We start from the raw sequence: 57,671 nt of genomic DNA on the forward strand, positions 1-57,671 counted from the left end.
TCCGATATACAAAACTGTTATCTCACACAAAATGCTATTCCTACCCTTTCCTTGTTTTTTGCCAAATTTATCTATTATTTCGTTGCTGGTAAACTGAATCAAACATACGAGTAACAAAAGAGAACAAAAGGATTTTTCGCTAAAGCGAAAATATTAGAAAGTGCAAATATTTCTTAATTTAACAGCATTGACAATAAGATTGGCTATCAAATCTTTTACAACAAAAACCCATTTTCTGCTTTTGCTGGTTCAGGAATACCTTCGTCATTAATCATTTCCCTCAAATCAATTTCTATAGTTCTTGAAATTGCTGTTATCGGTACATCATTATAAGTCCCCTCAAATGGATTTTCAGAATAGTCTCCGATCTTTTCCATTAAGAAAAATACCCAAATCACAAGAGCCGACAATAATGGTGAAATCCAATACATCCATTCAGCCATATTTTTAAAGATATCCAACATTCCAAATGGTACTAAAAAAGCAAAAACAAAAGTCAGCCATAAAGCAGTAGAGGCATATTGTCTTGGAAAAGGGAATGTTTTGATCCTTTCAGATTTACCTTGTCCATTGTAAAATTCACTTATCAAATGGTGAAACTCCATATGTCGAAAATCCTCAAAATGATTTTGATCTCTTAATTCTTGCAGTCTTTCAGATTGCTCTCTTATGATTTGGGTAGCTACATTAGTAATTTTATTATATTTAGCCAATTCTTCCTGAGATATAAATTTCAAAAGTTCTCCATCCAGTTGATGAATATAGGAATCGCAAACTGTAGCATTAAAAAGCTTATTTAACCTCATACCTTTATGCTCCCATTCCTTGCTTAACCTTAATTGGTAGCGCAAAGCAGTCAGCCATGCAATATGTCTATATATTAATTCCTTTTTAATAGCCTCTGAGTTAACTCCACTCACAAAACTGCAAACAGCAGCTCCGAATGATCTACTATTATTTACAATCTCGCCCCAAATTTTTCTTGCTTCCCATGTTCTGTCATAAGAACTGTTATTTTTAAAACCCAGGTAAAATGCTACGGCAATTCCAATTACACTTAAGGGTTGCCAAGGTAAATTAAAGCTCAAATTAAAAACATAAGCCAAAAAAGAAATTATCAAAGCATAAAGAAATCCGAACAAAAAAGGTTTGTAAGACCATCTGAAGGTCATCCAAAAACCATAATTTTTATTGACATACATAAATTATTTATTTGATTTTATACCTCATAAACTTAGAAATAATTTTCAATAAATACACCCCTCTTTCAAAATCCCAAACCAACATCCTAAATCACGCTAAATTTTTAAGTCAATACTAAAAAATTAGGCTTATTATGAGTTCACGGTTTATAAATTTTTCCTATATTAAAAAATACAACTGATAGCCAGAAATTTTATGCTTAAATTATCTATATCAATTATTCTACTGATGTTTTTTAAATCAGCATTCGGTCAAATTCTTCATTACGAAAATTTTGCAGTGATTTTGGATACCACAAAGCATGTGAAAGGAAATATCGTCCCGAGCTTCCAGTATCAAAACCTAAAAGAAGACTTGATAAAATTTGAAAATACAGCCGATTTTTCAGTTCTATTTAACCATAATGCACTTACTATAGCCAACAAAGTAGAATTATCCCGCTTTGGGAATGAAACTTTTGAAAGTGGGGGTTATTTGTACATCGAATATAGGAGAATTCAAGATACGCTACCTTTTGCTTTAGAACCCTATTTTCAGGCACATTGGAATGAAATAAGAGGTTTGGACAGGAAATATGCAATTGGTGCAAATTTAAGATGGAGAGTACTTTATAAAAAGAATTCAGGAATTTTTGCAGGAATCGGACCTTTTTATGAATACGAAACCTGGGACTACAGAGGTGTACCTGATTCGGAAACTATACCAAACCCAGCGATTCCAATTACAAAGGAATTAGTTCGTTTAGGAAGTTACATTAGTTATAAACAAAGATTATCGGATAAATTCTTATTGGATTTAAGTATTTATTACCAAGATGACATTCAAAACCTATTGGATGTTCCCCGAGCCGGAATTAGCTCAAGGTTAACTTATAAACTTACCAAATACCTAGGTTTAACCTTACTTTATCAAAACATCTACGATCCAAGTCCTTTGGTGCCAATAGATAAATTATACCATAATGTAACCTTCAGTTTTAGTATAAACATATAAGCAGAGGTCAACTATTAATCAATATACCATTCCAAAAACCTGAAACAATTCCTGGTTTTCACCTCTTATTTCTGAAATTACTCTTAAGCCATTTTTTGTTTCCTCGATTTTTACCAATCCATAGTTTAGCTCATTGACCATCTTTCCTATTCTGTGCTGATTAGCTTCATTAGGCTCTTCTTTCCAGGTATGCGTTAGACCACTAGAAGTAACATCAAGCAAGGGATATTTCAATCCTTCCAATTGCAATCTAGAAATTTCTGCTATGTGCCGATCACCACTTAAAAGAAGTGCTCCTTTAGGTTGCTTTTCTTCTATCAAGTCAAACAGTCTTTGTCTTTCCTGAGGAAAATTAGCCCATTTCTCATAAGCGTGTTCTTCAGAAATAAATTGAATACCACATGCTATTATGTAAAAAGATACCTCCTCATCTGATAGTTCATTTTCCAACCAATCCCATTGAGCTTTGCCCAGAATAGTGCCGTTTTCATTCTTTTGATAAACTCTGTTTTTTCTTTCTAACTCATCTCTATGATATCGCGCATCCAACAAAATCACTCTGATAGTATGTGCATTCCATTTCAAATCATAAGAAGAATACACTCCTTCCCTTTCTCTTCTGGGGTCTTTCTCAGCCACATCAAAGAAATCCAAGAACAATTGTTGACTTTCTTCTTTATATGCATATTCTTTTCCTGCATCATTTTTTCCATAATCATGATCATCCCACACTCCAATTACAGGCATTTCATTTCTTAGTTTGCTATAATCCGGAAGGTTTTTCTGCAATTCATATTTTTCCTCTAAAACCTCCATATCATCCGTATCACCATAGATATTATCTCCTAAAAACATAAATAAATCAGGATTGTGATCCATAATGGGTTGCCATAATGGCTGTTCTAAATTTTGACGGTTACATGACCCAAAAGCCAGCGTCAAGGTCTCTTTCGAATCAAATTCAAAGCTTTGATCTTGGGCAAAAAGAGAAGGAAGTATAAAAAGAGTGATCAGAAATGATAAAGTAAATCTTAGCATAGTTTCATAATTTGAAATGATATCGCAAATTTATTGCATTAATTCAAAAAGACTTTAATTTAAGATTAACTTTTTAATAATTTATTTGAAAAGCATAATGAAAAAATATCCTCCGAAGCTTAAGGGATTAGATAAAGTTCAATAAGAAAGAACCTAAAATTACTGTGCCACAATTTTAAATAAAGAATTTATTCTTTCGGAATCGTAAAGATTCAAGGCTTGTTGTAATCTTCTGGTGGCAAGTTTATAATCCAGATTATGAATAGCAATTAGCCCCTGATTGAAGTATTGTAATGCACTTAATTCTCTCAAGCTTATCTCTTTATAAATCGTTCTAGAATTTGGTTGACCATAATCTAATGAACCAACTGCTTCATTTTGATTTAAAGAAACTACACTATTATCCAGTAGAAAATCACTTTTGAACTCCTTTATTTCTTTGTCATTAGAAATCCATCCATTTCTCGGATCTGTGGTTTCCAAGACATATTCTTTCTTATTAATATCAGCGATAATAAATACATGATAATCGGTTTCTATAATACTATGATCGATATCAAAATACTTCAGCAAAATGGAATAGGTTATACTCGCAGAAACACAATCATAACTTCCAGTTTCTAATAAATTATTGAAAGTAGTCCCTTTATTGTATTTCTTTAAAAGCTTTTGATGAGTTTTATAAAAAAGATATTCCAAGAAGTATTCAGCATCAGCATCAGACTTTCGCTCCAATTTTCTAATTAACCTGTTCCAATTCTTATGATTTTCAAATTGATCAACCGAGGCTATAAAAGCAATATCTTTTAACAGCTCTTCATTTTTTGGATTAAAATCTTGGGCATAAATAGTATTAATGTTCAAAAGGATTAAAAATAATCCCCCTAATACATAATTTAAGTAGTTGCGATATGGTGTTAAAATTGATTTCAATATTACCTAAATGTTAACATATAACGGATTAACATTATATAAAGTTAACAATTTATTAACAAATATAATAAAAAGGTAATATAAATCTTGATTTTAAAGTTTTTCAACCATCTAACTGATAGTTTTTTATATTAAACAAAATGATATTTCACAACTCATTAACATGTGTTAAATAATAATCGGCTTGTTTTAATAATTCTTCTTTTTCTTGCGCGGATTTCTTATCCCAGGTTCTATACATCATGGCAATCCGCTGGTTTTTTGCCAATTTATCACGGTGATTGTCATAAAAATTCCAATAAAGGCTATTGAAAGGGCAAGCTCTATCACCCGTTTTCTTTTTATGATCATAATGGCAATTAGTACAGTAATTACTCATTTTGTGCATATAATTAGCACTTGACAGATAAGGCTTGGAGCCTACAATCCCGCCATCAGCAAATTGGCTCATGCCTCGTGTGTTGGTGATTTCCACCCATTCTATGGCATCAATATAAATTCCTAAATACCATTGATCCACTTCATCCGGATCGGTCATATTAAGCAGTGCGAAATTTCCTGTTACCATCAATCGCTGAATATGATGGGCATAAGCTTCAGACAATGATTGTTTTATGGATTTCTCCATGCACCTCATTTTGGTTTCGCCTGTCCAATAAAAATCAGGAAGTTTACGGTCATGTTCAAAGAAATTCTTTTCTGCATAATCAGGCATTTTCGCCCAATAAATTCCACGCATATATTCACGCCAACCTATTACCTGCCTAATGTAGCCTTCAACTTGAGCAATATTGATTTTGTCTTGATTTTCTTTCCAAGCTTCAATGATTTTTTCGACCAATTCTTTCGGTCCTATTAATTTTGAATTGAGTGCAAAGGAGATTCTAGAATGAAATAAAAACTTTTCTTCAGTATGCATAGCATCCTGATAAGTACCGAAATGAGGTAATAACTCTCTACAAAAATACCTTGCAAATTGCAGCGCCTGCTTTCTATCAATAGGCCAATGAAAATTTTCAGCATCAACAAACCCTATTGTTTTGATATTAGCTTTTTTAATATCTGATATTACCTCAGAAACATCATTTTTATAACTATAAGCTGGAGGAATAGGGACTTCCCCCTTATATTTATTTCGATTATCGTGATCAAAATTCCACTTCCCTCCCACTGGCTCCTTTCCCTCCATCAGGATATCATGGTCTTTTCTCATTTTGCGATAGAAATTTTCCATCAGGAATTGTTTTTTGCCCTTAAAAAAGGTGGCTATGTCATTCCGTTGAGTCAAAAAATGTTCAGTATCAACAGAGCTGGAGGATATAGTAATTTCATCACACAATGCTTTTAATTGCTCATCTAACCTATATTCATCGGGTAAAAGATATTCAAAATGCTCTATATTACGTTCTTCAATTATTCTTTTGATATTTTCTTTTAACGATTGCTTATTGTTAGCATCATTTATTCCTAAATATAAAAACTGATGCCCTTTCTCCTGCATTTCAATTTTAAATGCGCGCATGGCTGAGAAAAAAGCCACCACTTTTTGAATATGATGCGTCACATAATCCGTTTCCTGTCGCATCTCCATCATCACATATAATATATCATGATTTACCTCTTTAAACCATGAATGCTTTTGGTTAAGCTGATCTCCCAATATTAATCTCAAGGTTTTTTTCATAAATGAAATTTGAATAGAAACTCCATGATTTGGAAATTGTTAATTAAACATGAACCTTAATTGTATTAAAGAATGATTTATTTAATTATTCATAAAATAATAATTGAATACCATAACTAATTCTTTTCCTATCGTTAATAATTTATAAATTTACAGTAGTATAAAATCAAGATTTATTTATGAAAAAGCTATTAATCGTCTTAGGCAGTATCATCGCACTTTTTGTTCTGACCATTATTCTGGTTCCTGTTCTTTTTAAAGATAGAATAGTCTCTGCGGTTCAGACGGAAATCGATAAATCAATCAATGCAAAAGTCAATTTCGAACCTTCTAAAATCAGCATTTCGCTTCTATCGAATTTTCCAGACTTAACCTTAGGGGTTCGTGATTTTTCCATCACTGGGAAAGACACTTTTGAAGGAGATACACTTTTTTCTGCTAAAGATTTCTCTGTTGAGATGGATATAGTAGCCATTATAAAAGGAGAACCATTGAATATAAAAGGTATTATGCTTGATGAGCCTTTAATCAATATTTTAGTATTGGAAGATGGCGCGGCAAATTATGATATCACCTATCCTTCCAATGAGGAAGAAGCTGAAGAAGAAAGTACTTCAGATGAAGAATTCAAATTTGGAATTGATCATTGGGAAATCAAAAACGGAAGAATCAATTACTATGACCAAATGTACGATATGGCCATTTCACTTTTAGGAGTTGACCATACGGGAAATGGAGACTTCACGCTCTCCGTCTTTGATATGGAAACCAAAACATCTGCCAAAGATTTCTCATTTGCCTATGATGGCGATGTATATGTTGCCCATAAAACCTTAAAAGCCGATATGCTTTTTGGAATGGACATGAACAACTGGAAATTCACTTTTAAGGATGCAAAAGCCACATTAAATGATTTTCACCTAAACTTTGATGGCTATTTTGCTATGCCAACCGATGATTATGATATGGACATCAATTTTTCTACTACTGATACCGAATTCAAAAATGTTCTGTCATTAGTCCCTGGAATGTATGCAGATGGATTTGAAGATTTGGAAACAAAGGGTGAATTTGATTTTTCAGGATATGTAAAAGGGATTTACAGTGATACAAAAATGCCTGGTTTTGCAGTAGATTTCATTGTTAGAGATGCCTATGTTAAAGCAAATGACGTTCCGCTCCCAATCGAAAAAATAGCCATGGAAATGCATGCCAAATCTGAATCAGGAGATTTAAAAGATGGTTTTTTGGAGTTGAAAAATTTTGGATTAACTATTGACAAAGATCGATTTACTGCAAACGCTGTGGTCAATAATTTTGATTCCCCTATTTGGGATTTAAGCATGCAGGGGGCCTTAAATTTAGATATCATCTCCAAAATTGAGCCATCTGAGGATTTCAAAATGGGCGGAATCATTACGGCCAATATTAACTCAAAAGGATCTTATGTAGATGTAGAAAATGAAGATTACACCAAACTTCAAACTACAGGTAATCTCACAATGCAAAATTTCTCTTATACCGAGAAGGATGCTCCTAATTTTACGATTACCAATGCCACTATGGATTTTAATCCACAGTCTATTAACCTTACTACTTTAAAAGGAAATTACGGTAAGAGTGATTTTAATTTAAATGGAAGTTTGAGTAATTATATAGCCTATGCTATTGATGAAAATGCAGTCATAAAAGGGAATATGCGATTAACTTCTACTTTATTGGACATTAACGAAATGATGGGTGTATCAGAAGAAGATGTAGCGGAAACCACAGAAGATACTACAGCTATGGAAGTGGTAGTGATTCCTAAAAATATTGATTTTACTTTTGATGCCACTACTCAAACTATAAAATATGATAATTTTGAGATGAAAAATGCTGTGGGTCAAATAAAGGTAAAAGACGGAATTTTGACGCTTGACCCTATGAAAGTGGATATGTTGGGAGGGTCTATCAAAATGACTGGGCTTTACAATAGTCAGGATGAATATGAACCGAAATTTGATTTCAGATTAGACATAGCACAGTTAAGTATTCCAGAAACATTCAAGAATGTACTAACATTCCAAAAGTTTGTTCCAATAGCCGAAAAAATGGAAGGAAGATTTAGTACGGATTTCTCCATCAACGGATTATTAACACAAGAAATGATGCCGGACTTACCTACATTAAGTGGTGGCGGTCTTATTAAAATTGCACAAGCGGCAGTTAAAGACTCCAAAGTGATTAAGGGAGTTACTTCACTTTCCAAACTAGACAATACAAATGAAGTAACAATCAATGATGTAAAAGTACAGGCAGAAATTAAAGATGGCAGGTTAAATGTAAAGCCTTTTGATGTGAAAATGGGGAAATACAATGCTACCATTGATGGAAGTACCGGCTTAGCTGGGGATATTGCCTATAATCTGAAAATGAATGTCCCGACTGGAAGTATGGGGAAAGCCGCTAATACTGCTATTTCAAATTTATTGGGGAGTAATGTAGAGGCTGTCGGAAGTTCAGTAAATCTAAACTTCAATATAGGGGGAACCTACAAGGATCCGCAAGTAAAGCTCGGAAAAACCACCACTGAAGGAGGTGGCTCTGTTACTTCTTCAGTAAAAGAACAAGCAGCTGATAAACTGAATGAAGAAAAAGAAAAACTGAAAGCTGAGGCTGAAAGTAAAGTTCAGGCAGCAAAAGATAGTGCAAAAGCAGAAGCAGAAAGAAAGAAAAAACAAGCCGAAGAAGAAGCTAAGAAAAAAGCAGAAGAGGAAAAAGAAAAATTAAAAAAGAAGGCTAAGAACAAATTGAAAGATATGTTTGGGGACGGTAAATAGAATAAAAAATTAACCAGTAAATATGAAAACTATTTTGACTGCAGGAATTTTAATATTCCTGCTTTTTTTATCTTCTTGTGAAAACCAAACAACAAATGAAAACAATCTGCAAAATAAGTTTTCATTAAAAATTAAAGATTCTGTAAGTATCAATATTTTTGCAGACCCTTTGTTTTCAGATGTAAGTAAAAATGGAGAAAAAATTCTCTTTCTTGATTGGGCTTCAGAGGAATACATTACCATCGATCGAGACGGAAAGATTTTGGGCAGATTTTCTAAAAGTGAAGACTTGCCAGACAATCCAGGATTTTTGTATCGATTACCAGCTATCAGAAATTCAGAAGAAATAGTTTTATATGGAATGAATGGGATTTTCTATTTCGATCCAAATGGAAGGCTAATTCGAAAACAAAAAAGTCCAGCACCAAGCAATGCTGGTATAATGGCTGGCCTTGTGGGTAGAAATATCAAAATAGTAGAAGCTCATGATGAAGAGTTTTTGGTGTTCAACACTTTCAGAAACTTTGATAGCTATCCTGGTGAAGAAGTCTATTATGAAAAATTCAAAGGGATAGAAATGGTAAAAATTGGCAAAGATACTTCATACAATATCGGACAAATTCCTGATAGTAGCATTTTCAGAAACGGCATGGCCTACTATTCTTCCGATTATGACCCGGTGGCCCATATTGAAAACGAGAAATTCTATTTAGCTTTTGCCGGAGAGCCAGTTTTATACCGATACACACTAAATCCTGATTTTAGTTTAGGACCAGATACTGCCATCAATTTGGATGTTAAAAAGCATTTACCCATTGAAGGCTTCCCATTAAATGAATTTGCCAAAGGAAGTGTCACTTTCAGAGGAGATATTTCCGCTATCAGACAAATTGAAACTTATGGGAACAATATTATAATTAATTATAGCCCAGGTATTCCGCAGCAAGAAGTGGATGAAGTAAAAGAACAATATCCTGATGACTTTCAATTAGGATATAGAAAACTGAGGGAGAAATATTATGCTCAAATTTTAGTTATCGATAAAGAAACCCTCAAACAAAAGGCTAATCTTAAATTTCCAAAAAATGCATCCGTAGAAGGATTTATAGTGAATAACGAAGGCTTATGGTTCCAAAGAAAAGAGAACTTCAATGAAGAAGAAGATTTTGTCAGATTTTATTTATATGATTTAGTCAATGACTAATTTTAAAAACCAGCAAATTTAAAATCAAAACTCTGATTGGAAATATCGGACATTGGGCTAAAGAATTTAGGCGTTTCCAAAGAGTGTCGTACATTCATAAGGTATGATTTATTTGAGTTAATACTTATATGAGATACATAATTACAAAAATCAGATAATCAGAATGTTAACCCAACATATAAAGGAAGCATAAAAAGAGAAAAATGCTTACTATCCAAACAAAATATTTTAAAAACGTAAGGGAGATTAGAAGGTAAAATTTCAATGCATTTGATAAGCCAATCTGAAATAATTACCTAATTTTAGATTTTTATTTTTTACAGTTTAAAATATTACAAATATGCCAACAGCAATTTATAAGGTACCTATCCCGAAAAACGAACCGGTAAACAGCTATGCACCGGGAACTCCTGAAAGAGCTTCTTTACAAGCTAAAATAAAAGAAATGAGATCTCAGGAAGTTGATGTTCCGATGTATATTGGTGCTGAAGAGGTAAGAACGGGAAAAACACTTCCGTTAAACCCACCTCATGACCATCAACATAAATTAGGTCAATTTCATGAAGGTGATGCTACACATGTTGAACAGGCCATAAAGGCTGCATTAGCTGCAAAGCAGGAATGGGCTGATCTACATTGGCAACAAAGAGCAGCAGTATTTTTAAAAGCGGCCGATTTAATTGCTGGCCCATATAGAGATAAAATCAATGCGGCCACTATGTTGGGGCAATCTAAAAATGCTTACCAAGCTGAGATTGATTCTGCATGTGAGTTAGCGGATTTCTTAAGGTTTAATGTGAAATACATGACCGAGATCTACGAAGAGCAACCCTTTTCACCGGATGGAATTTGGAATAGAATGGAATATAGACCATTGGAAGGATTCGTATTCGCCCTAACTCCATTCAACTTTACAGCTATTGCAGGTAACTTGCCTTCAAGTGCTGCATTAATGGGGAATACGGTAGTTTGGAAGCCTGCTTACTCTCAAATATATGCCGCCAACGTAATCATGGAAATTTTCAGAGAAGCTGGGGTTCCTGATGGTGTTATTAATTTGATTTACGTAGATGGTCCTACCACTGGTGAGGTAATTTTCAAACATCCCGAATTTGCAGGAATTCACTTTACTGGAAGTACTGCAGTATTCCAAACTATTTGGAAAACTATAGGAGAGAATATTGAAACTTATAAATCATATCCGAGAATTGTTGGGGAAACCGGTGGGAAAGATTTTATCCTAGCTCACAAAACTGCTAATCCTAAACAAGTAGCTACAGCTATCACCAGAGGTGCATTTGAATTCCAAGGGCAAAAATGCTCAGCCGCCTCAAGGGTTTATATCGCCAATAATATCTGGGATGAAGTAAAAGAAAATTTGACTGCCGATATCAAGGATATAAAAATGGGTGGCCCAGAAGATTTTGATAACTTCTTTAATGCGGTGATTGACAAAAAAGCATTTGATAAAATCAAATATTATATAGATACAGCAAAAGAAAGTAATGTGGCTGAAGTTATTGCTGGTGGAGAATGTGATGATTCAAAAGGTTATTTCATCCAACCGACCGTGATTGTTACAAAAGACCCACAGTTTCTGACCATGAGAGAAGAAATCTTTGGCCCTGTAGTAACGATATATGTTTATGATGCTGAAAATTTTGAAGAAACATTAACTTTGGTTGATGAAACTTCTCCTTATGCTTTAACCGGAGCTATTTTTAGCAACGACCGCTATATTATAGAGCGAGCCACAAAGCGCCTAAGTCAAGCTGCTGGTAACTTCTATGTAAATGATAAACCAACAGGTGCGGTGGTTAATCAAAATCCATTTGGAGGAGCCAGAAAATCAGGTACTAATGACAAAGCAGGTTCTAAACTAAACCTATTGCGTTGGTGCTCAGCTAGAATGGTGAAAGAAACATTTGTTACTCCTACAGATTACAAATACCCATTTATGGGAGAATAAATTTCAGAATCAAGATATTAGATTCTATACTTTAGACTATAAGCCTTCGGAATAAGTTCCGGAGGCTTTTTTATTTTAGGACGGTCATTGCTTTTCACTGAACAATTACAATTCTATAACAAAGGAAATTAAAAGAACTAAAAACCAACATATCTCCATTTATCATCATCAAAAACCACCTCAAAAATTTAATATTACCCACAACAATTAGATGTAATATTTGTATTATATTCGCACATAATTTACAAAATTAGTTCAAATTAAAACAATCAACTTATGATGAAAAGACTTATAATCGGGTCTTTGTGTTTATTGATGGCTTTTGGCTCAATAGCACAAAAAAAGGAGATCGAGTTTACCGAATTCGACCTAGACAATGGAATGCATGTGATTTTACATCAAGATAATACTACCCCAATTGTGGTAGTTTCCGTGATGTACCATGTAGGTTCAAAAAACGAAAATCCAGAAAGAACAGGTTTTGCTCATTTCTTTGAGCATTTATTGTTTGAAGGGTCAAAAAATATTGAAAGAGGGCAATTCGACAAATATATTACCAATGCAGGTGGTGTAAACAATGCCAATACTTCAAATGATAGAACTTATTACTATGAAGTTTTACCCTCAAATCAATTAAAGTTAGGACTGTGGTTAGAATCAGAAAGATTGATGCATGCCCAAATCCAAGAAATTGGAGTGGAAACACAGCGTGAAGTGGTAAAAGAAGAGAAAAGACAAAGATATGACAACCAGCCATATGGAACCATCTTACCTGAAATCATGAAGAGAGCCTATACTGAGCATCCTTATCGATGGACTCCAATTGGTTCTTTAGAGCATTTGAACGCGGCTTCTTTAGATGAATTCGTGGATTTTTACGAAACTTTCTATGTACCTGAAAATGCTACTTTATCCATTGCAGGTGATATAGAAATAGAGGAAGCTAAAAAATTGATTAAAGATTATTTTGGTCCTATTCCAAGAGGTGGGAAAGAAATTCCTAGACCTAATATAGTAGAGCCTGAACAAAAAGCAGAAGTTCGTGATACTATTTATGACAATATTCAACTGCCTGCTGTAATTCAAGCCTACCACATGCCGGCACAAGGAACTGAGGATTCTTATGCATTAGAGATGTTGAGTACAGCACTTTCCGGTGGTCAATCAGCTAGAATGTATAAATCATTGGTTGATGAGCAACAAAAAGCATTACAAGTGGCTGCAATTCCATTTTCTTCAGAAGACCCTGGCTTATACCTTCTTTTCGGACTACCGACCATAGGCGGTGACTTAAAGGAGTTGGAGGATGCTATGGATGCTGAAATCAAGAAAGTTCAGGAGGAATTAATTTCAGATCGAGAATTTGAGAAAATCAGAAACCAAAAGGAAAACGACTTTATCTCAGGAAATAGTCGAATGGCAGGAATTGCAGAAAGTTTAGCCAACTACCATGTTTATTATGGTGATGCCAATTTAATCAATAAAGAAATTGATCGATATATGAAGGTGACCAAAGAGGATATTAAGCGAGTAGCTAATGAATATCTTACTGAGGATAACAGGGTGGTATTATACTACCTACCGAAATCTCAACAAAACCAATAATTCGTTTCACGAAATAAATCTAGAAAAATGATTAAAAAAATATATATAAGTTTCGTTTTCGCACTGATGGCAAGCTTTGCGTTTGCTCAAGTGGATAGGACAACTGCTCCGGAACCAACACCGGCAAAGGAAATCAATATAGGGGAGCCCACTACCTTTACTTTGAAAAATGGATTAAAAGTTTTTGTGGTAGAAAATCACAAATTGCCAAGAGTTGCTTTCTCCTTAACATTTGACAGAGACCCAGTTTTAGAAGGTGATAAAGCTGGTTATGTGAGTATGGCAGGCCAAATGTTGATGAAAGGTACGAAAAACAGATCCAAAGCTGAATTGGATGAAGCTATCGATTTTATTGGTGCTAATATCAACACCTATTCAACTGGGATGTATGCTACTTCATTAACCAAACACCAAAACAAATTAATGGAGTTGATGACCGATGTTTTATTCAACCCTGCATTCCCTGAGGATGAATTAGATAAACTGAAAAAGCAAACGTTGTCTGGATTAGCCGCACAAAAAGATGACCCGAATGCTATAGCCTCTAATGTGAGAGGAAAATTAGTTTATGGTGATGATCACCCTTATGGAGAATTTGAAACTGAAGAATCAGTAGAGAAAATCACTTTGGAGGAAATTAAAGCTTATTACAATAGCTATTTCAGACCAAATATTGGGTATTTGGCTATAGTTGGAGACATCACTCCAAAGGAAGCCAAGAAATTAATCAAGAAAAATTTCGAGAAATGGGAAAAAGGTGATGTTCCTACAGCCGAATATGAAATGCCAGCCCCACCAGAAGAAACTTATGTTGCTTTAGTTGATAGAGAGGCTTCCGTACAATCTGTAGTGAATGTTACTTATCCAGTAAATTTACCTATTGGAAGTGAAGATGTTATCAAAGCTAGAGTTTTAAATCAAATTTTAGGTGGCGGATTTTCATCAAGATTGATGCAGAATTTAAGGGAGGATAAAGCTTTTACTTATGGCGCGAGATCATCTTTAAGTGCTGATGAATTTGTTGGAAGTTTTACGGCTAGCGCAAGTGTTCGAAATGAAGTAACCGATAGCGCTGTAAATGAATTTATGGCTGAATTAGTTAAAATAAATGAAGAAGGCGTAACTCAAGATGAATTGGATGCTGCAAAAGCTTCAATATCCGGTAGTTTTGCTCGATCATTAGAAAGCCCACAAACAGTGGCCTCTTTCGCTATCAATACTGCTCGGTATAATTTACATAAGGATTATTATGCCAACTATCTTAAAAATTTAGAAGCAGTAACATTAGAAGATGTTAAAGCTGCCGCACAGAAATACATTTTGCCTAATAATGCCAATATTTTGGTAGTAGGTAAGGCTGAAGATGTAGCTGAAAAATTAGCCCGATTTGGCGAGGTGAAATATTATAACCGAAAAGGCGAAGAATATGACCCTAATGATAAAAGTGCTATGCCAGCTGATTTAACCGCTGAAAAAGTATTGGAAAAATATTTTGAAGCATTGGGTGGAAAATCAAAAATTGAAGCTGTAAAATCTATGAAAACTTCTTATAGTGCAAGTGTTCAAGGTCAGAATATTAGCATTAATGAAGTAAAAGATAATACCAATTATAAGCAAGAAGTTGCTATGGGGCCAATGGTCGTTAGCAAGGTTTTGGTAAATGATGAAGGCGTAAAGGTATTTCAACAAGGCCAGGAAGTTCCTTTACCGGATCAAGCTAAAGTAGGCATAAAAGCCGGTGCTAAAATTTTTCCAGAGCTCTACTATTCAGAAATGGGAGCAACGATTGAATTAAAGAATGTGGAAGAAATTAACGGCAAACCAGCTTATGGCGTAGCGGTTACAATGCCATCTGGTCAAACAAGTACTTCATATTTCGATGCAGAGTCAGGATTGAAGGTAAAAACTTCATCTGCTCAAGCAACTGAAGAAATTAAAAGTTATAAGGAAGTAGATGGTATTATGATTCCTGAAAAAAGAGCTATAAACCAAGGTTTTCAAATGAATGCTGATCTACAATCAGCTGAAATTAATGTAGAAATTAAAGAGGATACTTTTCAGTAATCAGAATACGACTTTTAACAAAAGCCCGAAAAAGTAAAGTTTTTCGGGCTTTTTTGTGTAATAATTTATCTTCTAAGAATCGTACAAAAAATGAAACAGATTAAGCCGCATTCCTAGCTGCATTCACTATTCCAAACATACTTCTCAAAATGAGCTTTTTGAATGTTTCCTCATCCTCTACTCCTGCTCTTAGTTTTTGAATAGCATATTGCTGAATTGTAATCAAAGGCAATACAATTTTTTCCCTTATCGCTATTGAAGCTTGTGAAACGGGAGCTTCATGTAAAATCCCTTTTTCACCACTGATCTCATCCAATTCCTTTTTACTTAAATCAAATTCTTTTTTCATCAATTGCCAAAAATCCCCATAATCTTTATCCTTTTTTAAATAGGCTGTAGCCGGATAAAATGACTTTGCGATGGATTGCATGGAATTACCTAAAAGCGTCCTGAAAAATAAGGAATCAGCGTATAAACCCTTAATCTCTTTTTCTTTACCTTCCTTTTTCAAGCTATTAATTGCGGTCCCCACACCATAAAAGCCGGGAATATTCTGCTTCATTTGTGCCCAAGCCCCTACAAAAGGTATAGCTCTTAGGTCTTCAAATTTCAATTCTCCTTTTTTACCTCTGCTGGTTGGCCTACTCCCGATATTCGTATCACCAAAATATTTTAAAGGGGTAACATCACCTAAATAACTGGTAAACTTATCATGGTTTTTAAAATCCTTATATAATTGATAAGCAGTCTCCGCCAATTGATTTAATAGTTCACGCTCCTTTTCATTCAATATTCTATTGTCATCTGCAAACAAATGATTTTCTAATCCTGCGGAAAGCAGTTGTTCCATGTTATATCGGCAAGAACCCACCTTCCCATAATTGGAGCTAATCGTTTGTCCTTGTATTGTGACCTGAACTTCCTCATCTTCAATTTTGGAGCCTAAAGAAGCATAAAAATCATGCATATTCCCGCCCCCTCTTGCAGGCGGCCCTCCCCTGCCATCAAAGAAGATTACTTTTATTCCATATTTTCTGGATATTTCAGTCAATGCTTCTTTGGCTTGGAAAATTGACCAATTCGCTCGTAAATAACCACCATCCTTTGTTCCGTCAGAGAAACCAACCATAATAGTCTGTTTGTTTTCTCTCTTTTTCACATGTTCCCTATAAGCAGGAATTTCATATAATTGTTGCATAATATCAGCTGCATGTGCCAAATCATCAATAGTTTCAAAAAGTGGCACTATATCCAATGTCTCAAAAGCTTCTTTACTCAGTTTGAGATTAGCCAATTTGAAAACTTCAATAATATGCAATACTGATTGGCAATTACTGATGATATACCGGTGACAAGCCCTGTTTCCATTTCTTTTCTTCACCTCTTCCAATGCATCAAAGCTTTTTAGCATCTCTTGATGAAAATCATCATAAATGCTGATATCCTGAGGAAGATCTTTCAAGTTTAACAAGTGATTGATTTTATCTTGCTCTTGCATTTTTTCATAATGAGCAACAATACTTTTATCAGCTTCATGAGCTAAAATATCTTCCCATAAAGCATCATGCTTACGGCTATCCTGCCTGATATCCATAATGGAGAAATGAAAGCCAAAAACCCTTACTTTTAGAATAAATTTCTCCAATAATTCAGAAAATATGCCGTTATGATCATTTTTTAGATTTTGGAGTGCTTCTTTTAAAACTTTAATTAATTCTTCAGGTTGCTTAAATCCTTTAGAACGATCTCCATATAAAGCATTGTAAACTTTTTGTTCTGCTTCATGAATTTTACCTTCTACTCCTTTAAATGTTAGCCTACGCCTAATGGCACGCAAATCCCTGAAGTAGCATTTCAAAATAGTCTCTCTTAATCTATCGGCCACTTTAACAGTGATATCATGCGTCACAAAAGGGTTTCCATCCCTATCACCGCCCGGCCAAAAGCCAACAGTTAGTAAATCAGGATTTACCCAATCTTCCCAAGGCTCATCCAATTCCTCCACCAAATCATAAAGAATTGCGGGAATACTTTTATAAAATACATTCTCTAAATACCAACATAAACTAACAGCCTCATCATAAGGACTAGGCTTTTCTTTATTGATAAAGGGTGTTTTGCCTAATTGTAACATTAGGGAATTAATGTTCGCTAAATCATCTTTTCTTATGGCATCTTCCAGATCGGTATTGATAGCCAAAACATTGCCCGGGTAGAACTGAGTGGGGTGAGCAGTTAAAACAATTCTCACTGAGAAAGTTTTGAGCTTCTCTTTCAATTGCTCCATTTTATTGGCATGTCTCACCCTTCCGATCAGTTCTTTCACAGAACCTTTTCCTTCTACATTAAATATTTTCTCAAATGCGGCATCTTCTATTGAATCAAAAAGCAGGACTTGTCTCTCTACGTACTGAATCAATTGAAACAATAATTGATGAAGTTGCTTCTCCTCCTTTTCCCCTAAAATTTCCTCTTTGAATTGATTAATAATATCCACAGGCTCTTTTCCCTCTTCATAGCCTTTAGCACTCATTTGCTGAAGGAGGGGCAACAAAGTTCCCGTTCGATAAATATGATCAAAAGGAAGATCAAGGAAAAGACTGTTGTAAACAGTAAAACGGGTAGCTACTTCATCTTTATAATTCAATTTTTTCATATAAATTTCGTTTTTAGGGTGTTTTTTGAAGGAATATTTCTTCAAGATATTTATTTAGTAACTTAATATACTGAATATAGATGAGTATGTTTAAAGTACTTACTAATTTCCAACCGAAGCAAACACTAATCACTGGAAAGATATATCCCACAAAAATTACTCACATATATAGACTTTGCTTTTTACTTTATCGGAGTAAAGAAGACTTTTATAATTGGGTCACCAAATCATTTAAATAATTCCTGCTCCCGTTTAACAAAATTCCTAAAGTTTTCAGGCTCTTTTCCACTGATTTTCAAAATTGAATTACTCGTTTCAGGAGTAGCTTGAAACCTAGGGAAATAATGCAACATAATCATTACTAAAATCAACATAGTAGGCACTCCTTCCTTCCTTTTCCTAAAAAAGAAGGAGAGCAAATTAGGTGAGCGGAATTTGATGTTTTGGCCAGTTACTTCATTAATTTGATCGACCATTTCCCCAAAGGTCAATTTTTCATTATTCGTTAAATCATAAGCTGTATTTTGATGACTTTCTGGGTTTTGCAATATTTTAGCTCCTACTATGCCAATATCCTTTACATCTACAATAGTGAATCTTGCATTACCTGCTGGTAAAAAGACTTCAGATTTTTCCAGTATATCTCTTCTAAGCGTGGTGGTAAAATTTTGCATAAAATAGGCCGGTCTCAAGAAAGTATAAGGTACACCTGAATCCACTATCATTTTTTCGATCTTATGATGAGGAATGATACTATTTTTATCTGCTCCCTGAACAGACAGAAAAACAATTTGATATATGCCCACTTTTACTGCCTCATCGATTAATGGCATAAAATATTTCTTTGTATCGGATATTTGCGGTGGCCGCAACAAAAACAAGATATCAATTCCACTTAGGTAAGAATTAAATTGATTCACTTTTTCAAAATCAAATTCTTGAAATTCCAGAGAATCTGACTTTTCAAAAACTGATTTATCTTTTTTGACATCCCGTAATCCTGCCACAATTTCTGATTTGATCTTGAGTTCCAGTAAAGAAGCAATAATAGCTTTTCCTATATTTCCTGTGGCACCGGTAATTAGTATTCTCATGATAACTAGTGGGTAAATTCTAAAAAATGAATGAATATTCTTATTACTTCTTTTACGTAATTATACTTTTTATCGGCAACTTTTAGGGCGATAATAATCAATAGACATTTCTAGATGATCAAAAATAATTCGCAAGCTCATTGAATAATTAAGAAAATAGTATTCGCTAATAACTCACGAAAGGCATCTGCTTACTGAATTTTGCAAAACTTTCATTCTTGCAAAGCTTGACAATAAAATCTGCCAAATCTGCTCTTCCGATTTTTGTACCGGCATTAACGCCTACCCATCCAACTCGGTAAACTCCTTTCCTTGGCTCATCTGTCAACCTAGGCCCTCTTACAATGATCCAATTTCTATCGCTCTTTTTTAATAATTCTGCATGATCAATAGCATCATTAAGGATTTTAGGAACGGCTAACTTCATAATGAAACGAATCATTTTATCTGGAAACTTAGGCTGATCCATTTCAGGAAAAGGTAATCCACCTCCTGATAAAGAAATAATTTGCTCGACTCCCTCTGTTTTCATGGCTTCTATAATATTTCGCGTTCCCTTTGTTTGCAAACCTTCTGGCGACCCTTTTACATGACCAAACAAACTCACCACCGTTTCTGTGTTGCTAATAGCTTTAGCTACATCTTCAAGATTTAAAACATCACCTTGAATAATTTCTATTTTTGATTATTTTGCTTTGATCTTTTTAGGATTTCGAGCCAATGCTTTGATGGAATAGCCTGCTTCAAGTGCCTGTTCAACAAATTGCTCTCCTGTTTTTCCACTTGCTCCGAATACTGCTAATTTCTTCATATTTTTATTTTCGATTAGTAATTTGCTATTATACCGAATAATTGGGTACTTGTTGATTAATCATATACACACCTTTTTGTAAGTATGGAAAAAGACATTGCAAAAGTAACTCCCAGATGCCCAATAAGAACCACTCTTGAATTAGTAGGAGGAAAATGGAAATTGTTAATTATTATCCAATTAGCCAGTGAACCGAAGCGCCTGTCAAAATTGAAGCGGGACATTCCTGACATCAGTGAGAAAATATTGATTCAGGAATTAAAGAATTTAGTGGATAGTGAATTGGTGATCCGAAAAAATTATGGGGAAGTCCCCCCTAGGGTTGAATATGAATTAACCGAAAAAGGAAAATTAGCCTTGCCCCTCATTAACCATATGAAAGATTTTGCCGATCAGTATTTAGCTAAATAAATAATCCTTCTATAATATCACTCATCAAAACCGGGTCGGATAAAGCTCAAAGCATCAGGAAACTCTGTATGGATCATTTTTTGTAACTTTTGTAAAAGTGCTAAAACCGAAAGCACTTCATCCTGATGTTCAGGATAGGTTTGCAACAATAAACCCCATGAAGAAATAGAGCGTTCAATGGCGATAAGGGTGATTTTTGCAGTGCCATTGTAAGAGCGTTCTTCGGGAGGAAATTCAGCATCTTCAAACTCCGTATCCAAATTTTCCATCATCAACCGTTTGGATTTGGCCGGGATAAAAAACATATACCATCTGATGATATCTACTGCTTCTTTTAGCTCTTTTATTTTAGTCTTGGCTTCTTTTTCTAATTCCAATTCCAATTTTTGGATTTCAGAATCAAATTTCCCCTTTACAAAATTATCATTCAATATATTTTGGCAATCTTGAGGATACTTTCCTGCCAATTTGGAAATGGGATGGTTTTCTCCTTCCAGTTCTTTTTCTTCTCTTTCCTTATTTATCTTATCCCATTCCTCATCAGGAATATCATCCAAATCAATACCTTTTTCTTTAGCTAATTCATCTATTAATTGAATAGATTTAGTGAACTGTTCATTTATTCCTTCCCAAAAATCTGGTTTGTTTCCTTTTTGCTCTTCTTCTATTAAATCCAACTCTTGCACACCCACTGCGCAGCGTGCTATAAAAGAGCATTTTTCACACCATCTGTCGCACCAATTGTGAATTCCGGGTATAATATCTTTGTCAGGCATAATTATTATTCAATTTGTAATTATTAGCAAACAGCAGAAATTGACTAATATCAGACAAAGTAGTGGGTATTTTTCAAAATTACCAAAGCAAAATGTGTATATCCAAAACCTAACTGATTTTGGATAAACCACATTGGTCCAAAACATAACATTAATATTTTTGTATTGTAAAAAGTATGAAATTTAATTTCACAAAAACATGCGGCTTGATACTCAATATCAGGATGTTACAATTTTTGATCCTGTAAAAGACTCATAGCCTCTATGTAAAACAAAAAAAGGAGCAATTATAGCTCCTTTTTAATTAAAAATATGTTTTTATCAATGTCTTCCAGTACCATAATCAATGTCAAGAATAATTTCATCTTGAGACTTTAAAAACAAGTCGTTTTCATTGTAAGAGAGTGAAAAGTTTCTTTGGACTATACGATTAACATTATTCAAATATCCTTCCCCTTTATTTTTAATAATGAAATTTCCACCCCATTGGTATTCATCACCTTTTTGGTAACCACCAATAATCTGAATTTCAGCTCCTGAACCTGGAAGTTCAGGAAACTGAGGAACCACCTCTATATTGAATTTTTTCGTATAACCATTTCCAGGATTAATGTTGTAGTAATTTTGTATTATACTGCCATTGTCAACTTGAAAAAACACATTTGCTTTAGTATGAACAGGTTCCGCAACATAGGCTACTGGTGCTTCCAAAGAATAAAATTGAGTTCTGTAATTTTTATTTTCAGCAAAAATGATTTCTCCATCATTTGATTCAATAACATCAGAAATGGTTAAATATCCTTGATTTTCGGTAACAACACGACTTGAAGTCTTATAAACATCATCTTCTAAGTACTCAAAGATTATTCCTGGAATAGCAGTATATGGTACAGAATTATTACTATTATCAAGATTAAAACTCCATTGAGTTCGGAATTCAAGGATTTCAAATTTGGCAGACTCATCTGGATTACCACCTTCAAATGATATAGAAGGGTCTGTATAATTCTCACCAAAATCAACTATTTCTAAACCAGTGATTTTTGTATTATATGCAATTGAAGCCTCTGATTCGGCATTTACATTCCACTGATCAAAATCAATGGTTATACTATCAATATGATAATTATTATAAAGCGATCTATAATTATCTCCAAACCAGTTTCTATTTTGAAAAGCATTTGAAAGACTTTGGTCTAAAATATCTTGCGTAATTTTTCCATTTTCATCAGTATATAAGCCATTTGAGTATATATAAGAAGACTCAATACAACAACTGGAATTATAATACGCACGGATACTATAACTCACATAAGAATTATTATTATATTGAGCACTACTGTCTAAATTAATAGATTGTATCGCATATTCAGCTTGTGCATATAATTCTGCACCTTCCCCAGTAGGGTCATTTATTACCACATCTGGTACACTATCGTATCCTGAACCACCTGTAAATGAAAACAATACTTCGCCAAAATTTTGATTATTATCTGAAACATTGATTTCATCTGTGTAATATGATGGGTTCTCAAACAACTTTCGTCCAGCTTTAATGAAATTATTAATTTGAAATCCTTTGCCCGGTGCAGGTGGTTCAGGTACTACTGTTTTTATTCCACTTACATAAGGAATGTCACTTACCTGTTCATTATAACCAAAAGTTGTCATGACAGAGTCCAATATTGGCTCTTCCGTTTCAGGGTCATAGTATGCTAATTTTTGCTTCATCCTCAATTGAGGTATCATTAATTCTACAGACACGCCCTCATTTCCAGTTGGGATTACTAGTTCATATTCTCCAGCTTCATTGGTGACCGCTTCACCTAAACCTCCCTCAACATTTAAAGAATATTCAGAAAAGCTTATGCCTTCACTAACGTTTACAATATTTCCAGAAAAGTCGGCTTTTATCAGTTGACTTTTTACTACTTCGGCTGTTTTATTGGTTAAGTCGGTTTCAATACTAACTTTCCCCTTTATTTTGGCTGTATTATTTCCGTTTCCTTTGTTGTAAAGTGGAATAATTGCAGATTCATTTTTGGTGATAGGTGCGACTACATCGTCAATCACTTCATAATTATAGCCTCTTTCAAATTTGAAGTCAATTAGGCCTAAAGCAGAATAATATCCCTCTCCTTGCACTTCAATTATATTACCACCAACGGTAACTCCATCAAAAATAACATTTCCTGATGCATCCGATACTTCAATTAACTCAATAAGTTCTCCATCTAAAGAAGATGTAAGCTTCACTTCTGCTCCTTCTATAGGCGTAGTTCCGTCTAAAATCTTCATGTTGACATTATAGAACTCTCCTGCTTTATTTAATTTAGCCAGCTGTTCTGCAATATTTAATGAGTCTTTAACATCATTATTTATTGTGATATTATTGACATCTGGTTCGACAGGTAATTCTTCTTCACAGGAAGAGAAAATGATAAATCCAATTAAGATTGATAGGTAAATAATTTTTTTCATATAAAATAACTGTTAAATGCAGTTGCGAAATAAGTTAAATTATTTTGCTAACCATAATGAATTAATAATTTATATTAAAAAAATCGATGAATATTACATCAACAAATTATATATTACAAAAAACAGGCTGTAAACGATATATAGGTGAATATAGATAAATACAAATGTTTTTAATTAGCTTTTTTCAAGATAGGTTTAGATAACATGATATTATTGGAATGGCTCAATCCACCGATCACAGATTTCTTATAATTGATGTCAAAATTAAAAACCTATACCACCAATTTTAAAGAAAAACAATAATAAAAATTCAGATTCTACCATCATAACCGACCATATACATCTTTTTTGAAAAAATATTGACCCCATTTTAAAAAAAATTGTGTGAGAAAATTAGGAGTAAGTACAACTACAAAAATCAATACAATAATGAAAAAATTAAACCTGAACAATCTAACCATTTATTTACTTGCACTTATCGTTTTAGCAAGCTCTTGCAGTACGGCAAAAGTAACTTTCACAGAAGTTTATAAAACTGAACTGGAAGACAAACAAAACGGCAATGGCCATTTCAATGAAAGAAGTCAAAAATTTGTTGGGGTATCGGAAAACAATTTTTTGAATGGCGCTAGAAAATTCACTATAATTGATACCAAGGAAGGAAACATTCTATATAGTAAAAACGCAAAGGACTTTGGAGAAAATGTTTCTGCAATGCCTGCTTACCATATTGATTTCAATCAGAATGTCATCATTTTCCACTCAAAGTTCCTTACCTACCGAACACTTACGGCAGTTGATTTAAATACAGGAAAAGAGCTGTGGGCCAAATCTAACAAGGACACCCCATTTGAAACTCTAGAGACCGATTTTGCCATCAACTGGTTTGGAGGTTATCCTTTAATTGAAGACGGGGTATTTAAGATTTATAATATTTTAACAGGTAATGTTATCTGGGAACTATCAGCCTCAGATGGAATAGACATTGTAAAAGCATTTGAAAAAGGGAATTCAAATTGGGAATATTTGTTTGATTCCAATCAGTTGTTACTTACTGTGGATAACAAACTGGCCTCAGTTGATGCCAAGAAAGGTGCGGTACAATGGATATTGGAAGGAGAATTTGGTAATTTAAATGAGTCGGATCTATTTTTTGAAAGAGGAAGAGCATTATTTTATGGGCCTCAGGGAGATGGCGCGGCCGAAGTTATTGGAAAAGAATTAATGAGAAGTAGCAATACAGTGGGTAGAATAGCCGGCAGGGCCATAAGAGCCTCCAATTCAGGAATACAGGACAATCCTTTATATTACATTGATATAGAAAACGGAAAATTACTTTGGGAAACTACCTTTAAAACATCCGGGCAAACCTACCCATTATTTTATGAGGATATTTTAATTCTTTCCGATCTCATGACTTATGCACTGGATGAAAAGACGGGTGAAGTTTTATGGCAAACAGTTAGCGAAGAAAGGTTAGATAATGAGGAAAACCGAAGATTGGTTTCAGAATTCACTCCATTTCAACTGGATGCTTCTAACAGAGTAGCTAATGACAATGTGATAGTGGATGATAATATATTCGTAGTTCATTCCACCATATTTGACGAAGGTGGTGATAAGGAAGCGGTATCCATAAAAAGACTCAACATCAGAACCGGTGAAGAAATTTGGCAGTCAGAGCCTGAGAGAATCAAAATCACCAATTTTTTCTTTAAACATGGAAGACTTTTTGTTCAAACATGGAATAGAACCATGTATGAAGATGGGGAAATGAGAGCATTAGATCCTGGAAGTGGAGAAATGTTATATGAAATAAAAGCTAATTCAACCATTAAGAAGCCTTTTATGACGGATCACCACATTCATTTCACTGATTTGGCGCTTCGGTTACAAAGTTATGACATCAATACAGGGAAAAAAGTAAATATCGAAACACCTTTACCGCAAACATTATCTTTAGAATATGCCGATAACTTTTTACTAGGCAGGTTTGGCTCAAGCTTTGGCACTAAATCATTGATTGCTTTTGTAAACCCGAAAACTTTTCAAGTTGAAAGACAAGTGGAACTAGCATTCAGTCCTGCCAATAAAATGGTGAAAGGTGGCTACCTATTTTTATATAGCGATTCATATTCAAAAAAATCCTTAATAGCTATTGATTTCGATCAATTGAAAACAAGAGGATCATTTCAATTTAGTGCTGCTGCAACTACCACCAAAAATGGTCAACAAGTAGATGGTTTGCCTGATGTTCACTATTTCATCAGTGAAGATGGAGAAAATATCTATTTAACAGAAAACAAATCCTTCTATAAATATAAACTTTCAGAATAGTGCTTTTAAGTCTGACAGTTTTCAAATTAAGCTGTCAGACTTTTCATCAACTTCAATACATAAATTCCCGAATAGAAGAGGCTAGGATATCAGCATTCACCTTTTCAATGGGATGTGGGCAATGGGGAAAAACCTGAAATTCACCTTTCGAGAGCGATTTATAAAAAGCAATCGTTTCCTCAAAACTCACCATGTGGTCTTGATCTCCCAGCGATAATCGAATAGGCAAATCGATTGCATGAATATTTTCTGTAGTCAATATTGGGTTTTGACCTAAATCCCTCATCATTTCCGCAGTTTGGCGACAAAGGCTCATCCAATTTTTCCCATGTAAATTTTCCAGATGCTGGGCAAATTGCGGTACTTTTTCTTGAATCTTGTCAGGATTCAGCATTTTAGTTTCCTTTTCTGCTTGTTCAGGTTTCCAATCCAACTTAGTGCCTAAGGTCATGATTTTCTTAAAAAATTCAGGTTTTTCCAATGCCAATGAAAGCGCTATATATCCTCCCATGCTAAAGCCAAATACATTAGCAGAGTGGATATCCTCTTTTTCTAAAATGGTCTCAAAATCCTCCGTCAAATCCTGCATACTAAAGCTTTTGGCATCATTTGATCTGTTTCCATGCCAATTCAAATCGGGAACAATCAGATTGAAATTTTGGGACAAATGAGAGATTAAAGCTTCAAATGATTGGGAGCTTCCCAAAGCACCGTGTAAAAGAATAAGGTTTGGTTTGTGCATTTTCTGTATTTTTTTGAATTAAAAAATCGATTAGAAGGTTTCACCCGTCAGTTCGAATTTAAATAATCAGCTAATAATGTCACCCCTACTGGGGCTTAAGTGCAATTTTTATTTACAAATTTACCATAATTTGACCCCAAATGGGGCCAAAAAATTCTAATTATGCCTTTTCCCATCTTGATAATTTATCATTGATTAAATCTGAACTAGGATATATACTTATTTTCAGAAATTAACAATTTACCTATCAAATAGAAAAAGCTTTGCTCAAGTCCAGTATGGACGGCATTATGGTAATTTCACGATAATCAAACAGTAAAAGCCCCTTTAGGGGTGACATTATTTCCCCAATAGTTCAAGCGTCCGCTTGGACTGTGTGCTTACTATCCCTTTCACACTTATAATTAGCACTTAAATACATATTCAATTCATCAAAGCTTTTGAAAATCAAATGTCTGACATAAAAATGTACGACATTCCATATATTCAATACTATAAATAACCCGCCAACCAGTAAGCTGAATAGCCCATCCATTCTTTGAACAATATATTCCACTTCAGTAAAGCATCAACTGATGGTAAGAACATAGAAGGATTGATCATTTCATCATTGGTCAAAAAGACTGTTGGATATGACTGAATTTTATAACCTTCCTTTTCAAAACAACCCGCTGCTCTGCGCATATGAGAAGCACTGGTAATCAACAAAATTTTATTTTGTTTGCCAATAAAGTCATTGGCAAAACGGGCACTTTCTACTGTGTTTCTCGACTGATCTTCAATTAGGATTTTGTCCACAGGAAAGTTAATGGATTCCAGATATGAATAAATGACCCGAGATTCTTGCAAGTCCTTCCTTAAAGCGGTGGCGCCTCCACCGGAAATGTACAAAGTATCGAAAATTCCTTGCTCAAACAGCATCATGGATTGTAAAAGACGATCAGCATTTTGATTAAAATATACTCTATCTTTAGGTTCTTTGAGGGTATTGGTCATACCGGTTAAAAGTACACCATAAGTAAATTTTTGAGCTTTAATTTCATCAAGATTGGCGGGTTCAGTTTGCCAAGTTTTTAAAAAAGAATTGGCTAAAAAATCATTGCTGAAAATAAGGAATAGTGCAAAACCTAAAATGGCTAAATATTTTCGGAATTTCCATTTCCTAAATATGAAAAATGCCAACCATGCCAAACCTATTAGAGTAGCCGGCATCAGTAAATAACTTATGGTTTTGGAGAGGATGAAGAACATGAATAAAAATTAATCCAATTAACTTTTATAAATCCCTTTATACTGATCTTGCTTTACTGTACAATTGATCCAACCTTCATCTAAATCAGCGCCAATGGCTTTATAGAATTCAATAGAAGGTTCATTCCAATCCAACACTTGCCAAGTACATAATCTGCAATTTTGATCATCAGCTTCTTTCAAAATGGCATTTAATAGTTTCCTACCGTAGCCCTTTCCTCTCTCCGATTCAGTTACGATCAAATCTTCTAAATATAAGACTTTCCCATTCCAAGTAGAATAGCGGAAATAATAAAGAGCAATGCCTACAATCTCTTTTTCGGTTTCTGCCACAAATAGGCCGTAAGCTGGGTTATCACCAAAACCATCTCTGATTAGCTCCTCAACATCTACCACAACAGCATCAGGTTCACGTTCGTAAACTGCTAGCTCTTGGATTAATTCTAAAGTTCTTGGAATATCTTTCTCGGTTGCTTTTCTAATTGTTACGCTCATAGGTTAAAATTAACCGCAAAGAGGATAAGGCGCAAAGAAAAAAGAGAATTAAATTGACAGTTGACAATAATCAGTTGACAAAAGTCTTAAATCTCAAATAGAATATCAAAAAAATATTATATCCGGAAAGAAATCAGTATTTTTAATTAAGTAGAACTCAGCATTAGAAGACGTTTTAATATAAAAATATTATTGATGAGCACGCATGAAGAATTTCAAAAGAAGATAAATAAGAGCCTAAATCAGATGGACACAAAAATCTCATTTTTAAATGAGGGTGTAAAAGGACTGGGAGAGGCTTTTAAAGAATTTGAAGCTGACATAACTGAGTTTATGGCTTTTTCTGCTGAAAACTATGCAGATCATGAAAAAAGAATAAAAGAATTAGAGAAGAAAATCTGATTCTAATTTGAAACAAATTACAAATCCTTTAATACAAAAGCTCGAGATTGGAATCTCGAGTCTTTGAAGCCTTTTCTGATTATTCAGCCAATTCCATAGCCTTCTTAGATTTCCTGTATAGAAAGTTATTGAAGATGTTTCTTTTGGCAAAACGATAAGGTTTATCAGAATTTAATAGTTTTGAGTAAACGTTTTTATTCACCCCAAAATATTCATAAGTAGTTCCATCCAAAAAGGTAACTTCTAACAATAATCCCTTATGTCTGAAATCCAGAATATTGGATTCAGTGATGGTTTTAGTGTATTCCGCTAGATTAGCTTCTTTCGTTTCAGGAGCTATACTGATGAGGAAATGATAACCGTCAATAATCTGCTGACTTTTTATTTCTGCTTCTTCTGCTTTAGTATCTCCAGCTTGAAATTTATCAGGATGCCATTCCTTTACTAGATTTCTGTAGGTTGATTTTAACTGTTTCAGGTCGATTGGGCCTTCTACACTAAATAACTTTTTGTATTCTTTAATACGCTTCATAAGGGTGTTTTCACAATTGGAGCGCAAAGGTAGTTAATAAATACTCATAAATAGCTAATGGTGAAATATATAGATTTTAAAACTGCCCTTTTATTAAAGAAAAAAGACTCCGAATAACCATAAATTTGGAGATCGGAGTCTTTTCAAGACTATATAAAAATTCTACTTACTGGCTGTAAAAAATTACATTTCCTCATCCATTGGGATTAGGCTCATATTATACCAAGCAAAAGCGTACTTATCCGCTATGCCATCTATAATTTTATCGGTTGGTTTTCCAGCTCCATGTCCAGCATTGGTTTCAATTCTGATTAAAACCGGACTTTCACCGGCATGCTTTTCCTGCAATTCGGCTGCAAATTTAAATGAATGAGCGGGCACTACCCTATCATCATGATCAGCTGTGGTGACCATGGTGGCCGGATATTTCACACCTTCTTTCACATTATGTACAGGGGAATAGCCTTTTAGATATTCAAACATCTCTTTGCTGTCTTCTGAAGTTCCGTAATCATAAGCCCATCCGGCTCCTGCTGTGAAAGTATGATATCTTAACATATCCATTACCCCAACAGCTGGGAAAGCAACTTGCATCAAGTCAGGTCGCTGCGTCATGGTGGCCCCCACTAGCAAACCTCCATTAGATCCACCTGAAATAGCCAATTTATCTGAACTGGTATAGCCTTCTTCAATTAAATATTCTGCAGCCGCAATAAAGTCATCAAATACATTTTGCTTTTGCATTTTAGTGCCGGCTTTATGCCATTCTTCTCCATATTCTCCGCCTCCTCTTAAGTTGGGTTGTGCGTAAATACCACCATTTTCTAACCAAACCAACCGGGCAACACTAAAACTTGGACGCAAACTCACATTAAATCCGCCATAAGCATAAAGCTCCGTAGGATTTTTACCATTTTTCTCCATTCCTTTTTTATAGGTAATGAACATTGGGATTTTAGTGCCGTCCTTGCTTTCGTAAAATACTTGCTCGGTTTCGTAATCTTCTGGATTGAAATCTATTTCTGGTTTCCAATCCAAATCAGAAGTTCCTTTATCAATATCATATTCAAAAATGGCTGAAGGATAAGTGAAGGATGTAAAGCTGTAATATAGTTTTTCATCTTCCTTTTCAGCGCCAAAACCACCGGCAGAACCAATGCCCGGTAATTCCACCTGACGAACTTTATTGCCTTCATAATCAAATTGATGGATTTCGGTCTTTACATCTACCATATAATTGGCAAAAATATAGCCTCCGGCTGTGCTTACATTCAATACATTTTCCGTTTCCGGGATAACATCTTTATAATTTTCAGTTGAAGGATTATTCGCATACACCTCTACCAATCTTTTATTAGGCGCATTCAGATTGGTTTCAATCAGTAATCTATCACCATCATTATCCAAAACTGAGTGTTCGCTCTCAAAACCTTCGGCAATCGGAACAATTGGATTACTCCAATCCGATAAATCCTTCACATATAATTCATTTCCGCTTGTACTCACAGAGGCAGAAATAAAGAGGAATTTTTCATCATCACTTACATATCCGCCAATGTAGCGTCTTGGGGTATCGCTTCCGCCAAATATCAATTCATCTTCAGATTGAGGTGTGTTGAGTTTGTGATAATATAGTTTATGTTCCTGAGTTTTAGCTGAAAGCTCACTTCCTTCTGGTTTGTCATAACTGCTGTAGAAAAAACCTTCATTTCCTTTCCATGAAACACCACTAAATTTCACATTGCGAATAGTATCTTCCACTATAGATTTATCTTCGGTATTCATGACGATTACTTTTCTCCAATCAGAACCGCCTTCGGAAATAGAATAAGCCAAAAGACTTCCATCTTTGGTAAAAGAAGTGCCTGCCAATGAAGTGGTAGCATCTTCAGAAAAGGTATTGGGATCTAAGAAAACTTCCTCTTTACCATCTAAGCCTTTTTTACGATACACTACCCATTGATTCTGCAAACCATCATTTTTGTAAGTGTAATAATAATCACCATGCTTTCTAGGAGCACTTTCCTTGGCATAATTCCAAAGTTTAGTTAAGCGGTCTTCTATTTTATCACGGAAAGGAATATTATTCAAATAGCCGAAAGTGACTTCATTTTGGGCCTTTACCCATTCTGCCGTTTGCTTGGAACGGTCGTCTTCCAGCCAACGGTATGGATCTGGAACTTCGGTACCAAAATAAGTATCCACAGTATCCACTTTAGCTGTTTCAGGATAATCCTTTATCTCCATTTTCTGATTTTTTTCACCACTATTGCAAGCTAAGAATACCAAAGCAAGTGGAAAAACCCATATTTTGTTCATGATTTTAGCGTTAAAATTTTAACTAAAATAAGGGCTTTTTAGGAGAAAAGCATGTGATTTATATAGGCGGTTTTAATTAAGGCTTATAAGGCTTCTTTAAATTTAACTAAAGTGATCATATCCTCATTTTTTGATTTTGGAATGAAATAAAGAGAATCATTGAATACCAAATATTTGAAAACTGATATTTGGTTATAAATAGAATCTGGAAGTTCAATTTTTTTACATTCGCTGAAATCATCATTGTATTTAAGCACCATAAATTTCCGATAAATTGTACTGTTGGCTTTTTGCTGATTATTCCAAAGTTCTTGGGGGAAGACAAAAAAGCGGTAATGGGTATTTTGCTCGGGCACTGAAATGATTTGGGAATAATAGCCTGAGGTCCTCATTTTATCAGTCTCATCATAATCGGCTTCAAAGTATTTGAACAAATCCTCATCTGCTTGATTGAAATCAGTTTGAATTTGCTGGAAATCCTCTTCAACCACATCAAATAATAGAATATCCTCAGTATTGCGGAAGGATATATTGAGCTTTCCTTCATGCAAGTCATTAAGGTTTAGGAAATTATCCCTGAATATGTCGGCATCCGCTTGATAAGGTAAGGGAAAAAAGGATATTTCCTCCGATTCAATATTGAATTTCGCCAGACTGATCTGATGATTTTCAGAATTTAAGGTGGTAAAAAACACATAATCCGTAGTGCCAAGAAAACTAAACCCATAATTGAAAACTTGCAACTTTTGGCCCTCAGGAAGGAAATCATACAATTTGAAGAACTTTATGATTTTATTTGATTTTAAAATCGCCAAATCTCCTAAAGGACTCATCAGGAATACTAAACCATCATTTTTCCTCATTTCAGAGTGAAAAAAGGAATACTTTTCGGTCAAATTATCTAAATCATATTTTCGACCGCCCCCATTGATATTTACCGAATCAACTACGCCATGAATTCTGTCCAAACCTAAAAAAGATTCCTTATCATGTTGAACCATGGTATTATAAGCTCCTAATAAACCTTCAACATTAAGGTGAATGCTGTCCATTTCAAATTGAGGCTTTGAGGTTTGAGTCTCATCTTTCTGCTGAGGTTGGCTACAGGATATAAAAAAGATTGTTAATGTATTAATCAGTAAATATTTTTTCATCTAAGTATAATTTGTGATTTAGCCCAGCTAAGAGCATTAATTGAGACTTCTAAAGGTATAATTTTCTTTAAAGAATATACTTTTTATTCAGCCCCATAACTACTAAAAACCAATCCCAAACCATTATGCTCTTGAATATAGTTTTGAAACTCCTCGGGAAATTGCTCTTGGTTTACATCATTTTCCATAATATCGATTTCCACATAAGAAACCAACAAGGAATCATTCCAATTGTACACCGGAAATTCCATCAAGGAGTGATCTAATCCATTGGGCTTAAATAGCTTCTGCTTTGATTTCTGATTTTCAATATCAATTAATAAGATTCCTTTTCTTCCTCCTTCATAGATATGCCCAAGCAAAATATTTTTGAATAAAATTGGTGGTTGGGAAAAATATAAGAAATCAGCATTTGATTGCTTTTCTATTAGAATGCTATAATCATTTTTCAATTCATTTGGCACTGTATTATTGCCAAAATCAATATTAACAGATTGGATTAATTCCCCATTTGAATTGAATAAAAAAATGGAATCACTGACTGGCTTATGGTAAAGAATTTCTTCGCCTGCTTCATTTAAAATATTAAAATCTCCTTTCAGATCCTTAAATTGGTCAGGATAATTGAAGAATTTTTGCAGTACATTAAATTCAAAATCAGTTTTTATCAATTTGGTTTTCGGGCTGGCTTCCCCTGAAGAAGGAACCAAAGAAAATAAATAACCATCTTCCAAAAGCTTAAAAGCTGCCGCTCTAAATTCAGTACTTTTCGATTCGTTAAAATTACCTGATTTGTTATAAATATGAATTTTCTGCTGTTGACGATCCAAAATCTGAACATCCCCATTGTCATCCACTTCAAAATCAGTCAGTTTTTGATATTCTCCCGGAGCATCACCAATTGCACCGTAGGCTCGAATAAAGTTACCCTCAATATCAAATGCAAAAACTTTTTTCTTGACAAATGCATCCATAACATAAATGGTGCTATCATGGATGATCAACTTATCAATATCAGCAAAATAAGACTCTGGAATTACTTCTAAAGCCACATATTTTTTGACTTTAAATTGAGGGTCTAATAATTCGGTTCCTTTTAAATTGATTTGTCTATGAGTGGAGTTCCCTAATTCCGATTCATTTTGCTTTTCGGAATTTTGGGGTTTTGAACAGCTATATAGAAATATAAAGAGTAAGGGAATAAAAAATAAGTATATTTTTCTCATAATTCGCCAAATATCATTTAAGTAAAAAGAAACAGTTTATCAACTCCATAAATTATTAAAACAATCACCTTTCATTTGTTTGCATATAGTTTATTTATTTTCAATTTCGTTTATTTGACTTAAAACCCAATCAGGTAATGGAATAACATTAGAAAACTCCCAATAGCTATTTGCATAAGTCTTCTCTGATTTAGAAAGCTTTGCGGGGGATAATGCAAAGGCCGATTGAAATTCCTTATCGGGATTCAAATCATCTATTTTCTGATAATTCATTATAATCTCTTCCGAGTAATTTCCTCTTATTTTTCTATGATAAGAATTTGACAAATACCATTTATCTCCCTCTATCACATAATTTATTTGATAATAATCTGAATGATCTAAAACATTTCGAACTAGAGCTTTTGTACTTTTATCAATCAATAAGTATCCCTTTTTGTAATAGGTATCCTTATCAGTCGAATAGCTTATTTTATAAGTTTCTCGACCATTATATAAAAATACATCTTCCAGATTATATTTGTATCGTTTATTTTTTCGATGATGTAAATAGTCTTCCAAATATTTAAAGACATTATCTGATTGCTTCGAAACAAGCTTTATAAAACGATAATCATCTAAAGAATTTTTGCCAGAATTAGATAGAGCAGTTAACCTTGACTGATCGATAGAAAATTTTGAATTGCTATTTTTATTATGTTGAATGAATCCCTGATGCTCTTCAATTAAATTTAGCATACTATCGTTTTGGTAATTTATTGCTCTAAAAAAGAATTGGTAAATGTTTTCCTCATTATAATGATTGTCTTCTAAATTATCAAAAACACTTTCAATTATCTTACTTACTTCCAAAGGGCTTACTGTTATTTCTTTGAGCGTAATGGATTTAGCTTGTAAATTGATAACTAAGTTATTTCTAAAAATTACCTCTTGAGGTTGGTAGTTAATATGAGATACAATAAGTGTATCGCTGAGAAAATTTTTAGACATGAGAAATTTACCATCATTATTGGTAATACTTCCAACATTCATTTTATTTTTCACTACAATATGAGCTCCAACTATGGTTTTTTTAGATTCTGAATCAAATACGACACCATTTATGCTCTGTGAAGTAGCCATATATGGTGTTGTTAACAAGAAAAAAACAATAATTAAAACCGTCAATAAATATTTCATTTGATAAGTTTTAGTTTAAACTATTATTTTCTTTAAGCTAAAAATCAAAATCCCTTAACCTCACACTTCACAATCACTAGATTATCTCCATCTTTAAAATTTTCAATTTTTGATAGTAGTGTTTTGTTCAGATCACTTTTTGATGAGTTTTTAATAAGAGATTTCTCCATATTTTCATTTTGCGCTTCTATGCTTAGGATAAAATAAACATCATTACCATTCATTGCTATGGGTCTATGCTGATAGCCGATTTTTTCTTTGGCTTTCAATCCGAAAACATCATTACTGATCTTATCAAAAACAGCTAATTTTCCTGTTTTAGTATTGGTATAGAGGTGAAAATCCTTTTCCTTTTTTCTTACCGAAGCAAACAGTAGATCTTTTTCCCATAGAAAATTCCCTAGCCCATAGGCATATCCACTTTTCGACATGGCCTGGCTAAATTCTCTAACATCCTGATAAGAATTTTCAAACAATTCGGCCGGAATGTTATCTTGACCAAAATCAAGATATAAAGAATCTTTAACCGCATCTTCACCCAATTCATAAACGTTTTGATTGTAAACCTGATAGAAACTGGCTGGATTCTTGGAGAAATTTCTCGGCTCTATAAAAAGCATAAATCCTGCCTTTTGCTCATCAAAAGGAATATAGCTGGACTTTACCTTTCCTTCAATTTTATTCCAAATTTGCATTTGATAACCTGACTTTCCACCATAGAAATTTCCCCCGTAAAGGAAATAATCTTCCCCATTTAAGCTTAAGAAACTGCCAATATTATGGAATTTTTCATTTTGATAAACTGATAGCAATTCACCTTGCAAATTATAGGTTAAGATTTTCCCAGCTTGGCCATCTAACAACTCAATCTGCCCTTTATGGTTAATGAAGAAATCACTTAGCTTTTGATATTGATTAGGTCCTTCACCTTTTGCTGATATCGCTACCTCCGCTCCCGTTTTCATATCCTTTACTAGGAGGTAATCTAAACCCCAACCGCAATGCAGTACCAGTTTATCGTTAACTACACTTGATTTTATTAGATGATCTACTACCAAACTATCAGAAAAATAAATGACATCTTTCAACTTAAAATGATCGCTTACTTTTAAGGTTTGGGCTTGGTCTAAGTCGATTGTGATTGTTTCCTCTTGTGATTTTTCTTTACTCTTATTGTTTGTACAAGAAATAAGAAATACACTAAAAATTGATAAAAATAAAACGCTACTCGCTAATTTCATAAAGGGTTTTAATCTGGGTTGAATATATTTCTACTTCAGTAATTTCTTTAATTCTTGATCCTCCACTTTCAACAATCCTACTTTAGGCAATCTTTTCGTCAATTCCCTCCAATTCGCATCTTGCTTATAAATTTTTTGAAGCATTTTTACTGCCTGATCTATTTTTCCGTCATTTGCCAAAGTAATGGCTGTCCAATATTGCATTTCAAGGTTTTCCGGGAACATTTCCATGGCCGCATTATACTCATTCATGGCCTCTTGCATTTTTCCCTTTTCCACAAAATAATCGCCTTGGTTCATATGCTCATAAGCTCTATAAACTTTCACTAATCGATTCAATTCTTGGACTGGTTTTTGATGATCATCTACTCTTAAATCCAATACTCTATCATTCCATGGTTCATCCGAAGCTTCGGCTTTTACCACCAAAAGTGCTGCGGATTGCTTTCCTCTGATATCTCCGCCCTGAGCCTGAGCGGCTTCCAATACTTTGACCATTCTCTCTGCCAAAGGCAAATCGCTATATTTTTTCCAAGCTTCTTCCATGGCAGGAACCACGGTATCCTTCAGCATCATATTGGCCTGCACTGAAAAGTTATCGCCATTGGCATGTCCTGCTTCGTCTATACATTTCACTCCTGTATGTGTGGCTACTCTTCCTTTTGCATCCAAAATGGCCACTTGACGAAAGGCTTTTCCTTCATCATTATTCAACAAACTATCTAAAGCTTCTTGAGGACTTAAACCTGCTTTTAGCATAGCTAATCCTCTTAAACCAAATGATTTGTTAGTGAAAGATTGAGTTGCCACTACTCCAACTCCAGCTTCACCCCAGGAAACGGCTGTTCCAACGCTGAACCAATGACTTTGCACCGCCACTGCCATTTCGCCTGTTTCTGCATCTCTGGCTACTATAGAATAAGTATGTGCTAAAGGATCATTGGGTCTATTTAACTGACTAAATGCTTCAATACTGAAAGCAATGCATAGGATTATTAGGTATAGATTTTTCATAACAATGTAAATTAGGAATTGATATTAGTTTATGCTCTTTAAGAAATTTGACAAAATAAGATTATACCCTTCTTGGTTATCATGCAAAGTTGAATGCCCCGCTCCTTCCACCACTTTGAAAGTGGCATTAGGTGTTAAGGTACTGAAATACTCAACCGTTTTAGGTCTAGCTTCATCATATTCACCAGTCACAAATAATGTTGGGACTTCAATTTTGCTTAGACTTTCCGTTCTGTCAAAATCTTTCAGGGTTCCAGTACATCTAAATTCACTTGGACCCCACATGTAATTATAAATTACAGCATTACCCGAAACCTCAACAGTATCCAAGGGATGAGCATTTTTGGAAGTTCTCAACCCAAATTGACTCCAATAATAAGCATCTGCCTTTTGGTAGTCTTCGGTATTATATTCTCCAGTTTCATTAGCCTCATTAATGATTGCTTGCATATCATCAGGTAAGCTTTTGATCAAAGTATCGGCATCCGCTTCCCATCTCGGGGTACTGATCAACGGACTGCTTAAAATCATACCCTTAATCCCTTCAGGATATTGAAGGTAATATTCTACAGCAAGTGCACCGCCCCAAGAGTGGCCCAATAAGTAAAAATCATCCAAATCCAATGAGTCTTTTAATGCTTTTACTTGCTGCACGAAATGATCCACCGTCATTAAAGTAGTATCCGTATGATAGTCTGATCTTCCTCCTCCCAATTGGTCAAATAAAATCACTTTTCTATCCTTATTTTGAGGACTCAATTGATAAAAATATCGATGTGTTCCGCCTGGGCCTCCATGTAAAGTTAAGATAGGAGTATTTTCTCCCTCTCCCATTACCTTATACCAAATCTCTCCTCCTTCAACTTGAATTTTACCTTCATGAGCCGCAAGTTGATTTTTGGTTTCTTGGGATTGACAACTAAATAATAAAATTAAAGATAGGGCAACGATTATTGTCTTTTTCATCTGTGGATTTGTAAAATGAATCTTCAAATTAGGTAATTATTTTGAAAAATTTAAACATTAATTCTGAAGCATAAAAAAACGCATGAAGCAATGCCCCATGCGTTTGAAAATTATGAGAATAATTTACTTTATTTCACAATAAAGTTGGCACTAACAGCTTCTTTAGCTGTATTGGCTTTTAAGATGTACATCCCTTTTTCCAAAGTGCTCACATCAATTGTATTGATTTCTTTTCCAGTATTGATCGATCTTACAAGCGCACCATTGCTGCTGTAAATCTGAATACCTTTAGAAGCATCAATGTTTCTGATATTCACATTCAGTTTATCTTGTGCTGGATTAGGGTACAAGCTATAGTTTACGATATTATCTTCATTACCCAAAGTTTCTCCATCTAAGTCATTGTTCATCGTCACCATACTGGAAGTACTATTGGTAATGTTGACCGTATAATCCTCAACTTCTCCATAAGCAAAAGCTTCGCAAGGGGTTGCCTGTGAATTATACTTCATAGTTACCCTCATTCTAGTTGGACCTGTTAAGGCTGTAGAAGGAATATTCAATGTAGCACTAAGTAAACTACTACTACTTGAAGAACCATTTACTAATCTCTCACCCGAACTGAATGTTCCATCTTGGTTTAAATCAATCCAGATACTCCAGTATTCAGTATAACTACTTCCACTAAATCCAGCTTGAACGTTCATAGTAGTAGAAGTTCCTCTTGGTAAATCAGCTGAAAGATTTGTAAAGTCAGCATAGCCGCCATTGTCTCCACTGGTATTGTCAATACTACCTAAAACAATTCTTTGAATCCACTCATAGCTAGAGTTATTTCCTTGAGAATCACAATACTCTAACTGCACTGGTGCGTCCGTGGTAAATAAGCTAGAACTTGAATAATTACTACTGCTACTAGAGCAATTGCTTCTTACTTGCCATTCATATTGCGTATCAGCGGTTAATCCAGAAACATTAACGCTATTACTTGAAGCAGCTAGTGTGCTCCAAGAGCTTGTTCCAGACACTCTGATTCTTACCGTATAGTCATTAGCGGCACTTTCGCTTGACCAAGCTAGTGTAGCTGTAGTTTCCCCAATGCTAGAAGATGATAAGCTTGAAGGAACTGTACATACTTCAGGAGTTCCTTCCGCAATATTTACTGTATAATCTTCCACTTCACCATAAGAAAATGATTCACATGGAGAAGGGATTCCGTTATACTTCATAGAAACCCTCATAGTAGTATTTCCTGAAAGTGCTCCAGAAGGAACTGTAAAGCTTCCACCTACAGGTGTATTGCTTGTAGCTGATTGCGTCCAAACTTGCTCTCCAGCATCATTAAAATCTCCATCTTGATTGTAATCAATCCATACGCTATAACCTTCATTATAAACTGTTCCAGTCCATTCCGGTGTGATAGTTATAGTGGCAGCATCCCCTATACCTAAGTCAGTAGATTGAGAAGTAAAGTCAGCATAACCAGAACTAGCAGCACCTGAAGAATTGTCAATGCTACCTAATTGTACACGTCCAATATATTCATCCGAAACATTATTTCCGTTAGAATCACAATATACTAATTGAACTTCAGTGGTAGTAAAGCTTATGCTTGAAGAATAAGCAGAAGAAGTTCCATCAGAACATTTGCTTCTTACTTGAGCTTCATACTGAGTAGTTGAGCTTAAACCTGAAAGCGTTAAAGAATTTGATGATACACTTTCAGTAGTCCAAGAAGAGGTGCCTGAAACTCTGTAACGAACGTCATAAGTCGTACCAGTAACAGCATCCCAAGTTAAATCAGCACTGTTTGAACCTACATTAGAAGCTGAGAAGCTTGTAGGAGTTGTAGCTTCACAAGCAACAGGCTCACCTGAAATACCCGTAACAACCAAAGAAAAATCCTGACTTCCACTGGCTAAAGAACCTTTATGTGTTACTGTGATGGTATAAGAACCACTAGCATTATTTATATCTACTCTCTCAAATGGATCCACATTATTGTCTCCTTTAGAATTACTGTTTACTCCTGTTAATCTCCAAGGAGAATAAGTAGTTGAATTTTTAGTTACCCTGATATCTAAATCGTTCACCAATACCGGAGTATTGTCATTAGTAGTTCCAGTATTCGCAGTTCCACCTTGATCTGTCCAAGAAATAGAAGCCAATAATGGACTAGTACCATCCGATTCAACAGTAACGGAATAAGTCTGGCCATTATTCAAAGTTAACTCTTCCACTTTGGAAATATCTCCAGCACCAGTCATGGTTTCTGCAGCTCTTTTAGCATTCATTAGACCCCAACCCCAAACAGCATCAGGACCCGTGATTCCCGAATCATCAGCAGTATGTAAAACAACACCTTTAATGGTTGCCGCTCTTGCATAATTACCAAATACATTGTTGGCATGTTCCTGTAAAATCAAAATTGAGCCTGCTACATTAGGTGAAGCCATTGAAGTACCGGTAATTGAGTTATAGGCAGTATTACTATTTTCATAAGTTGAGTAAACCCCAGTTCCGTTACCCGTAATGTCGGGCTTGATTCTGTAATCATCAGTTGGTCCCTCACTTGACGAACTGTTGATATTAACACCAATTAAGTTACCATTACTATCAATATTGGCATCTTGTGCATTAGCTACTACTAGGTTATTTTTCGCAGTAGAATGCCCAGATAATTTATCAAAAGAGCTGTTTCCATCTAATGGGCTTCCATTGTAACTATCTTGGTTTCCGTCATTACCCGCAGCAACAACCATCATATAATAAGGAGAATTATACATTAAATTATCCCAATCTCTTGATTCGTCTATATATGCACCAAAATACCAATCAGGTAATTGGTCACCTCTATAACCATAAGAGTGATTAGAAACCAACATACCATTTGAAGCAGCATTTGTAGCTTCAGATAAATCACTATTCCAATCATAACCTATAGCATTAGCATGTGGCGCCATTCCTTTTGCTGCAGCTTGAACACCAGATGCGATAATTGTTCCTGTAACGTGTGCCGCATGAAAGTTCAAGGTGCTTGACCCATCACCAACAGAAAAACGATTAGAACCACCAGCACCATCATATTCTTGGTGAGAGGCACGAGCTAAACCGCCATCCCAGACGTGGGCAGTTAAGTTGTCTCCATTTAGGTTCAAACCTAAACCACCGCCTGAGTTTAACCAGTCAGTTCTAGTGGATTTAGCCGCATCTACATTATAAGTAATATAATAGATAGGTTCACCAGTAGCGGTTACTTTTTGTAATTCAGCATATCGTCCATCTTCGAGGTACATCTTCACTTCCCAACCTTTTTGTTGAGCCATTTCGATAGCTTCTTGCTTTTCCTTTTGGGCTTTGGCTGAAAAATTTTGTTCTAATTCACTCAATACTTGCTTATTGTATTGATTGGTAATTTTGGCTCTTTGCTCAGTAGTCTGAGCGAATGCAGTACTTCCTATAAGGAAACATGCTAAAGCCAAGAGGTTTAGTTTTGTAAAAATTGTATTCATTTGATTTAGTTTTCGTGAAAAATATGTCGAGTCTTAATTCGACTTAAAAAATTTAATTATAATTATTCTAATATTTACTATTCAATTGGAAAGGTCATCTAAATTGAAAATCTTCTAAAAACATAATTTGAGGTATGATTATACTAATTGAAATACATGTAAGTACATTGAATCTATGTGATATTTTTGTTTGGTAAGTAAAGATATTTTTAATTAGCTGTTCTTTCAGATTTTTAAACATCCTAAATTAGGTTTTGGTCAATTATGCGGTTTATTATCTTCATTTAATCACAATTATAAGAATTTTATTCTGAAAAAATAAAACTAAAACAAATAAATATTTTGAAATTGAAGATTATGAATTGATACTTTAATTAAAAATAAAGCTTAAAATCAAGTTAGAAGGGAATTTAAAAGGATGTAATATATTTATTTTTTTTAAAATTTTTATCCACATGTTTTAACGGAAAAGTTATATTATAAAAACAGTAATAAAAATACACTAAACTATTTATAAATTAAACATTTCTAATAGTGTTGTGATTTAATGACATTTAAAGAACCTATCACTGACACATTTGATTTAAATTGATTATTTTCAATCATTCAAAATTTTACAACCCTATGAAAATATTTTACCCCCTAATTTTTAGCATATTTCTCTTTTGTTATGAGATCAGTGGCCAATACTACCCCAGTCAGGAGTGGGAAAGAAAATCAGCTAGTTCATTGAACATGAGCCAGCCATTATTGGACAGCGCTATCAACATAGCTAGCCAAAATGAAAACGCTGTAAATAGAGATTTGAGAATCGCCATAATTGAAGCCTTCTCCAGGGAACCTTATTTTGAAATTTTAGGTGAAACTAAAGAACGTGGCGGACCTGCCGGACTAATCATTAAAGATGGTTATATAGTTGGGGAATGGGGAGATATTAAGCATGTTGACATGACTTTTAGTGTTGCTAAAAGCTACCTCTCTACTGTGGCCGGCTTGGCATTGGATAAAAAACTGATTCACAATATTGACGACAAAGTATATGAATACGTTTGGGATGGAACTTTTGATGGCTCCCATAATAAAAAAATTACCTGGGATCATTTATTGACTCAATCCTCTGATTGGTCTGGACAACAATTTGGGCTTTACGACTGGGCCGACAGATCTCCTAGAGAGGGTGAAATTGATGATTGGAGAGCCAGAAAGTTATATGAACCCGGCACTCATTACAAATACAATGATGTAAGAGTAAATGTGTTGGCATATTCATTATTGCAAGTATGGCGAAAACCACTACCTCAAGTCTTGAAAGAGAAGATTATGGATCCAATAGGCGCCTCCACTACTTGGCGTTGGTTGGGCTATCACAATTCTTATGTGAATGTTGATGGCATAAAAGTTCAATCTGTAAGTGGTGGTGGCCATTTCGGAGGTGGAATATTCATTAACACATTAGATCATGCCCGGTTTGGATTGTTATTCTTAAGAAATGGAAAGTGGGTTGAAAAGCAATTGATTTCTAAAGATTGGGTGAAAAGCGTACAAAAATCTTCTAAGGCTAAGTCTGACTATGGTTATTTATGGTGGAACAATAGCCAAGGAAGTTGGGAAGGTGTTTCGAAAGAAGTTTACTATGCGGCAGGTTTTGGAGGAAATTATATCATTATTGATGAAGCAAATGATTTAGTGATTGTTTCTCGCTGGATTGACAATTCAAAAATAGATGATGTAGTGAGATTGGTACAAAATTCAATTAAGTGAAAAATATTTTCATATTATGGCTTTTACTGAATACCTCAGGCTTTTATGCTTCAGGCCAATCTGAATATCAGAATGGCTACATTGTTACCAATCAAAAAGATACCATTTATGGACAACTTAAAGACAGGAGTCCTGAGCCCTTTGGAAAAATATTTAATAAAGTCAAAATGAAAGGCTTTTGGATATTCAATAAAAAATATGGGCCAAAAGATATCCTTTCTTATAAAATCGGAGACCAAATGTATGAATCATTATGGTATGATAGTTACACTGAACTATTTACAGTATTCCACAGAAGTATTGCTGGGAAAGGAGAGAAAGTTTTTATGCGATTGACAGCAAACGGAAAAGTTAATTTATACTGGGACGAATACAGAGATCCTGAAAGTGGGTATGAATTAGAGATTCCATTTTTCAGGAAAGCTAATTCCACTGAAATGATTCGAGCGACTCAAGGGATCCTCGGCTTTAAGAAAAAGCACCTGGCCAATCTTTTTTCAGATTGCCCTGAACTTGTGGAAAAAATGTATGATAACTATTTTAAAATTCCAGAGGAGATGGCTGCATTCTACAATGAAGAATGCTATTAACTTTAAACAAAGTAGATTTTACCATTACATATTCAAACCAGAGAATATTCTTTTCCCTTTTACGAAAAATTGATTAATTATTGATTTCTTAAAAACTTCAGGATGATCTAAACCATTTGAAGGATTTGATTTATAATCATCTTTCATCTTTTTAAAATCACGGTGGGCTTTTAAAATAGCATTTGCATTGGCTTTTTTCCCTTTTGCCATAAATTGAATAGCCGCCAGTAGATCCAAACGCTTTCTGCGTTTTTTTATAGCCTTAAATTCTTCTATACTGAGGTTTTTAAAAAGTAATAGCCAATTATTTCTAAAATTCAGATAAGTTTTGAAAGGGCTTTCGGCTTTTAAAGTGCCACCCCCAACATGATAAACAGTGCTTTCCCCGCAATAATATATTTGATAACCATGATTTTTAGCTCGCCAGCAAAAATCAATTTCTTCCATGTGAGCAAAAAATTTATCATCCAATCCTCCTAATTCATGAAAAGCCTGAGATTTCACAAACAAACAAGCCCCAGTTGCCCAAAACACAGGAATGCTATCATCATACTGACCTTGGTCTTGTTCCAGATTTGAAAAAATCCGTCCCCTGCAAAAGGGATAACCTAAATAATCAATAAATCCACCTGCCGCACCGGCATATTCAAAATAGTCTTTGTGATGAAATGACTTAATTTTGGGCTGACAAGCCACAATTTTTTCATTTTTCTTCATCAAGCTTATGACAGGGTCAATCCAATGGGGCGTAGTTTCTACATCTGAATTGAGTAAAACATAGAAGTCCGACTTGATTTTTTTTAGAGCCTCATTATAGCCTCCAGCGTATCCTAAATTTTTGGAAATTTCAACTAATCTTAGGTCAGGATAATTTTCTTTTAAGAAATCAATTGAGTCATCAGTTGAAGCATTGTCTGCTACAATTACTTCATGTGGAATGGAATTTTGTATAACAATAGGCAGGAATTTTTCAAGATAATTCCTGCCGTTATAATTAAGTATTACTACTGCTACGCTATCAGCCATTGAACATATTGCCTAAATCCATTCCGGGGATATTTGGAAGGGCACCATCAGTAGCTTTTCTCATTTCCTCCTTTGCCAAAACATCCACCTCTTCCATAGCTTTATTTATTGCAGCTACAGTCAGGTCTTGAATCATTTCCTTATCATTTTCATTTACCAATGAATCATCTATTTCAATGCTAACTACTTGCTTTTTCCCGTTAACTTTGGCTTTCACCATTCCAGCACCGGCTTCTCCTTCTGCTGTGATGTGGACTAAATTTTCCTGAGCTTGCTTTACCTTGCCCTGAACTTCTTTAATCTGTCCCATCATTTTCATCATATCAAACATATCTATCTTATTAAATTAAAAACACCACTTTTATAATATTCTTCTCCATATTTATCTTTTACACGCACAGTATAACTGTAAGTTCCTTCTGGAGCAGGGCGAGTAGGAAGAAAGCCATCCCAGCCTTTTTCCAATGAATTACTTCTAAATATTAATGTACCCCATCTGTTATAAATACTAAATTCTACCTCCTCAATAAATTTACCTACTACATGAATTTCTTCATTTAGGGCATCCCCATTTGGTGAAAAGCCTGAAGGGACATAAAAGCTAGAAGGGATTTTATATCTTAGCAAATTAGAATAAGCTATTAGTCCACTCTCAGAATAGGCCTCCACTTGATAAAAAACCAATTGATCATTACTCTGAGCGATATTTTCACTGTAAACAGAGTCTAATCCAATATTATTTTCATCAAGTAAGTTCATGTTTTCATCATATTTCACAATTACATACTCCCTTAATTGTGAATTAAAACCAGTAAAGGAATTCCAATTGAAATTAATGATGCTCTCGTCTTGATCTAATTTTAATAAAATATTTGAGGCAATTGTTTGTACTGGGGAGATACCTCCACAACTATTGATGTAAGCTATGGAATAATAATATATGCGGTCAAAAAAGGCTATTCCTTGATCCACATAAGTATTGGTACTTGTGGTATCCAACCTAAAAAAATCTTCATTAGGGTTTCTTTTTTTATAAATGATAAAACGATCCGGTTGTAAACCCTGTGGCACTTCCCAGGTGAGTTCAACTTCATTGTCTGATAATACATTGGTGGAAATTTGAGAAATAGGAATAGTTGGTGTTCCAGATATTGCCGTTACTTCCTTCACCAGCGAAACAATTTCTATTCCAGCTTCATCAATGACGGAAATCTGGTATTGATCCGTCTGCCCGCACAAAACATTTTCATCAACAAAGGGGGCATTCCCCGTATGAATAACTTGCCCATTTTTTAAAAGCTGTGAATTTTCAAAGCTAAAATGATTCCAATCTAATATATTCCCTTCCAAATCAGCTGTTGCAGAAAACTGAATGGTACAAACCTCATTGGAAATCAATTCCTGACCATTGCATTGACTTGTGGTAATGATTCTGGCACAATAAAAATTTTCATCTAAATTTAGATTCTGAAAAGTATAACTTCCATTCTCCATACCCGAAAAGGTAGCCACATTCTCGTAATTACCATTTTCATTTTGCTTGAGTTGCAACTGGTAACTTTGATTTTCATTTAATGAAAAATCAATTTCAAAACTGTTTTCCGATAATATTTCGAGGCTATTGATAGAGGCTGCCTCTTCATTTTGTTCAACTGGAATAAAGGTGTTCGTAAAAACATTATTACTACAATTGTTATTGCCGGTATTATTAAAGGAACCTGTTACCGTCATGGTAAACTCCTGTGTGGGATCTCCATATTGATAAGTGAAGGGAAATGCGTTTATAGAATATTCTTGTGGAACGGATCCATCTCCGAAATCCACTGTGTAAAAATCAAAGGTCTCCTGTTGAGGATCGAGGTCTAAAACCAAATCATCATTACAACTTGATAAGGATACAAAAGGAGTACGGGGATCAATGATTTCTATGGTTATGCTATCATAAACTTGAGAATTCGATAATTGCCTTAAAAACAATATATTATAGGTACCCGCATCTTGATAGGTAAACCTGAAATCCTCAGCCTCTTGAGCAGGATTTCCAAAACAATCATTATTTGCCCCAATATCAGATAAATCAGCATCAAAACATATAAAAGGCGTACCTGTAGCATTGATTGGAGTCACTTCAATTTGGGTAAATTCACATCCTTTAAGATAGTTAACACTAAACAATCCGTTTTCACTTGTAAAGCTACCTTGCGCCCACAATGAAAATGAATTTAAAACCAGAAAAATAATAAGTAGTAATGTCCTCAAGCTAAATTATTTTTAATAAAATGGACAGCCTTTACAATATCATCATGTAATATCCTGTCATCTTCAATTAACGATACCTCTTGCCTAAAATTACGAATTATTTCTTCTAAATGTGAGCTTGTCTTTAATGGTCTTCTAAATTTTATTGCCTGTGAAGCATTTATCAGTTCGATTGCCAATATTTGATAGGTGTTTTCTACCACCTTAAAAAGCTTGGTTGCCGCATTTGCCCCCATACTCACATGATCCTCCTGACCGTTTGAAGAAACAATACTGTCCACGGAAGCCGGTGTACATAATTGTTTACTTTGACTTACCAAACTTGCCGCGCTGTATTGAGGAATCATCAAACCAGAATTCAAGCCGGGATTCATTACTAGAAAATCAGGCAAGCCACGACTACCGGAAATTAATTGATAGGTTCTTCTTTCAGAAATACTACCTAATTCTGCTAATGCAATGGCCAAGAAATCCAAAGAAAGAGCCAAAGGTTGACCATGGAAATTACCACCGGAAATAATTTCCCCTTCTTCCGGAAAAATATTAGGGTTATCCGTAACACCGGCCAGTTCTTTTCCTACAATATTTTTCACATAATCAATAGCGTCAAAACTGGCACCATGCACCTGCGGAATACAACGAAAACTGTAAGGATCCTGAACATGAACTTTGCTTTGATGGATGATTTCACTTCCATCAAGCAGTTCCAAAATTTTCTTAGCCACTATTTTTTGTCCATCCTGATTTCGGATTAAATGAATTTTAGAATCAAAAGGCTCTGGCCGACCATCAAAGGCATCTAATGATAAGGCACTGATGGTATTGGCCCAATTTAAAATATCCTCTGAAGACAAGACCGAATGAACGCCAAATGCATTCATAAACTGAGTTCCGTTCAAAAGCGCTAAACCTTCCTTTGCTTTTAAATGAATGGGATCCCATTGCATTTTGGCCATTAAAGCTTCCCCACTAATTTTTTCATTATGGAAATAGACTTCTCCCTTGCCTATTAGAGGTAATGCTAAATGAGCCAAAGGTGCTAAATCACCCGATGCACCCAAGGAACCAGACTCATAAATCACGGGTAAAATATCAGCATTGTAGAAATCCAACAAACGCTGAACAGTTTCCAATTGTACACCGCTGTGTCCATACGCCAATGATTGAATTTTGAGCAAAAGCATGATTTTCACAATGCGCTTATCAATTTCTGGCCCAGTACCACAGGCGTGGGACATCACCAAATTAGATTGCAGTTGCTCTAAATCCGGTTTGGATATATTTCGACTGTAAAGCGAGCCAAAACCGGTATTAATTCCATAAATAGGATCTTCGGAAGACTGAATATGTTCGTCTAAAAATTTCCGGCAATTAACAATGGCATTCACAGCCTTATCCGCCAGCTTCAGTTTTTTATTTTCTGATAGAATTACTCTTATTTCAGCTAGTGTAAGATCGTGTTCGCCTAGTACAAAAAAATTACTCATATCCTAAAAATCGTTTTAAAATGCTTTCTGCATTTAAGCTTTCTTGCGTTCCTTCCTTCATATTTTTGAAGGTTAAATCGCCTGTTTTCATTTCTTCTGAGCCTACCAAAATCACATAAGGAATTTGTTTATCGTTCGCATATTTCATTTGTTTTTTCAACTTTATCGGCTCAGGGTAAAGTTCTGCCTTTATATTGGCGGTTCTTAATCTATGCAGTACTTTCAAGGAGTATTTCCAGCTTTCTTGATCGAAGCTTACCATCAAAACTTCTGTGCTGCTTTCAGCATTATCGGGATATAGCTTCAATTCTTCCAATACATCGTAAATACGATCCACTCCGAATGAAATCCCTACACCGGAAACATCGGGCAAGCCAAATGTATCGGTTAAGCCGTCATATCTTCCACCACCGCAAATACTCCCCATTTCCACATTTTTGGGTTTTACTTCAAATATAGCCCCGGTGTAATACGAAAGCCCACGGGCTAAAGTCACATCCAATTCGAGTTGTGGAACTTTGGCTCCAAAGGAAGCTAAAATTTCAAACACCTCATTCAGCTCGACTAATCCTTTTTGACCAATTTCAGAGTCTTTCAAGAAATCCTTAAGGAAATTTAATTGCTCTACATTATCGCCACTTAAAGTAAATAAAGGCGATAATGTATCGATAGCGAATTGTGCAAAGCCTCTTTCCAATAACTCATCTTTAACCTTATCCTCCCCTATTTTATCCAATTTATCAATGGCCACTGCAAAATCGGTTTCCTTGCCTTCCGCACCCATCACCTCTACTATACCCGATAAAATTTTACGGTTATTGATTTTGATGGCATAATCCAAACTATTGGCTTTTTTGACTTGCAAGCTTTTAAATACTTCTTGTATCATCAAGACTATTTCTGCCTCGCATAACATGGAATTGGTTCCAATAGCATCTGCATCACATTGAAAAAACTCCCTGTACCTTCCTTTTTGCGGTCGATCCGCTCTCCAAACTGGCTGAATTTGATAACGTTTAAAAGGAAAAGTTAAATTATGCTGGTTCATCACCACAAAGCGGGCAAATGGTACCGTAAGGTCGTAGCGAAGGCCTTTTTCAGATATTTTCGGTTGTAAAACTTTAGAATCATTACGATCTTCTTCTTGGGTTTTTGAAAGAAAATCACCAGAATTCAATATTTTAAAAAGCAACTGATCCCCTTCATCTCCATATTTCCCTTGCAATACGCTTAAATTCTCCATAGCCGGTGTTTCTATGGGCGCGTATCCATATTTTTGATAGACCTTTTTGATGGTATCCAGAATAAAATGTCTTTTAGCCATTTCAGCCGGTCCAAAATCACGGGTTCCTTTAGGGATAGAAGGTTTCTGTTTGCTCATTTTTTACTATTATATGGAATCTAATAATTAATTTCACAAATGTTTTTATTAGTCACAGTATATCAGGAAAATACTAAACTTTCTCGTGCAAGTGCCTAATAAATTATATTTAATTTAGGCGCAAATCTACAAAATTTTGAAGTAAGTTCTGAGGTGTTGAAGTAATGATATATTGAAGTTTCGAAGTGAACCTTCCTTAAAAAGTTTACATCTTAAATATTTGGGGTTATAAAAAAATAGAAAATGAAAATACGGAAATGTTAGATATTAGGAGCATTGATTACTCTTCATAAGGATGTCCGACATTTGAATGACATGAAGAGATTTTATACTTAATCGAACCTTATAGCCTTAATAGGTTTCATCCTTGCTATAAACCAAACGGGAAGAAAAAGGGAAATCAAGACTACTACCAAAACCAATACATTCAAGCCTAATATCATTTTGAAATCCCATAAAATAGGCACAAAATTCATGTAGTAATTTTCTTGATCAAGCGGAATGATGTGAAAATAATATTGCAATACTGCAAAGCCCAGTGCCACTAAATTACCGTAGAGAAGTCCTTTGAAGGTTAATCTCAATCCACTCATCAAAAATATATTTCGGATCAATTGATTCTTTGCCCCCATGGATTTTAGCATTCCAATCATTGGGGTCCTTTCCATGGTCAAAATAAAAATAACGGCCACCATATTAAAGCAAGCCACAAACAAAATCAAGACTAAAAACAATCTGACATTTTGATTGAGTAATTCTAGCCATTCAAAATACTGCGGATATTTTTTACTGGTAAGATTTACAAATTGATCAGCTTCAACCTTATCAAAAACGATGGATTCAGCTTCTTCTTCATCCAATTTGTCATTAATGAAAACTTCATAACTTCCCACTTGGTTCGCATTCCAATCATTTAATCTTTGGATCATTTTAATATCCCCAATAATAATTCGCTCATCAAAATCTTCAAGGCCTGTTTCATAAATCCCTACAATTTCCAACTGTCTGTATCTAGGTGGATTTTGCACAAAATACATAATGACTTTGTCACCTAATTCAATTCTTAATAATTGCGCAATTTCCTTACTGATGATAACTTCTGTACTGTAATTATCAACTCTAACATTTGGAAATCGACCTTGAATTAGGTTTGAAGCAAAGTTCGCAGTATCATAATCCTGACCAATTCCTTTAATCACCACTCCTTCAACTGCTTCTTCGGTCTTTAACAAGCCCGCCTTATAAGCGACACCTTGCACATGTTGAATAAAATCCAAGTCCTTGGGATGCTTGAAAAAGTTGGTTTCTGTTGAAATAGGTGATTCATCAAAGGAATTACTAAGTGTATATTTAGTCACTTGCATATGACCTGCAAAGCTGTAAACTTTATCTTTGATGGTCTTTTGAAATCCGCCTAAAATCAAAAGCGCAACCAGCATAATGGCCAATCCAATGGCAATGCTGCTGATGGCAATTTTATAAATACTGCCGGAAAATTGACCGGTTTTAGAATTAATCGTACGTTTCGCTATAAAATCAGGTAGATTCAAGAATTAACTTTATTTTTGATTTATGATTCAAACTGCAAATTACAATTTCATTGGCAAACTCATTCCGCTTTGCGGTCTATTTTTTATGATTTTAGCAAATGCCTGCATGGCCCAACAAAATACCTCACTTCCTGCAGCATACCAAACCGAAGAATATCTCCCCTATTTGAAAGGGAAATCAGTAGGTGTGGTTGTCAATCAGACTTCCACAATTGGGCAGACGCATTTAGTCGATACCTTGAGATCACATAAAATCAATATCACAAAAGTATTTGCTCCAGAACATGGCTTTCGAGGTGAAGCTGATGCCGGTGCAACGGTAAAATCAGGTATAGATGAAAAAACAGGCTTACCCATAATTTCCCTTTACGGAAAAAATAAAAAACCTACAGAAGAGCAGTTGGAAGATTTGGACATCATCATCTTTGATATTCAAGATGTGGGAGCAAGATTTTACACTTACATCAGCACCATGCATTATGTAATGGAAGCTTGTGCTGAAAATAATATTCCATTAATGATTTTAGATCGGCCCAATCCAAACGGAATGTATGTGGATGGACCAATTTTAGAAATGGAACATCAATCATTCGTAGGAATGCACCCAATACCGATTTTGCATGGTTTAACGGTAGCTGAGTTAGCACAAATGATCAATGGAGAAAAATGGCTGAAAAATGAACTCCAATGTGAATTGAAAATTATCAAGAATAAAAATTATAGTCATCATGATACTTATTCCTTGCCCATAAAACCCTCGCCTAACTTGCCGAATGATTTAAGCATAGCTATTTATCCTTCTTTATGTTTGTTTGAAGGAACGGTAATTAGTGTGGGCAGAGGAACTGAAAAGCCTTTTCAGCAAATTGGTCATCCAGCATTGACCTCTTTTGAGCATACTTTCACTCCCGTTAGCATGCCAGTAAGCAGTGTGCACCCGCCATTTGAAGATAAAAAATGTTATGGTATTCAATTCCAATCAAAGGATTTTGAGGAAGGGATTTCACTAAGATATTTAATAGATTTCTATAAAGCATTTCCAAATAAGGATGAATACTTCAATAGTTTTCTGACCAAATTAGTCGGGACAGAATCATTGCGCCAGCAAATTGAAGCAGGTTTTTCAGAAGAAGAGATTAAAATGAGTTGGCAAGCAGGCTTGGAAGAATATAAGAAGATGAGGGAGAAGTATTTGATTTATAAAGCCCCTTAGGAAATTAGAGCCTCCTTAATCCCCCTATGGGATAACACTGTTTGCAATCAGATTATAATCTGCTGCGGATTTATGGATATATTGACTAGGTAAGTATCGCAGGTCAGACCGAAAATTGAAAATTATAAAAAGTTAGAAGTATGAAGTCGGAAGCTCGAAGTTTTGTCGACTTTCAATTATCATTTGTCAAACCTTGGTCTTGATTCTTGACTCTAGATTCTAGATTCTTTCTCAAAACCATGACATTTATCATATTAGCTCCTTATTAATCTCAGTGCAGCTTCTTTACAATTGTGCGAATTTTGTGAAAAACAATTGGGAAGATGGAAGCTAAATTTATAGAGAATCAGGGAGGACAAAACCAAGCGAACGATTGGGTACCAGCCAAATCATTTTACTCTTGTAAAAATGGAATATGCAATAGTTGTCTAGCGAAGCATGAAGACCGTAAGCAGCTAGTATTACCCTTATCAAAATTGAAAGAACCAGGTTTTAAAATTGACTTAGGAAATTTCTTGAAGAGTTTAGCAAAATTTCAGCGACCTGTTTTATTCTATCACCGTAACCACCCAATAGAAGAACAAGCCTTAATAAAGTTTACGGGACATGAAAATTTTGAAGATTCTTTTAAAGTAATTCAACCCTTTTTGCCTGAAACCATTATTCCAGCTACCATTATCTCACCTTATGAACTAAGTAAAAACAACCGCTTAAAAGAACAAAAATTAGTACTGTTAACTAAGAAATATTTTGAGCCTTTAGGTTTTATCAAATTACACCTTCATTCTGTAGCCGATTATCATGAATATGCTGAAAGTGAAAAAATTGGACTTTTGATGATGCCTTTGAAAGATTTGCCTGATTATGTTCAATATGCTATGAATGCAGAGGATTTGGAAAATGTAATTCCTGCAATTTTCCAGCCTTAAGATCAGGATTTTATAAAATCAATATTTCGCATTAAACCACTATATTTAGTCCGTTTCACAGCAGATTTCCTAAAAACTTCATTGAATACTTCCTTGGTCATTTCTTCCCAGTCTTTTTTATCCATTTCGGTTAATAAGGGATGGGATTGGAAAGTTTCTTCTTTATGCGGTTTTGAAAAGCGGTTCCACGGGCATACATCCTGGCAAATATCACAACCAAAAACCCAATCCTCCATTTTATCGGAAAACTCCGTAGGCAGATCGTCTTTCAATTCAATGGTCAAATATGATATACATTTACTGGCATCTACAACTCCATCTCCCACGATAGCATCGGTAGGACATGCATCTATACATTTGGTGCAGGTTCCACAGTAATCTTGCATTGGTCCATCTTCTTCAAGCTCTAAATCAATAATGAGCTCTGCCAGGAAATAGAAACTTCCTCTTTGTTTATTAAGCAACAAACTGTTTTTTCCTAACCATCCCAAACCACTTTTGGCTGCCCATTGCCTTTCCATTACGGGTGCCGAGTCCACAAAAACTCTTCCGCCTACCTCTCCTATTTCCTCATGGATTCGTGACATAAAATCTTTCAACTTGTCTTTTACAACAAAATGATAATCCTTACCATAGGCATATTTAGCAATCTTATAGGAATCACTTTTGGCTAAGTCTTGCTCAGGATAATAATTATACATTAAGGAAACCACTGATTTAGCGCCTTCTACCAATTTTGTGGGATCGAGGCGTTTATCAAAATGGTTTTCCATGTAATGCATTTTGCCATGGTATCCCTTTTTCAACCAATCTTCCAGCTTTGGTGCTTCCTCTTCTAGAAATCCTGCTTTGGACACACCGCAGAAATCAAAGCCCAAATCGGAGGCTATGGATTTGATGATTTTGGTATGTTTTTCTTTTAATGAAGTCATCAAGACATCAATCAAACAAACTTCCCAATTGCCCCGGTGGAACAACTCCTAAATGTTTATAAGCCAGTTCAGTAGCTTGCCTTCCTCTAGCTGTCCTTTTTAAATAGCCTTCTTTAATCAAAAAAGGCTCATAAACTTCTTCTATCGTATCAGCTTCTTCTCCCACAGCCGTGGCAATAGTTCCCAATCCTACCGGACCACCTTTGAATTTTTCAATGATAGTGTTCAAAATTCGGTTATCCATTTCATCCAAACCATGTTGATCTACATCCAATGCATTTAAGGCAATTTCAGCAATATTCTTGGTGATAGTTCCATCTCCTTTTATCTCCGCAAAATCACGAGTTCTCCTTAAAAGTGTATTGGCAATTCTTGGCGTACCCCTGCTTCTTCTGGCTATTTCATAAGCCGCATCTTCCTCCATAGGGGTATTGAGAATAGCTGCGGAACGCTTCAATATTTTCTTTAATAATTCCGCATCATAATATTCCAAGCGGGCATTTATACCAAATCTTGCCCTTAATGGAGATGTAAGCAAGCCCGATCGTGTAGTCGCCCCAATTAAGGTAAATGGGCTTAAGCTGATTTGTACGGAACGGGCATTGGGACCACTGTCCAGCATGATATCAATTCTAAAATCTTCCATGGCTGAGTAGAGATATTCCTCCACAACTGCATTCAATCGGTGAATCTCATCTATAAACAACACATCACCCTCTTCCAGATTGGTCAATAAGCCCGCTAAATCCCCTGGTTTATCCAAAACTGGTCCAGAAGTTACTTTCAAGCTTGAACCTAATTCATTGGCTATGATATGAGAAAGTGTGGTTTTACCCAATCCTGGTGGGCCATGTAAGAGCACATGATCCAATGGTTCTGATCTTTTTTTGGCCGCCATTACAAAAACCTGAATATTATCCACCGTTTTTTGCTGACCAGTAAAATCACCAAAAGAAAGCGGACGTAGGGCTTTCTCAAATTCTTTCTCTTCCGGATTTAAATGTTCTTCATCTCCTGTCAGGAAATCTTCTCTCATATCAACTGAATATTTGTGGCAAGTTAATCAAAAATGAGGATTTTGAAGGGATATTAATTCTTGACTTTTTTGACAGTACTTATCTTTGGTCCTTATTTATTCTTCACGCCAATTAACTCAAATAAAAAATGACCTGCCAAAGACAAGTCATTTAAGGGTTGATAGTTTACCGGTTCTTATTCTTTTTTGAGATATATTTCTACTACACCATTTTTAGCTTTTTCTCCATATTTTTCGGTAGCTTTTTTATCTTTTAAGACTGTTATACTTTCAATATTATTGGGTTCTATATTATTTGGCTTGTAACCGATCTTCTTTTCTACTCCATCTACGACAAACAATATTTCTGAACTTTTGTAGCCCAAAACATCCAGTACACTTTCCTTTTCTGCATCCATTGACATTTCACCTGAATAATCACCATCCTTAGTTTCATAAAAAACACCAATAGCAATGGCATTTTCTTTTTCCGAAATCTCAACTAAGCCTGTCTCTTCTTCCTCTTCAGCTGGAATTTCTTCAATTTGCATTTCTTTGATATCATCGGTTATAATTTCTATAAGCCCACTTTCTGCATTTTTTGAAGGCAAGACAATTCGAATGTTTTTGATTTCCCTATTACCTAATGCTTTTTCTAAATCGGCTCCTGCTTCAATTATTTTACCATCAATTTTTATTTTTACTTCTGTGTTTTCATGTGAGCTGAATTTTTTCACCAACTTTTTCAACACTTCCAAATTATTGGAATCTCCATTATGATAGGATTTATCGTTATCCAGAAACTGGATAGGGCCGTGAATTTTGATCTCCTTTAAATCCGCAGGTTTCTTATCAATTTTATTAATTAAATCGATGCGCTCAGAAGACTTTTGAGTATTTCCTCCTGTGTTTTGGTCGTTTATTGAATTAGCAGGTTCAGGTAATCTTACTAAAAAAGCTGAATCGTCAGAACTATCAAAAATAAAAATACTGCGGTTCTTATTTTCCTCTTCCCATTTGTTTCTATCGTATGATTCAAAATATTGAGTGGTAAAAAAATGATAAGAGGATTCTTCCTCATTTTTATACATAGTGACGATTTCTTGCCCGCCAAAAGATATTTTTTGATTTAGCGGTTGCAAATTCTCATCTAAAAAAAGTTTTACTATATTATTATCCGTTTTTGCAATTAAAGAACTCTTAGTCATTTCAATTACAAAATCCAACTTACTGTCTTCAGTTTTAAAAATTATATTCTCGTCTGATTTCTCAAAACTTTCTATATTCTTCAAATCATTATTTAATTCCGCTTTACTTTCATTTTTCGATTCCAGTTTAGGCTCTTCCAATTTGTAAAAAGTGAAGCTCATTAGAAATAAAATAATCATCAAAAGACTTAAAAATGGCTTCATAC

General features: G+C 34.8%; 42 protein-coding genes and 1 pseudogene (1 of these 43 running past the window's edge). 13 read left to right on the forward strand and 30 right to left on the reverse strand.

Annotated features, from left to right (window positions below):
* Positions 1-215 precede the first annotated feature (215 nt).
* Complete coding sequence (locus tag ACFE0M_RS01180; protein WP_434543909.1) at positions 216-1,202, reverse strand: bestrophin family protein; 987 nt, start codon at positions 1,200-1,202, stop codon at positions 216-218.
* Between the two features lie 229 nt (positions 1,203-1,431).
* Here ACFE0M_RS01180 and ACFE0M_RS01185 point away from each other — a divergent pair, with 229 nt between their 5' ends.
* Positions 1,432-2,196 carry a DUF481 domain-containing protein gene (locus ACFE0M_RS01185; RefSeq protein ID WP_434543910.1) on the forward strand — a complete coding sequence of 255 codons (765 nt, stop codon included), beginning with the start codon at positions 1,432-1,434 and terminating at the stop codon, positions 2,194-2,196.
* Positions 2,197-2,214: 18 nt separating this feature from the next.
* Here the strand turns inward: ACFE0M_RS01185 and ACFE0M_RS01190 are convergent, their stop codons facing one another.
* The 3 genes from ACFE0M_RS01190 to ACFE0M_RS01200 all read right to left on the reverse strand — a co-directional run bounded on the left by ACFE0M_RS01190 (position 2,215) and on the right by ACFE0M_RS01200 (position 5,851).
* Positions 2,215-3,234 carry an alkaline phosphatase D family protein gene (locus ACFE0M_RS01190; RefSeq protein WP_434543911.1) on the reverse strand — a complete coding sequence of 340 codons (1,020 nt, stop codon included), beginning with the start codon at positions 3,232-3,234 and terminating at the stop codon, positions 2,215-2,217.
* A gap of 159 nt (positions 3,235-3,393) precedes the next feature.
* On the reverse strand, positions 3,394-4,098 hold the full coding sequence (locus tag ACFE0M_RS01195) for a hypothetical protein (protein WP_434543912.1): 705 nt from the start codon (positions 4,096-4,098) through the stop codon (positions 3,394-3,396).
* A gap of 217 nt (positions 4,099-4,315) precedes the next feature.
* A complete protein-coding gene (locus ACFE0M_RS01200; protein WP_434543913.1) occupies positions 4,316-5,851 on the reverse strand; it encodes a cryptochrome/photolyase family protein in 1,536 nt (511 codons plus the stop codon).
* A 179-nt stretch (positions 5,852-6,030) separates the two neighbouring features.
* On the opposite strand from ACFE0M_RS01200, the gene ACFE0M_RS01205 reads away from it, so the two are divergent.
* The 5 genes from ACFE0M_RS01205 (at position 6,031) to ACFE0M_RS01225 (ending at position 15,515) form a co-directional block, all read left to right on the forward strand.
* A complete protein-coding gene (locus ACFE0M_RS01205; RefSeq protein WP_434543914.1) occupies positions 6,031-8,673 on the forward strand; it encodes a hypothetical protein in 2,643 nt (880 codons plus the stop codon).
* Positions 8,674-8,695: 22 nt separating this feature from the next.
* Positions 8,696-9,877, forward strand: a complete 1,182-nt coding sequence (locus ACFE0M_RS01210) for a hypothetical protein (RefSeq protein ID WP_434543915.1) — start codon at positions 8,696-8,698, stop codon at positions 9,875-9,877.
* A gap of 340 nt (positions 9,878-10,217) precedes the next feature.
* A complete protein-coding gene (gene pruA, locus ACFE0M_RS01215; RefSeq protein WP_434543916.1) occupies positions 10,218-11,846 on the forward strand; it encodes an L-glutamate gamma-semialdehyde dehydrogenase in 1,629 nt (542 codons plus the stop codon).
* Between the two features lie 276 nt (positions 11,847-12,122).
* Entirely contained in the window at positions 12,123-13,451 is a 1,329-nt protein-coding gene (locus ACFE0M_RS01220) for a M16 family metallopeptidase (protein WP_434543917.1), read from the forward strand.
* A 27-nt stretch (positions 13,452-13,478) separates the two neighbouring features.
* Positions 13,479-15,515 (forward strand): M16 family metallopeptidase, encoded by a 2,037-nt coding sequence (locus ACFE0M_RS01225; RefSeq protein WP_434543918.1) that lies wholly within the window; start codon positions 13,479-13,481, stop codon positions 15,513-15,515.
* 100 nt (positions 15,516-15,615) lie between these two features.
* On the opposite strand, the gene ACFE0M_RS01230 is transcribed toward ACFE0M_RS01225, so the two are convergent.
* The 3 genes and pseudogenes from ACFE0M_RS01230 to ACFE0M_RS01240 all read right to left on the reverse strand — a co-directional run bounded on the left by ACFE0M_RS01230 (position 15,616) and on the right by ACFE0M_RS01240 (position 20,076).
* Positions 15,616-18,171, reverse strand: coding sequence for a phosphoenolpyruvate carboxylase (locus ACFE0M_RS01230; RefSeq protein WP_434543919.1), 2,556 nt, complete (start codon positions 18,169-18,171; stop codon positions 15,616-15,618).
* A gap of 227 nt (positions 18,172-18,398) precedes the next feature.
* A complete protein-coding gene (locus tag ACFE0M_RS01235; RefSeq protein ID WP_434543920.1) occupies positions 18,399-19,265 on the reverse strand; it encodes an NmrA family NAD(P)-binding protein in 867 nt (288 codons plus the stop codon).
* Between the two features lie 166 nt (positions 19,266-19,431).
* Positions 19,432-20,076, reverse strand: a pseudogene (locus ACFE0M_RS01240) (NAD(P)-dependent oxidoreductase).
* An 84-nt stretch (positions 20,077-20,160) separates the two neighbouring features.
* Between ACFE0M_RS01240 and ACFE0M_RS01245 the strand changes: the two are divergent.
* A complete protein-coding gene (locus ACFE0M_RS01245; protein ID WP_434543921.1) occupies positions 20,161-20,487 on the forward strand; it encodes a winged helix-turn-helix transcriptional regulator in 327 nt (108 codons plus the stop codon).
* A 17-nt stretch (positions 20,488-20,504) separates the two neighbouring features.
* Here ACFE0M_RS01245 and ACFE0M_RS01250 read toward each other — a convergent pair whose 3' ends face one another.
* A complete protein-coding gene (locus ACFE0M_RS01250; RefSeq protein ID WP_434543922.1) occupies positions 20,505-21,263 on the reverse strand; it encodes a hypothetical protein in 759 nt (252 codons plus the stop codon).
* A 321-nt stretch (positions 21,264-21,584) separates the two neighbouring features.
* Positions 21,585-23,744: a hypothetical protein gene (locus tag ACFE0M_RS01255; protein ID WP_434543923.1), complete on the reverse strand. Its 2,160-nt coding sequence runs from the start codon at positions 23,742-23,744 to the stop codon at positions 21,585-21,587.
* A 429-nt stretch (positions 23,745-24,173) separates the two neighbouring features.
* Here ACFE0M_RS01255 and ACFE0M_RS01260 point away from each other — a divergent pair, with 429 nt between their 5' ends.
* The gene (locus ACFE0M_RS01260; RefSeq protein ID WP_434543924.1) at positions 24,174-26,081 is read left to right on the forward strand and encodes a PQQ-binding-like beta-propeller repeat protein; all 1,908 of its coding nucleotides are present in this window, start codon (positions 24,174-24,176) and stop codon (positions 26,079-26,081) included.
* 52 nt (positions 26,082-26,133) lie between these two features.
* On the opposite strand, the gene ACFE0M_RS01265 is transcribed toward ACFE0M_RS01260, so the two are convergent.
* From ACFE0M_RS01265 to ACFE0M_RS01275, 3 genes are all read right to left on the reverse strand, one after another.
* Entirely contained in the window at positions 26,134-26,823 is a 690-nt protein-coding gene (locus tag ACFE0M_RS01265; protein WP_434543925.1) for an alpha/beta fold hydrolase, read from the reverse strand.
* A 492-nt stretch (positions 26,824-27,315) separates the two neighbouring features.
* Positions 27,316-28,074 (reverse strand): YdcF family protein, encoded by a 759-nt coding sequence (locus ACFE0M_RS01270; protein ID WP_434543926.1) that lies wholly within the window; start codon positions 28,072-28,074, stop codon positions 27,316-27,318.
* 18 nt (positions 28,075-28,092) lie between these two features.
* Positions 28,093-28,569: a GNAT family N-acetyltransferase gene (locus ACFE0M_RS01275; protein ID WP_434543927.1), complete on the reverse strand. Its 477-nt coding sequence runs from the start codon at positions 28,567-28,569 to the stop codon at positions 28,093-28,095.
* Between the two features lie 195 nt (positions 28,570-28,764).
* Between ACFE0M_RS01275 and ACFE0M_RS01280 the strand changes: the two genes are divergently transcribed.
* Positions 28,765-28,971, forward strand: coding sequence for a hypothetical protein (locus tag ACFE0M_RS01280; protein WP_434543928.1), 207 nt, complete (start codon positions 28,765-28,767; stop codon positions 28,969-28,971).
* A gap of 79 nt (positions 28,972-29,050) precedes the next feature.
* Here the strand turns inward: ACFE0M_RS01280 and ACFE0M_RS01285 are convergent, their stop codons facing one another.
* The 9 genes from ACFE0M_RS01285 to ACFE0M_RS01325 form a co-directional block, all read right to left on the reverse strand.
* Complete coding sequence (locus ACFE0M_RS01285; RefSeq protein WP_434543929.1) at positions 29,051-29,503, reverse strand: KTSC domain-containing protein; 453 nt, start codon at positions 29,501-29,503, stop codon at positions 29,051-29,053.
* A 183-nt stretch (positions 29,504-29,686) separates the two neighbouring features.
* A complete protein-coding gene (locus ACFE0M_RS01290; protein WP_434543930.1) occupies positions 29,687-31,822 on the reverse strand; it encodes a prolyl oligopeptidase family serine peptidase in 2,136 nt (711 codons plus the stop codon).
* 83 nt (positions 31,823-31,905) lie between these two features.
* On the reverse strand, positions 31,906-32,976 hold the full coding sequence (locus ACFE0M_RS01295) for a hypothetical protein (protein WP_434543931.1): 1,071 nt from the start codon (positions 32,974-32,976) through the stop codon (positions 31,906-31,908).
* An 83-nt stretch (positions 32,977-33,059) separates the two neighbouring features.
* Positions 33,060-34,202 carry a 6-bladed beta-propeller gene (locus ACFE0M_RS01300; RefSeq protein ID WP_434543932.1) on the reverse strand — a complete coding sequence of 381 codons (1,143 nt, stop codon included), beginning with the start codon at positions 34,200-34,202 and terminating at the stop codon, positions 33,060-33,062.
* 90 nt (positions 34,203-34,292) lie between these two features.
* On the reverse strand, positions 34,293-35,381 hold the full coding sequence (locus ACFE0M_RS01305; protein WP_434543933.1) for a carboxypeptidase-like regulatory domain-containing protein: 1,089 nt from the start codon (positions 35,379-35,381) through the stop codon (positions 34,293-34,295).
* Positions 35,382-35,425: 44 nt separating this feature from the next.
* Complete coding sequence (locus ACFE0M_RS01310) at positions 35,426-36,622, reverse strand: 6-bladed beta-propeller (RefSeq protein ID WP_434543934.1); 1,197 nt, start codon at positions 36,620-36,622, stop codon at positions 35,426-35,428.
* Positions 36,623-36,652: 30 nt separating this feature from the next.
* Complete coding sequence (locus ACFE0M_RS01315) at positions 36,653-37,636, reverse strand: DUF1028 domain-containing protein (RefSeq protein WP_434543935.1); 984 nt, start codon at positions 37,634-37,636, stop codon at positions 36,653-36,655.
* Positions 37,637-37,660: 24 nt separating this feature from the next.
* Positions 37,661-38,602, reverse strand: a complete 942-nt coding sequence (locus ACFE0M_RS01320; RefSeq protein WP_434543936.1) for a proline iminopeptidase-family hydrolase — start codon at positions 38,600-38,602, stop codon at positions 37,661-37,663.
* A 128-nt stretch (positions 38,603-38,730) separates the two neighbouring features.
* The gene (locus tag ACFE0M_RS01325; RefSeq protein ID WP_434543937.1) at positions 38,731-42,114 is read right to left on the reverse strand and encodes a GEVED domain-containing protein; all 3,384 of its coding nucleotides are present in this window, start codon (positions 42,112-42,114) and stop codon (positions 38,731-38,733) included.
* Positions 42,115-42,738: 624 nt separating this feature from the next.
* Here ACFE0M_RS01325 and ACFE0M_RS01330 point away from each other — a divergent pair.
* Together ACFE0M_RS01330 and ACFE0M_RS01335 are read left to right on the forward strand one after the other, a co-directional pair.
* Entirely contained in the window at positions 42,739-43,875 is a 1,137-nt protein-coding gene (locus ACFE0M_RS01330) for a serine hydrolase domain-containing protein (protein WP_434543938.1), read from the forward strand.
* Complete coding sequence (locus tag ACFE0M_RS01335; RefSeq protein ID WP_434543939.1) at positions 43,872-44,465, forward strand: hypothetical protein; 594 nt, start codon at positions 43,872-43,874, stop codon at positions 44,463-44,465. The genes ACFE0M_RS01330 and ACFE0M_RS01335 overlap by 4 nt, the downstream gene beginning before the upstream one ends.
* Positions 44,466-44,489: 24 nt before the next feature.
* Here ACFE0M_RS01335 and ACFE0M_RS01340 read toward each other — a convergent pair whose 3' ends face one another.
* From ACFE0M_RS01340 to ACFE0M_RS01365, 6 genes are all read right to left on the reverse strand, one after another.
* A complete protein-coding gene (locus ACFE0M_RS01340; protein ID WP_434543940.1) occupies positions 44,490-45,491 on the reverse strand; it encodes a glycosyltransferase family 2 protein in 1,002 nt (333 codons plus the stop codon).
* Positions 45,484-45,822, reverse strand: a complete 339-nt coding sequence (locus ACFE0M_RS01345) for a YbaB/EbfC family nucleoid-associated protein (protein ID WP_434543941.1) — start codon at positions 45,820-45,822, stop codon at positions 45,484-45,486. Before ACFE0M_RS01345 ends, ACFE0M_RS01340 begins: the two co-directional genes overlap by 8 nt.
* A 2-nt stretch (positions 45,823-45,824) precedes the next feature.
* Positions 45,825-47,750 (reverse strand): gliding motility-associated C-terminal domain-containing protein, encoded by a 1,926-nt coding sequence (locus ACFE0M_RS01350; RefSeq protein ID WP_434543942.1) that lies wholly within the window; start codon positions 47,748-47,750, stop codon positions 45,825-45,827.
* Positions 47,747-49,237, reverse strand: a complete 1,491-nt coding sequence (hutH, locus tag ACFE0M_RS01355) for a histidine ammonia-lyase (protein ID WP_434543943.1) — start codon at positions 49,235-49,237, stop codon at positions 47,747-47,749. The genes ACFE0M_RS01350 and hutH overlap by 4 nt, the downstream gene beginning before the upstream one ends.
* Complete coding sequence (gene hisS / locus ACFE0M_RS01360) at positions 49,230-50,618, reverse strand: histidine--tRNA ligase (protein ID WP_434543945.1); 1,389 nt, start codon at positions 50,616-50,618, stop codon at positions 49,230-49,232. Before hisS ends, hutH begins: the two co-directional genes overlap by 8 nt.
* Positions 50,619-50,950: 332 nt before the next feature.
* Positions 50,951-52,168, reverse strand: coding sequence for an ABC transporter permease (locus ACFE0M_RS01365; RefSeq protein WP_434543946.1), 1,218 nt, complete (start codon positions 52,166-52,168; stop codon positions 50,951-50,953).
* Positions 52,169-52,190: 22 nt separating this feature from the next.
* On the opposite strand from ACFE0M_RS01365, the gene ACFE0M_RS01370 reads away from it, so the two are divergent.
* The gene (locus tag ACFE0M_RS01370) at positions 52,191-53,381 is read left to right on the forward strand and encodes an exo-beta-N-acetylmuramidase NamZ family protein (protein WP_434543947.1); all 1,191 of its coding nucleotides are present in this window, start codon (positions 52,191-52,193) and stop codon (positions 53,379-53,381) included.
* Between the two features lie 323 nt (positions 53,382-53,704).
* Positions 53,705-54,310: a hypothetical protein gene (locus tag ACFE0M_RS01375; protein WP_434543948.1), complete on the forward strand. Its 606-nt coding sequence runs from the start codon at positions 53,705-53,707 to the stop codon at positions 54,308-54,310.
* 2 nt (positions 54,311-54,312) lie between these two features.
* On the opposite strand, the gene queG is transcribed toward ACFE0M_RS01375, so the two are convergent.
* From queG to ACFE0M_RS01390, 3 genes are all read right to left on the reverse strand, one after another.
* Positions 54,313-55,242, reverse strand: coding sequence for a tRNA epoxyqueuosine(34) reductase QueG (queG, locus tag ACFE0M_RS01380; protein ID WP_434543949.1), 930 nt, complete (start codon positions 55,240-55,242; stop codon positions 54,313-54,315).
* A gap of 7 nt (positions 55,243-55,249) precedes the next feature.
* On the reverse strand, positions 55,250-56,278 hold the full coding sequence (gene ruvB / locus ACFE0M_RS01385) for a Holliday junction branch migration DNA helicase RuvB (protein WP_434543950.1): 1,029 nt from the start codon (positions 56,276-56,278) through the stop codon (positions 55,250-55,252).
* Between the two features lie 176 nt (positions 56,279-56,454).
* Positions 56,455-57,671, reverse strand: the 3' portion of a protein-coding gene (locus tag ACFE0M_RS01390; protein ID WP_434543951.1) for a M56 family metallopeptidase. 958 nt of this gene lie beyond the right edge of the window; 1,217 of the gene's 2,175 nt are visible here — the last part of the coding sequence; its start codon lies off the right edge, out of view; the stop codon is at positions 56,455-56,457.

This window comes from Marivirga sp., assembly GCF_051117495.1.
Classification (GTDB): Bacteria; Bacteroidota; Bacteroidia; order Cytophagales; family Cyclobacteriaceae; genus Marivirga.

What these genes read in the sequence shown, in the direction of transcription:
- hutH (WP_434543943.1), bottom strand. Translation starts at nt 49,237, where the DNA reads ATGAGTAATTTTTTTGTACTAGGCGAACACGATCTTACACTAGCTGAA.
- ACFE0M_RS01260 (WP_434543924.1), top strand. Translation starts at nt 24,174, where the DNA reads ATGAAAAAATTAAACCTGAACAATCTAACCATTTATTTACTTGCACTT.
- ACFE0M_RS01205 (WP_434543914.1), top strand. Translation starts at nt 6,031, where the DNA reads ATGAAAAAGCTATTAATCGTCTTAGGCAGTATCATCGCACTTTTTGTT.
- ACFE0M_RS01305 (WP_434543933.1), bottom strand. Translation starts at nt 35,381, where the DNA reads ATGAAATATTTATTGACGGTTTTAATTATTGTTTTTTTCTTGTTAACA.
- ACFE0M_RS01265 (WP_434543925.1), bottom strand. Translation starts at nt 26,823, where the DNA reads ATGCACAAACCAAACCTTATTCTTTTACACGGTGCTTTGGGAAGCTCC.
- ACFE0M_RS01295 (WP_434543931.1), bottom strand. Translation starts at nt 32,976, where the DNA reads ATGAAAAAATATTTACTGATTAATACATTAACAATCTTTTTTATATCC.
- ACFE0M_RS01180 (WP_434543909.1), bottom strand. Translation starts at nt 1,202, where the DNA reads ATGTATGTCAATAAAAATTATGGTTTTTGGATGACCTTCAGATGGTCT.
- ACFE0M_RS01200 (WP_434543913.1), bottom strand. Translation starts at nt 5,851, where the DNA reads ATGAAAAAAACCTTGAGATTAATATTGGGAGATCAGCTTAACCAAAAG.
- ACFE0M_RS01310 (WP_434543934.1), bottom strand. Translation starts at nt 36,622, where the DNA reads ATGAAATTAGCGAGTAGCGTTTTATTTTTATCAATTTTTAGTGTATTT.
- hisS (WP_434543945.1), bottom strand. Translation starts at nt 50,618, where the DNA reads ATGAGCAAACAGAAACCTTCTATCCCTAAAGGAACCCGTGATTTTGGA.
- ACFE0M_RS01185 (WP_434543910.1), top strand. Translation starts at nt 1,432, where the DNA reads ATGTTTTTTAAATCAGCATTCGGTCAAATTCTTCATTACGAAAATTTT.
- ACFE0M_RS01250 (WP_434543922.1), bottom strand. Translation starts at nt 21,263, where the DNA reads ATGCCTGACAAAGATATTATACCCGGAATTCACAATTGGTGCGACAGA.
- ACFE0M_RS01230 (WP_434543919.1), bottom strand. Translation starts at nt 18,171, where the DNA reads ATGAAAAAATTGAATTATAAAGATGAAGTAGCTACCCGTTTTACTGTT.
- ACFE0M_RS01235 (WP_434543920.1), bottom strand. Translation starts at nt 19,265, where the DNA reads ATGAGAATACTAATTACCGGTGCCACAGGAAATATAGGAAAAGCTATT.
- ACFE0M_RS01340 (WP_434543940.1), bottom strand. Translation starts at nt 45,491, where the DNA reads ATGGCTGATAGCGTAGCAGTAGTAATACTTAATTATAACGGCAGGAAT.
- queG (WP_434543949.1), bottom strand. Translation starts at nt 55,242, where the DNA reads ATGACTTCATTAAAAGAAAAACATACCAAAATCATCAAATCCATAGCC.
- ACFE0M_RS01345 (WP_434543941.1), bottom strand. Translation starts at nt 45,822, where the DNA reads ATGTTTGATATGATGAAAATGATGGGACAGATTAAAGAAGTTCAGGGC.
- ACFE0M_RS01220 (WP_434543917.1), top strand. Translation starts at nt 12,123, where the DNA reads ATGATGAAAAGACTTATAATCGGGTCTTTGTGTTTATTGATGGCTTTT.
- ACFE0M_RS01320 (WP_434543936.1), bottom strand. Translation starts at nt 38,602, where the DNA reads ATGAAAAAGACAATAATCGTTGCCCTATCTTTAATTTTATTATTTAGT.
- ACFE0M_RS01275 (WP_434543927.1), bottom strand. Translation starts at nt 28,569, where the DNA reads ATGAGCGTAACAATTAGAAAAGCAACCGAGAAAGATATTCCAAGAACT.
- ACFE0M_RS01210 (WP_434543915.1), top strand. Translation starts at nt 8,696, where the DNA reads ATGAAAACTATTTTGACTGCAGGAATTTTAATATTCCTGCTTTTTTTA.
- ACFE0M_RS01270 (WP_434543926.1), bottom strand. Translation starts at nt 28,074, where the DNA reads ATGTTCTTCATCCTCTCCAAAACCATAAGTTATTTACTGATGCCGGCT.
- ACFE0M_RS01325 (WP_434543937.1), bottom strand. Translation starts at nt 42,114, where the DNA reads ATGAATACAATTTTTACAAAACTAAACCTCTTGGCTTTAGCATGTTTC.
- ACFE0M_RS01245 (WP_434543921.1), top strand. Translation starts at nt 20,161, where the DNA reads ATGGAAAAAGACATTGCAAAAGTAACTCCCAGATGCCCAATAAGAACC.
- ACFE0M_RS01290 (WP_434543930.1), bottom strand. Translation starts at nt 31,822, where the DNA reads ATGAACAAAATATGGGTTTTTCCACTTGCTTTGGTATTCTTAGCTTGC.
- ACFE0M_RS01255 (WP_434543923.1), bottom strand. Translation starts at nt 23,744, where the DNA reads ATGAAAAAAATTATTTACCTATCAATCTTAATTGGATTTATCATTTTC.
- pruA (WP_434543916.1), top strand. Translation starts at nt 10,218, where the DNA reads ATGCCAACAGCAATTTATAAGGTACCTATCCCGAAAAACGAACCGGTA.
- ACFE0M_RS01300 (WP_434543932.1), bottom strand. Translation starts at nt 34,202, where the DNA reads ATGAGAAAAATATACTTATTTTTTATTCCCTTACTCTTTATATTTCTA.
- ACFE0M_RS01370 (WP_434543947.1), top strand. Translation starts at nt 52,191, where the DNA reads ATGATTCAAACTGCAAATTACAATTTCATTGGCAAACTCATTCCGCTT.
- ACFE0M_RS01190 (WP_434543911.1), bottom strand. Translation starts at nt 3,234, where the DNA reads ATGCTAAGATTTACTTTATCATTTCTGATCACTCTTTTTATACTTCCT.
- ACFE0M_RS01280 (WP_434543928.1), top strand. Translation starts at nt 28,765, where the DNA reads ATGAGCACGCATGAAGAATTTCAAAAGAAGATAAATAAGAGCCTAAAT.
- ACFE0M_RS01285 (WP_434543929.1), bottom strand. Translation starts at nt 29,503, where the DNA reads ATGAAGCGTATTAAAGAATACAAAAAGTTATTTAGTGTAGAAGGCCCA.
- ACFE0M_RS01315 (WP_434543935.1), bottom strand. Translation starts at nt 37,636, where the DNA reads ATGAAAAATCTATACCTAATAATCCTATGCATTGCTTTCAGTATTGAA.
- ACFE0M_RS01225 (WP_434543918.1), top strand. Translation starts at nt 13,479, where the DNA reads ATGATTAAAAAAATATATATAAGTTTCGTTTTCGCACTGATGGCAAGC.
- ruvB (WP_434543950.1), bottom strand. Translation starts at nt 56,278, where the DNA reads ATGAGAGAAGATTTCCTGACAGGAGATGAAGAACATTTAAATCCGGAA.
- ACFE0M_RS01330 (WP_434543938.1), top strand. Translation starts at nt 42,739, where the DNA reads ATGAAAATATTTTACCCCCTAATTTTTAGCATATTTCTCTTTTGTTAT.
- ACFE0M_RS01375 (WP_434543948.1), top strand. Translation starts at nt 53,705, where the DNA reads ATGGAAGCTAAATTTATAGAGAATCAGGGAGGACAAAACCAAGCGAAC.